Raw genomic sequence first — 55,257 nt, 5'->3', positions numbered from 1 at the left:
CTTCGAGCTACCCAACGACCGCGCGTACTGCGAGACCTGCGCCGGCGTGGGCTCGATCATGCTCTCGTGGAGGTTGCTGCTCGCCACCGGCCGCCCGCGCTACGCGGACCTGATCGAACGCACTCTGCACAACATCATCGCCACCGCCGTGTCCGAGGACGGCCGCTCCTTCTTCTACGCGAACACCCTCCACCGGCGCGAGCCGGGCGTCGCGTCCTCCCCGGAGGAGCAGTCCAAGCGCGCGGACTCCAGTCAGCGGGCGGCGTGGTTCGACGTCGCCTGCTGCCCCAACAACCTCGCCCGCACCTTCGCCTCGCTGTCCGGCTACCTCGCCACCACCGATGCGAAGGGTGTGCAGCTGCACCAGTACGCGTCCGCCACGATCTCCGCCGCTCTCCTCCAGGGAGACGTCTCGATGGAGGTCTCCAGCGACCTGCCGGAGCGGGGGCGAGTCGCCGTGACCATCACGCGCACACCCGTCGAGCCGTGGACTCTGACGCTGCGGATCCCGACCTGGGCGACGAACGCGGACGTCGTCGTCGTCTCCGCCGACGGGGATGCTGCCGAGACGCCGACCGGACCGTTCCACGGCACGCTCCACCTCGAACGGCGTTTCCGCGTCGGCGACCGGATCGAACTCGACCTCCCCTTCGAACCCGTCCTCGTGCAGCCCGACGAGAGGATCGATGCCACCCGCGGCACCGTCGCCGTCCAGCACGGACCGGACATCCTCTGCCTCGAGTCCGTCGACCTCCCCGCCGGCGCCCACGTCGACGACATCGCCCTGGACGCCGGAGCGGTCCCGATCGCACGAGAGGGGCGTGTGACGCTCGCCGGCAGCGTCGCCGAACGCGACGAGCACGAATGGCCCTTCTCCAGAATCCCTCGAACCCCGCACCGACGGCCGTTGACCGTGGCGCTCACCCCGTACCGGTCGTGGGGATCCCGAGGTCCCGTGTCGATGCGCATCTGGCTTCCCGTGAACCACTCCTGATTCCCGGGCGAGCTCCCACCGCCGGGCGGATCCTCGCTCCTCTGCGGCGGCCGCCGGTCACCGCATCCGCACTTCGACGAAGAAGGCAGGACATGTCCCTCCTCTCACGCAGAGCCTCTCGGCTGCTCGCGGCACTCACGATCGGCGTCATCGCCGCAGCAGGATCGGTGGTGGTCGGCCAGACCGCCGACGCCGCCACCAGCTACCCCTACACGCTCGCCTCCGACAAGATCCGCGCGAGCTTCGCCGCGGACGGGTCGATGCAGTCGCTCAAGATCGTCGGCGACCTACACGACACCGAATACCTGATGAACCCGGACAGCGCTCCGGAGCAGGCCCGCGAGACGAACAGCAAGTACCGCCAGTGGTTCGGGAACCTGATGTTCTCCTACGCGAACGGCACGGGAGCAGTGTCGACCACCGGTGTCGGCGCGAACCCCTGGAAGACCGCGTGGACCTCCCAGTCGGCCGACGGCCGCACCGTCTCGGCGACGTCGAGCAGTGTGACGGTCACCCACCAGAACTCCACCAACGCGGAAGGCGTGAAGGGCTTCACCGTCACCGAGACGTACTCTCTCGCCTCCGACGGCTCCCTGGTCTGGAAGCAGGACGTCAAGAACACCGCGGCCACGCAGCTCGTCATCGGCGACTGGGGTGTCCCCGTTCCCGGCAACGAGCTATGGAGGCAGGGCGACTCGATCTACGAGACCCGGGTCCTCACACACTCCTACGTGGGTAAGAACGGCTCCTACGTCACTCTCGAGCGTCCCAGCGGCCAGGGCCCGTTCATCGCCATGACCGCCGACACCGCATCCGGCTCCGGCTTCGAGTACCAGGACCGCTGGCGCACCGAGGAAGTCGGCAACACCTCCTGGGCCTGGAACTCGGCGAACGAGAGCTCGAACATCAAGGGCCTCAACATCTACTACCCGCACTCCACCGCGATCCAGAAGACCAACCGCGGCTACCTCAGCTCCACCAGTGTCGCCATCGCGCCGGGCGCGACGAAGAGCTACACCTATCGCATCGGCAAGGTCGATGACGACGCAGCACTCAAGCAGACGATGTTCGATCGAGGGCTGCTCGACACCACGGTCGTCCCCGGACTCATCGTGCCCATCGACAGGCGCGCAGAGATGGCGTTCCGGATCAAGGGCACCATCACGTCAGTCACCGCGCGCAACCGCAACGACCTCAAGGGGTCAGCGCCCACGAACCCCGTCGTGACGTTCTCCCGGAGCAACGGCGACTACCGGATCTACGGGATGACCTTCGACCGCACGCAGCTGGGCGCCAACGACGTCACCGTCTCGTACACGGACCAGACCGGCGCCGCGCGGCAGTCCGTCCTCCAGTTCTCCGTGATCGACAGTGTCGCGGGACTCCTCGACACGCATGCGAAGTTCATGGTCGAGAAGACCCAGTGGAAGCCGTCCGACGGACTCTCCGCGAGCGACATCCGCAACTACACCTTCGACGACTGGATGATGAACGCCCCCGACGGCAGCCTCGCCACCACGACGAACGCCCCTCAGGGCCGCCGCAACGAGTACGCCGGCTACTACGGGCTCGGCGACGACTGGGGACTCCCGCACGGCCAGTTCCTCGCGGAGAAGCTCGTCGCCCTGCCCGACGCCACCCAGATCAAGGCCCTCGACGACTACCTCCAGAAGGCCGTCTGGGAGAACCTGATGGGGAACACGTCGCCCAGCGCCGCGCCGAAGTACACCGTCTACGACTTCTGGGAGCAGGGGAAGCCCGGCAGCCTGAACACCACGCCCGGCTACCGCGGCTACGCCTACCCGCACGTCTACAACACGTTCTTCGGCATGTACAACATCGCCAAGCAGAACCCCTCCGCGATCGCCTACGCCCACCCCGCTCAGTGGTACCTGACGACGGCCTACGGGATCTTCAAGGAGCTCTACGAGGGACCCGTCGCCTACAACTGGGAGACCGGACTCATGGGTGAGCTCTCGACACCCGATCTCATCGCCGCATTGCGCGCCGAGGGACTGGACACGCAGGCCAACGACATCGAAGCGAAGATGGCGATCAAGTACGCCAACTTCTCCTCCAACGCCTACCCCTACGGCTCCGAGTACAGCTACGACAACACGGGGGAGGAGGCGGTCTACACCCTCGCCAAGCTCAATGTGAACGACGACAAGACGAACGCCCTGCGCGTCATGCGCGACATCGTCGCCAAGACGGAGGCCGCCCGCGGACGCATGCCCGTCTGGTACTGGTACTCCGACCCCACCACCATCACGGGCGAGAACTGGTGGCAGTTCCAGTACAGCGCCTCCCTCGCCGGCTACACGATGGACGACTACATCAACCACACCGCAGCACTCGAGACCGGAACCACGGCCATCACCGCCGCGCGCCGCGCCGAGCTGCAGCGCCTGAACTACGCCGGCAAGGTCGCAGGACTCGCGACCATCAACTCCGGCCAGATCAGCAACGCGCCGGCCAACATCGGAGCCGCATCGTGGTCGTACCAGGCCGAGCGCGGCAACCTCGGCACCCTCGGGGTCGGCGGAGGCGCGAACGTCAAGCTGAACAACGGCTGGCGGGGCATGACCGGCGAGAGCGATCTCGGACTGTGGGGCACCCTGCAGACCCTCAGCGCCGACGTCGTCACCGATGACCCGATCTTCGGAGTCGTCGGATACGGAGCGGACGTCTCGCGGGACGCCTACTCCACCACCGTCATCCCGAAGGACGGCCTGCAGCGCCGCCTCAACCTGGTGACCCAGCAGCTGTCGGTCGACCTCGAGAACGACGCCTACTCGCAGGCGATCGTCGGCTCGAACAGCGCCGACCTGCGCCTGGACATGCTCAACCGCACCGGCACCGCACACTCCGGCATCGCGGAGGTCAGCGGCCTCGCGCAGGGCAGCTACGCGGTCATCGTGAACGGCGTGCGCCAGCGCACCGTCAACGTCTACCGGCCCGCCTCTCTCGCGGGAACGCTTCCCGCGCCGGTCCGCGTCCCGTTCGATGCGCCCGCCGGCAGCACGTACATCGTCCACCTGGTCTCGACCGCCCCGGGCGCGAATGCGGCGCCGACCGTCAACGCCGGACCCGACCAGGCCGGGCTGTCCCTCGGACTCGATCCGATCCAGCTCAGCGGATCCGCCTCCGACGACGGACTCGGCTCGCCGAACGGAACCCTGACGACGCAGTGGAGCGTGCAGTCTGCTCCTGCCGGTGCCACCGCGACCTTCGCGTCGCCGACTGCTCGCCGCACGTCTGCGTCGGTGAGTACCGCCGGCAGCTACGTGTTCGCACTCCGGGCAAGCGACGGCGTCCTTGCGACCACCGACACGGTGTCCGTGACCGTTCAAGCCCTGCAGCCGCTCCCGGCCGACTGGGTGACCTACACCTTCGACTCATCGTCGAACGGCACCGTCCCCGACGCCTCCGGCAACGGCAACGCGCTCGCGCTCAAGGGGACGGCGGCAACCGCCACCGACGGCACGGCGAGCGTGCTGCGGCTGAACGGAAGCGACGGGGCCTTCGCCCAGCTGCCGTCGGACATCCTGTCACGCTCGAAGGACCTGACCATCTCGATGAGGGTGAAGGTCGATTCGATCTCCACCTTCAGCCGGCTGTTCGACTTCGGCAGCAGCACCCAGAAGTACGTGTTCCTCACGCCGAAGTCGACTGACGGGAAGCTAGGGCTCGCCCTCACGACCTCCGGTAATGGAGCGGAGACACGGATCTCGACGAACTTCACGATGCCCGCTGGGCAGTGGACCGAGATCAAGGTGACCTTCAAGGCGAATACGAACGGCACGACGACGGGAACGATCTTCGCCAACGGAGTGCAGGTCGGGCAGAACACCGCCATGCCGCTCGCTCCGAAGGACCTAGGCCGCACCAGCGGCAACTTCCTCGGCAAGTCACAGTTCCCCGACCCGTACCTCGCCGGCAGCTTCGACAGCTTCGAGATCGACGGAGTCGTGCGCTAACGACACCCGAAAGACCAGCGCTGAACCGCTCGTCGCCCCCTCCTCACGCGGCGACGAGCGGTTCAGCACCTCTTCCCGCGCACAACTTCTGCGCATCAGCCCTCGCCCGCTGGCGCCACCGAGGGGCGAGCTGGTTGAGGTTGCTCGAGACGTACCCGATCGTGCTGCGGATGTTCATCAGATCCGCGGCAACTGACTTGAACTCCGCGTCCGTGATGACCGCGTCCTCGGCCGTCGCGGACTCGAACGGGGAAGTGCGACGCCCGCAGCGGGTCGAGCAGGCTGTCGCCGGCGACTACTCGCCGTCCTTCGCCCTCGCGCTGATGCAGAAGGACGCGGGGCTGATCCAGGCCTACGCGGACAGCGTCGGCGCACCCGTCCCCGGCGTCGCGACGGCCCGCCACTACATCGACGAGGCGATGGCCGCCGGCTTCGGCGGGGAGAACGCCTCGGCGCTGATCAAGGCGATCGCCGCGGAGGCCGACGTCGACCTGACCCGGCGCTGACCCTCCGCCCCGGGGTGCCCCTGCCCGGCCGTGACGGCCGCCGCAGGGGCTCCCCCGGCACCCTCCCCGTCCCGGCCGCGCCGCGTGCTTCACTGGAGGGATGACCACGCGTGACGACCACATCGCCGACTTCGCCGAGTTCCTGACCGCCTCCCCCTCCTCGTACCACGCGGCCGCCGAGGCGGCACGGCGCCTCGAGGGAGCCGGATTCACGGGGCTGGACGAGACGCAGGCGTGGCCCGCGGGGCCCGGCCGGTACTACGTCGTCCGCGACGGCGCGATCATCGCCTGGCACCTGCCCGAGGGCTCCGGGGCGACCACGCCCTTCCGCATCCTGGGCGCCCACACCGACTCCCCCGGCTTCATGCTCAAGCCCCGGCCGACGATCGGTTCGAAGGGCTGGCTGCAGGCCGGCGTCGAGATCTACGGCGGCCCGCTGCTCAACTCCTGGCTCGACCGCGAGCTCGAGCTGGCCGGGCGCGTGGTCACCCGCGACGGCTCGACGCGCCTGCTCCGGACCGGCCCGCTGCTGCGGATCCCGCAGCTCGCGATCCACCTCGACCGCACGGCGAACGAGGGACTCACCCTCGACCGCCAGAAGCACACCGTCCCCGTGTTCGGCGTCGGCGACGCCTCCGAGGTCGACCTGCTCCAGCTGCTCGCCGCGCACGCCGGGCTCGACGACGCCTCCGACATCGCCGGCTACGACCTGCTCACCGCCGACACGCAGGCGCCGCGCCGCTTCGGCCTCGACGAGATGTTCCTCGCCGCCGGGCGGATGGACGATCTCAGCTCCGTGCACGCCGGCCTCGTCGCACTCCTCGCGGCGAGCGCCGATCCCGCGGCGCCGCCCGCGCACATCAGCGTGCTCGCCGCCTTCGACCACGAGGAGCTCGGCTCGGCGAGCCGGTCCGGAGCGAGCGGGCCGTTCCTCGAGGACGTCCTCTCGCGCATCGGCACGGCCCTCGGCGCCGGCGTCGACGAGCGCGCCCGGGCGATCGCCGCCTCCTGGTGCCTCTCGGCCGATGCGGGCCACTCGGTGCACCCCAACTACTCCGAGAAGTACGACCCGGCGAACCAGCCGGTCGCCGGGAAGGGGCCGCTGCTCAAGATCAACGCGACGCAGCGCTACGCGACGGATGCGCGCGGTGCGGCGCTGTGGGCGGGCGTCTGCGAGCGCGCCGGGGTCGGGTACCAGGAGTTCGTCTCGAACAACTCGGTGCCGTGCGGATCGACGATCGGCCCGCTGACCGCGACCCGGCTCGGCATCTCCACGGTCGACGTGGGAGTGCCGCTGCTCTCGATGCACTCGGCGCGCGAGCTCGCCCACGTGGACGACCTGGTCGCCCTGACCGCGGCGATCGAGGCGTTCTTCACTCCCTGAGCCGGGTCCGGCGCGACCGGGGCCCGTGGCTCCGCGCAGCCTGTGGGCGGACCCTGCGACTCCGCGCAACCGCCAGGCGGGCCCCGCGGCTCCGCTCAGTCGCCGGGCGGCCGCCGGCGCTGCTGCTTCGTCTCGGAGCGCTGCTGCTTCGCGGCGAGCCGGCGGCGGGTGGAGCCGCGCGTGGGCCGGGTCGGGCGCCGCGGGGCGGAGGGCGGCGCGAGGGCCGCGGTGATGATCCCGCGGAGCATCTCGAGGGCCGTCTCGCGGTTGCGCAGCTGCGAGCGCTGCTGCGCCACCGTGACGGTGACCGCTCCGGAGACGAGCCGCCGCCCGAGGCGCTCGAGCAGACGCGAGCGCTGCTCGTCCGAGAGGGCCGTCGACTCCTCGACGCTCCAGGTGAGCTGCACGCGGCTGTCGGAGGTGTTCACGTGCTGCCCGCCGGGCCCGGAGGAGCGCGAGAACCGCCACTGCAGCTCCGATGCGGGGACGACGAGCCCCGGCCGCACCTCGAGATCCATGCGGCAAGCCTGGCACGCGCCCGCCTCCGAGCGGGAGCGCCCGCGATCCGCTCCCGGGTGCGGTGTCCTCTTCCGGACGTGTCCGCTACAGGCTCTTGTCCCCGCTGTGGTCACGTCCGGACGCTGGAGAGGTGCCCGGGCGGGCGCATCGGCCGACTCCTCATTGCCACCCGAAGGCGTCGAGGGGTCGGCCGCACGGCTCGGTCCCGCGGGAGCTCAATCGCGCGGCACCGTCTCGGCGAGGTCGATCTCGCCGTCGTCCAGCGCTCCCGGCTCGAGCGCCTCCGGATCATCGAGCACCGGCTCTCCGGCACCGGCGTCGCCGTCGCGGGTGCGCGAGTCCGCCGCCCACGCCGTACCGAGCGCGAAGAGCGTCGCCACTCCGTAGTGCTCCATCGCGGCGGCCACGCGGCGGCGGCCGGTCCGCGGATTCATGCCGAGCCGGTGCGACGCGGTCTCGAGCGTGACGCCCTGGCGCATCAGCCGGAGCAGCGGCAGCCAGCTCTGGTCGACGGCTCCGATCGGAGCGGCCTGCCGCCACAGCACCTCGAAGTACGACTCGACCAGACCGGCCAGCGCCGCATGGCGCACGCCGAGCACGCTGGTCGGCTTCGTCTCGCCCCACTCGAACGGGACGGCGAGGTGGTCGCCGTCGACCCAGAACCAGCTCGGCGGGCTCTCGAGGAGCCGGTACTCGACGCCCGCCGCCTGGTACGCCTCCACCCGGGCGAGCACCCGGGGGTCGCGCGCGCCGGCGGCCGGCATGATGACGCGCACCCGGTCCTTCGCCGCGAGCGCGTGCCCGAAGCGGATCGCCCGCTCCGTCGGCGGATCGAGGAACCGCTCCACGTTCGGGAGCACCGCCACGAGCGAGCCGGAGTCGCGGCGCACCAGGTCGAACCAGAGGTCCTCGGACGCGTGCGGCCCGTGGCGGAGGAGGGTCGGCACGGGATCCGACGTGTCCTCGCCGACCCGCCAGGCGCCGAGCAGCATCGGCAGGCCCGCGACGACGCGCTCGATCCCGTCCAGGGACTCCCTGCCCGCCCGCCGCGCCGACTCGGTGTGCCGGGCGATGGCCGCGGCCGCCCACTCCATCGGCGCCGGGAAATCGAGCTGCTCGCCCTCGCCGCCCATGAGCCCCCGGCCGCGGAGCCGCTCGATCGCCGCGGCGACCTCGGCCTCGTCGATGTGGGTCAGCTCCGCCGCGTCGGCCAGCGTCGCCGGCCGTCCCCGCAGCAGCGCAGCCAGGAGTCCGTCGTCGTCCATGCGTCTCCTTCGCCGTGGGCCGTCACCCGAGGGTGCCGTCTCCGCGGTCGAGGAGCAAGGGACGCGCGGCGGACGGCGGGGAGCGGCCAGGCGGGGGCGGCGGATGAACTCGTGACGAGCACGGACCTCGGCTCACCTGAGGAGACCAGCCGGAAGATCAGGGCCGTCCCTGGTTCTCCGTCTTGATGCCTCCCCAGGCCTACTGTTCTGCGACGTCCCGTACGCGACCGGACTCCGAGCCCTTGAGAGAGGAGACGTCTGGTCGACTTCAGACGCTCGGGCTCCCGTCGTCGAGGTCCTCGTGGTGGCGGTCGACGTATCCAGCCATGCCGGGGACCGTGAAGGCGATCTGGCCGTGCTCGGGTGAGTAGACCAGTCCTTTGCTGATGAGCGCGGCACGGTAGGGCCCGAGGCTGGTTGTCGGGATACCCATTCGCTGCGTGACGAGAGCGGTGGAGGAGGGTCCCTCACCGTCGGCTGCCATGGCGCGGAGCATTCGTCGCTCTGAGCGCGTGGCTCGCTGCCATCGTGAGCGGAAGAATCCGGCATCGAGCTGTTCGGTCCCGTACTGCACTGCTGCCGTGGCGTCGGCCAGAGTGACAAGACGACTGGAGAGGTTCCATGCGGCCTGCCCGTACTCCTGAATGAAGTACGGGTAGCCGCCTGCGGCTTCGAGGAGAATCTCGAGCGCATCGGGAGCGAACTCAGCGCCGAGCCGCTCCGCGGGCTCTCGGAGAGCGTGCGCCGCATCGTCGCGAGAGAAGGTGCCTATCTGTCGGTAGTTGAAGAGGCGCTCGGCGTACGAACGCGTCTCGGTGAGGACACGGGGGAGATTCGGGAGGCCGGCGGCGATGATGTAGAACGGCCACTCCCGCTGGTTCGCCGCATGCTGAGCGGCGATGAGCGCACCCATCGTCTCCGCATCGAGGTCCTGCATCTCATCGACGAACACACCGAAGGCACGACGACGCTCCCCCAGAGCGGTGGAAACGTCTTCGACGAGCTCGAGGAGGTCGACTTCAGCGTCGCCGGAGTCGGCACGTCCGTCGTTGAGTGCGACTCCGAGTTCGATCCCCGTTGCACCGACCTTCGCATTGAACGAGGAGATCGTGCCGAGTGCTTCTCGCATCAGCGCCGTCGGCTTCGAGCGGGTGAGCTTGCGAGCGGACACGACGAGCTCTCGAGCCAGGGCACGCCGTACGGCCCGCGCGCCGCCTTCATCCCGACGCGCCTCGAGGCGCACCGTGAGCCACTCGAACGACTCCGCCATGCGGTGCATCTCGTTCAACAGCACCGTCTTGCCGACGCCGCGGAGGCCCGTGAGGACGATGCCGCGATCGCTCATTCCATGCGTGACACGAGCGCGGATCGTGTCGAACGCTTCGAGCTCGCCAGTCCGACCAACGAGCTCGGGCGGCCGCCGACCGGATCCAGGGCTGTAGGGGTTCTGCTCAGGCAACATCTAGCCGATGATAGTCACCTCTAGCCGAAACCTAATTCGTCGCTATCGACTGCAATCGTCCGCGCCGGCGCCACGTGGTGGCGACCATGCGATGCTGCGAACCCCCGTTCCAGCTTCCCTTCGAGTCGCCGCCGGGCAGCGCATCGGACCCTGCACGCTGAAGGGCGAGCGCGAGCCATGTCCGCTCCGACCGAGGATCGGCTCGCGCCGTCGATCCGGGTTCGGCCGGGCGCATGCTACTGCGGTCACTCGGACAGCAGCGGGATCGAGCGGCCCAGGCGCCTGCCGTACTCGGCGATAGCGCGGCCGACGGGGAGCCGCTCGGCCTCGTAGCGCTCGAGCGCCTCGTCGACCGGGTGCCGCGCGAGGGAGGCGGCGAGGGCCAGCGCGTCGCCCGCCGCCTTGGCCGCGCCCATGGCCGTGTGCGGCCGCACCGTCACGGCGGCGTCACCGAGGAGGGCGACCCGGCCGCGGACCGTCCGCGGCGGGACGTAGTCGACGATCGCCTGCAGGAAGGGCTGCGGCTCGGCCAGGACGGCGGCCGCGAAGGGCGGCGGCAGGCGGTCGAGCGCGTCCTCCTCGAGCCGGCGGCGGAGGTCGTGGGCGAGATCGCCGGGCGCGAGGGACACGCTCTCCGGCGGACGGCCGGACGCCGTCATCACTCCGCGGAGGGCCTCCTCCGAGAGGGGCCGGTACCAGACCCAGTTGTAGCGCCGACGGCCAGGCTCCACCTCGCCGGCGGGTCCGGGGACGAGGTAGCCGAGCATGTGCTCGCCGGGCGCGGTGTAGAAGGCGAAGCGTCCGAGCAGAGTCGCCGCGGCCTCGGCGGGGAGCGCCGACTCCGGGATCAGCCCGCGCCAGGTCGAGTAGCCGGCGTAGCGGTTCCCCGGCGCCTCGGGCGCGACCGCCGCGCGCACGACGGATCCGAGGCCGTCGGCTCCGAGGACGACGTCGAACTCCAGGCCGCTCCCGTCGCGCAGCTCGACGACGACCGGGTCCGTCCCGGTCGAGGGGCGCACCCCGGCGACGGCGTGGCCGAGGAGGTAGCGGTCGGCGGGGATCCGCGAGCGGAGCGTGTCGTAGAGGTGGTCCCACGACACCTGCGTCTGCGGGGAGGGGTCGCGGCCGATCACGCGCCCGGAGCGGTCGAGGGTGATCCGCTCGTGCGCGACGACGCCGACCCGCGCCTCGTCGTCGCGGCCGATCGCGTGCAGGAGGTCGATCAGGTCCTGCTGGGCCACCAGCCCGGCTCCCCGCCGCGACAGCCCCGTCGCCGACCGCTCGAGGACCGTCACGCGGTGCCCGTCGCCAACGAGCAGGGCCGCGGCGAACAGTCCGCCGATCGAGCCGCCGACGATCCCGACGTCGAGCGGGCGCACCGCTCCTCCTGCTGCCATGAGCGCGACCGTACCGGCGAGCGGGCGGCCCTCGTTCCTACAGACGGCGGAACAGCGCCCCTCAGGCGCGGTCGTCCGCCCGCAGCGACCGGATCATTCCGCGGAGCAGGCGCGCCGCCGCCTGCCGCTCCTCCTCCGCGAGCCCCTCCAGCATCCGCAGCTCCACCCCGCGGACGGCGGCGGACGCCTCGGCCAGGCTCCGGCGTCCGCGCTCGGTGAGCCGGGCGGGGAGCGCCTTGCCGACCGGAGCCGCGTCGGGGCGGGTGACGACGCCGTCGCGCTCCAGAGTCTGCAGCAGGACGTTCATCGACTGCCGGGTGACGAAGGCGCCCCGCGCGAGCTCCGAGTTCGAGAGGCCCGGCCGCTGGGCGAGGAGCTCGAGGCAGGAGTAGTGGGTGACCGTCATCCCGAGCGGGCGGAGCACGGCCTCCATCGCCGCGCGCAGGGCGCTCGACGCCTCCTTGAGGAGGTAGCCGAGCGAGGTCTCGAGGTCGATGCCGTCTTGACTCATGTCAGTATTCTGACATACGCTCCTGTGTGTCAGAAAGCTGACACAACCGAGGAGGAACCCCATGCCCGTCACCGGCCCCGACTTCGTCTCGCTCCAGGTCCGCGACCTCGCGGCGTCCCAGGCGTTCTACGAGCAGTACCTCGGCCTGGTCCGCTCGCCCGCCGGCCCGCCGCACGCCGTCGTCTTCACGACGACTCCGATCGCCTTCGCCCTACGCGATCTCGCGCCCGGCACCGACCTCGACTCCGCCTCCCGCCCCGGGGTGGGCGCCGCGATCTGGCTGCACGCGACCGGCGTGCAGGAGATCCACGACGCGCTCGTCGCCGACGGGCACCCCGTCGTCGCGGCTCCGATCGACGGCCCGTTCGGGCGCACCTTCACCTTCGCCGACCCGGACGGGTACCACGTCACCCTGCACGACCGCGCCTGAGCGGAGTGAGACGGGGCGGGGCCGACCGCGCCTGAGCTGAGCGGGGCGGAGCGGACGAAACGGGGCCGGGCGCCTCAGCCCATCGCGCGCAGCTGGGCGGCGAAGAGGTGCAGCGAGCGGTCGACCTCGGGCAGCGCCGGCGTCCGGTTGAGGTGCCCGTGGGGCATGCCGGCGGCCAGGTGCCCGGTCACGGCGACGCCCGCCTCCGCGAGCTGGCGCAGGAGCAGCTCCGCCGACCCCCGCAGCTCGTCGTACTCGTTCACGACAACCGTGACCGGAGGCAGACCCGCCAGCGGCGCGGAGCCGGGCAGCGCCTCGACGGGGAGGTCGGAGATCCGCCCGAGGTAGGTGCGCACCATGCCCTCGATGCTCGACGGAGGGAAGCGGAGGACCGGCGGCAGCTCGCGCAGCTCGGCCGCGATCGCGTCGTCGACGGCGGGGTTGGGGAAGTGGGCGAAGGGGTAGGCCAGGAGCACGTGCTCCGGCAGCCGCGCACCGGCGTCGCGCTCGCGGAGGACCGCGCCGAGGGCCAGGGCCGCTCCCGCGCTCGCGCCGCCGATCGCGACGGGCGTGGATCCGGACTCCGTGCTGCGGAGGTGCCGCCAGGCGGCGTGCACGTCGTCGAGCGGGACGGGGTAGCGGACGTCGGGGCCGGCGAGCCGGTAGTCGACGGAGACGACCCGGGCCCGCGCCCGGTGCGCGAGCTCCGCCGCGACGACGTGCGACTCGCGCATGTCGACGCTGCCGGCGGCGAATCCTCCTCCGTGCACCCAGAGCAGAGCGCGCTCGGGCGCGGCGGGCGAGTACACGCGCAGCGGGACCGGTCCGTGCGGGCCGGACGCGGTCTCCGTGACGACGTCGATCCCCTCGGGCAGCGACCAGGCCCCCGGATCCTCCTCGAACGCGGCCATGCGGGCGGCCTGCTCGGCGTCGAGCGGATACGCGAGGCCGGCCAGGAGGGGCAGCCGGGCGGCGAGGTACGGATCGAGCGGCATCGGCGCCTCCTGCGGGGTCGGGGTCGCGGACCACGCTAGCCCGGCCGCGGGTCCTCGAGCGGCGCCTGCTCAGCCGCGTCTCTGCAGGAGCAGCACGCCGTCCAGGAGCACGGCTGCCGTGCCGTCGGGAGCGGTCACGGCGCGCTCCCTCGTCTCGACGAGCTCCGCGGTCCACTCGGCGGGGTCGAGGGCCAGCTCGGCGAGCTCCTCCTCGGGGCCGACGAGGTGCATCGCTCCGTGGCGGTGGTCGTCGCCGCTCGCCCACGGCGGGGGCGCGGCGTGCGAGACGACGGCGAGGCGGCCGCCGGGAGCGACGACGGAGGCCGCCCGCCGCAGCACGTCGATCCGCGGGAACTCGGCCATCGAGTGCAGGAAGCTCGCCGTCACCAGATCGAACTCCCCCACGACCGGCCAGTCCTCGGCGAGGTCGGCCTGCACGAAGTCCACGTCGGCGCCCCGCTCGGCCGCGGCCGCGCGCGCCCGGCCCAGCGCCGTCTCGGAGAGGTCGAGCCCGGTCACGCGCCAGCCGAGCGACGCCAGCCACAGCGCGTCCGCCCCCTCGCCGGCGCCGAGGTCGAGGGCGCGGCCCGGCGGCACCGGGCCGACCAGCCCGACCAGCGTCGCGTTCGGCCGGCCCGACCAGATCCGATCGGAGTCGGCGTAGCGCGCCTCCCACTGCTCGCGTGCGGTGCTCATGCTGCTCCTCGTCCCCGGGCGCAGGGGCACCCGCGTCGAGGATGCCGCGCCGCCGCTCCGGCCGCCAGCCGTCGTGCCGAACCGGCACGGGCACCCGTCCCGCGGACGACACGGCCGGACGGAGCCGCGGCGCCGCGCGGACCCGCCGGACGCACTTCCCCGACACGCCCCGCGCCGATTAGCGTCGGTGCATGGCCCTCCGACTCGAAGAGATCATCGTCGACTGCACCGACTTCCGGACCCTCGCGCACTGGTGGCAGGAGGCGCTCGGCTGGGACGTCGTGGACGAGGACGAGGACGGCATCGAGCTGCTCGCCCCGTCGGGCCGCGGGCCGAGCCTGCTCTTCCTCGACGTGCCCGAGCGCAAGACCGTGAAGAACCGGCTGCACCTGGATTTCGTGCCGGACGACCAGGAGGCGGAGGTCGCGCGGCTGGTCGGCCTGGGGGCGACGCGGTCCGACGTCGGGCAGGGCGAGCAGTCCTGGGTCGTGCTCGCCGACCCGGAGGGCAACGAGTTCTGCATCCTCTCCGCTCGGGAGTGAGAGCGCTTCCACTTTCCAGGACGGTTGTCGGGAAAGCGCTTCCATGCGCACGCATCGAAAAAGATTCTGAAATGTCAAGGGTAGAACGATCGTTCTCGACTCCCTAGCATCGCCTCCGACGCGTTTCCCGACCGGGAGCGCGCGGAGCCGAGGAGTCACCGTGACCACCTACGACAGACCCGTCGCCGCCGTCGGCATGACGCAGTCGCAGCAGCAGGGCGAGCTGCTCGCCGGCCGCGCCCTCGAGAACCGCGCCCTCGGCCTCTACGCGTACGCCTACCGCCTCACGCTGTCGGACTCCGCGGCGAGCGCCGCCCTCCGACACGCGGCGGTCACCGTCCGCAGCGGACGGCCGCAGGGACTCGACGACACGGGCGCCCTCGACCTGATGCGCTCCGAGGTCGGACGCGCGAGCGTGCAGCGCGGCGGCTCCGCGATGGAGCGCGCCGAGCAGGCCCCGCCGGCGATCCGCGAGGACGACCTGCTGCGCTCGGGCTTCCACCGCCGCCTGCACGCCCTGCCGACGCTCGAGCGCCAGGCCTGGCTGCTCCGGCACACCGGCGGCCACGACGTCGACGCGATCGCGGCGATGCTGCAGGAGCCGGCGGAGCGCATCCGCTCGGCCCTCGCCTCGGCCGCCCGCACGCTGGTCGAGGGCGAGCTGGCCGAGAGCGAGTCCGCGGAGTAGCGCGGCACGAGGTGCCCGAGAGACGCCGGGTCCAGCCGGCGGCGCCCCTCAGGCGTCTGGGACCCGGCAGCGACTCGGCGCGACCGGGAGGACGGGGTCAGTCGAGGTAGTCGATGTCGTCCCACGGCTGGTGGACGTCACCGGTGTCGCGGTCGTCGTCCGGCACCTCGAGCTCCTCGAAGATCACCGGAACACCTGTCGAGATCAGGACGCTGACCTGGCGGTTGCCCACGATCACGAAGTCGACGAGGCCTCCTCCGGCCTGCGTCGCCTCGGTCGCCGACCGCTTCAGCTCGGCGACGTCGGTCCCCTGGGACAGCCCGTAGGTCTTGCCCTCGATGGTGACGGTGGTGCGGATCATGTGGCGCTGCTGCTCCTCGGCTCGATGGGTTCAGCGTACGAATCGCGACAGAGCGCTGCCAGGCCTTGCGGTGGAGGCCCGCGGCTGCCACGGGTGAAGGGGCCGGCTGAGGCGAGCGGCGTCCGGAGCCGAGGCCGGAAGCAGCGTGACGGGCCGCTCGGGCGGATCCGCCGCTCCTGACCTCGGTTCCGGACACCGGGCGGCGGAGTCAACCGGGCGCGCTCCACGGAGCTCCCGCCGTAGCGTGGAATCTGTCCGCACGTTCCGCATCCAGCGACAAGGAGGATCCGATGACCGAGAAGAACACTCCCGAGGACCCGCAGACCACCGACCCCGAGCACGTCGACCCCGAGACGGCCACCGACCCCGAGGGCGACCCGGTCGAGAACCCGTCGGGCTGACGCCCGCACCGGAACGGCCCGCGGCCACCGGGACACCGCTGAAAAGGCGGAGTCCCGGGGGTCGCGGGCCGTTCCCGTGTCCGGCGCCGCCATACTGACGGAGTGCAGGCCGAGGACGACGAGCGCAGGGATCTCGAGCGGATCCTGTCGGCCCGACCCCGCGACGACGGCGCCGACCGGGACGAGCGGCGCGAGGCGCTGCGACGGCTCGGCGAGCTGGAGGCGGAGGACGCGCCTCCCGGAGTGACGCGGTCCGGCGCGCAGACCGGCGCCACGCCGTCCGTGGCACAGCCGGGCGCGGCGCATCCCTGGACGGCGACCGACTCGCTTCTCCCCCTGCCCGCGACCGCACTCCCGCTGTCGGCGACCGCCGGCTCCGGGACTCCGGAGTCGCCCGCCGAGCACCCCGACCGGCCGGCCCCGCGGACGCCGCACCCCCGCCGCCGCCGCCTCGTGCTCGCCGCCGCGATCGTCGGCGGAGCCGCGGTCGGCGCGATCGTCCCCACCGCGCTCCTCCTCCCTCCGCCCGCGGACCCCGTCGCCCCGCCGACCGCCTCCGCGGATCCCGCCGACCGCTTCGCCGCGCTCGTCGAGGGCTGGGAGCCGACCACCGACGTCCCGCCGGGCCTCGCCCTGCTCGCCGGGGAGGCCGTCGTCTACGGCTCCGGGTTCGACACCGCCGAGAACGACCGCCTGCTGATCACCGAGCCGAACGGCACCACGGTGTGCCTCGCCGTGCAGCGCCCGGACGCGTCCTTCTTCGCCGGCTGCACCGGCTCGGAGGCGTTCTTCGCCGGGGAGCCCCTCCGGGTCAGCGGCACGACGCTCCGCAGCGGCGCCCCGGTGTACACGCAGATCCTGCTCCGCCCGGACGGGACGATCGAGGGCGGCTACCAGCTGGTGCCGGAGCCGCCGCAGCCCGAGGCGGAGCAGTCCGGAACGGTGGAGTCCGGGTCACCGGACCCTGCGACCAGCGAGCCCTGAGCCGCCGGGCCCGCGACCAGCGAGCCGTGAGCCTGCGACCAGCGAGCCGCTAGGCGCGCGTCGCCTCCGCCGCGTCCGCGATCACCTCGGCCGCGGACGCCGTCCGCTCCCACACCGCGCGCTGCCGCTCGGCGCCCGTGCCCCGCGCCAGGACCCGCTCGACGCCGCACGCCGCGACCTCCTCGTCGCCCGACTCCGCCAGCGCCCGACCCGCGTGGTCGAGCAGGCGCGCCAGCACCGCGGAGGCGGGGGCCGGGCAGCCGTCGACCGGATCGATGAGGTCGCCGGTCGTGCCGTGGCGGCTCGCCAGCCAGGAGGAGACGGCGATCACCGGAGTCGGCAGCGGCACGGGCGGGACCCCGGAGCCCGCGTCGCGCACGGCCGTCTCGGCGAGCGCCCGGATCAGGACGGCGATCAGCGCCGAGTCCTCGGCGTGCAGCGGGACGTCGGCGATGCGCACCTCGACGGTCGGGTGCGCACGGGAGAGACGGGCGTCGAAGTAGAGCATGCCCTCGTCCAGCAGCACGCCGCAGGAGGTGAGGGAGGCGACGACGCTCCGGTACTGCTCGACGTCGCCCCAGATCCCGACCGGGCCGGCGGTGGGCCAGCGCCCCCACGACTGGTAGCGCCAGCTGGCGAAGCCGGTGTCGACGCCGGCGCTCAGCGGGGAGTTGGTGCTCAGGGCGAGGAGGGCGGGCAGCCAGCCGCGCAGCCGGTCGAGGACCGCGATCCCCTCCTCCGGCGACCCGATCCCGACATGGACGTGCAGGCCGCAGGTGAACTGCTCGCGGGCGACGAGGCCGAAGCGCTCGGCCATCCGGTCGTAGCGCTCGTCGGCCGAGAGGTGCGGCTCGAACGCGGCGGGGCTGGTCGCGACCGCGACGGCGCGGGCACCGACCTCGCGGGCGGAGTCGTCGGCCAGGCGGCGGCCCTCGCGCAGTCCGGCCAGCAGCGCGTCGTGCGTGCGGGCGGGAGCGCCGACCGCCTCGATCTGCTCCGCCTTGAGCTCGGCGGCCAGGGCGACCGCCGCGGAGCCGCGGACGGAGCCGAGCAGCAGCGGCGCCGCGGGCGTCGGGAGGAACGTCCCGGCGTCGACGAGGAGGTACTCCTCCTCCACCCCGAAGGTGCGGGCGCTCATCGGAGCGCCTTTCGCCCGAGTCCCCCGCCGCAGCCCACCCGGTCATCCCACCGTGCCGGGCGCCCGCCGGGCAACCGTCCTCGGCCGATGTTCAGCGTCGGGACGCCCGCGACGCCGGTCCGCGGGCGGGCTGTCAAGGCCGGGTGCAGCGGGGCGCGGAGCGGCAGGATCGGAGCACACCCAGAACCGGAGGTCACCGTGCCCGACAGCACTCCCGAGCAGGCCGAGTACGACGTCGCCGTCATCGGCGCAGGACCCGCGGGGACGGCCGCCGCCCTCCGCGCCGCGGAGCTGGGAGCGCGCGTCGTCGTGCTCGAGGCCGCGCGCGTCGGCGGCACCTGCGTCAACACCGGCTGCGTGCCCACCCGCGTCCTCGCGAAGACGGCGCGGATGATGCGCGAGACCCGCTCCGCCGGCGACTACGGGATCGAGATCGGCACTCCCGTCCTCGACTGGGCCGCGACCGTGCGCCACGTGCACGAGCGCGTCGACCTGGTGCGCTCGATCAAGCGCGAGGCGCAGCGGTTCGAGGAGGCGGGGGTCGACCTGATCCACGAGGGCCGCGCCCGCTTCGTCGACGAGAGCACCCTCGTGCTCGACAGCGGGCGGCGGATCCGCGCGCGCTCGATCATGGTCTGCGTCGGCGGGCACTCGCGGCGGCTGCCGATCCCGGGCGCCGAGCTCGCGACCGTGCCGGAGGACGTGCTCGGGCTGACCGAGCTGCCGCGCCGCGTCGCCGTGATCGGCGGCGGCAACACGGGCGCCCAGCTCGTCACCGTTTTCAACGCCTTCGGCTCGGAGGTGACGCTCCTCGACGTCGCCCCGCGGATCCTGATGACCTCCGACTCCAGCATCTCCGAGCACGTCGGCGCCGCCTTCGAGCGCCAGGGAGTCCGCGTCCGCACCGGGATCGAGACGGTGTCGGGCATCGAGCGGCAGGACGACGGCTCGCTCGCGATCGCGTGGCGCGAGGGCGGCGAGGACCGGACGGTCGAGGTCGACGTGGTGGTCATGGCCACCGGCTGGCCCGCCGACGTCGAGGACCTCGGACTCGAGAACGCGGGCATCGAGGTCGTCCGCTCGGCGATCCCCGCCGACCAGTACTTCCGCACCGTCGTGCCGCACATCTTCGCGGTCGGCGACGCGAACGGGCGCGACATGCTCGTCCAGGCGGCGCAGTTCGAGGCGGAGGCCGCCGCCGAGAACGCGGTGCTCGGCGCGAACCGGCGCACGCCTCAGTTCCTCCTGCCCGCGGGCGGATTCACGGACCCGGACTACGCGGGCGTCGGCTTCACGCAGGAGCAGGCCCGCGAGCGCGACCCGCAGTGCGTCGTCGCCTCGGTGCCGTTCTCCAATTTGGACCGCGCCGTCATCGACGACCGCGAGAACGGGTTCCTCACGCTGATCGCCGACCGGCGCCGCGAGCTGCTGCTCGGCGCGCACGCGGTCGGCGAGAACGCGATCGAGGTCGTGCAGTCGGTGACCACGGCGATGGCGGCCGGAGTCGACCTCGCGACCCTCGCGAACGTCCGCTTCGCCTACCCCACTTACAGCGCGGTGATCGGGATGGCGGCGCGCGCCCTGCTGGCCGAGCCGGCGCGCCCGACCGAGCTGGACTGACGCGCTACCCGATCCTCGGAGGCGGCGCCAGCCCCGAACCGGCGGCCCGCCGCCTCCGAACAACTGGAGACGGGCACTCCGCCCGCCCCGCCGAGAGGAACCCCTGTGCCGATCCCCGCTGTCGACTACAACCACGTCCGACTCACCGTCCGCGACATCGCCGTCTCGCGTCCCTTCTACGACTCCGTCTTCGGCTTCGACGTCGCCTTCGAGGCGCCGCCGGCCGACGCGTCGCCGGAGGAGAAGGAGCAGCTGGCGTTCGTGTTCGGCGGCGTGATCTACCAGTTCCCGGGCGGACTGCTCGGCCTGCGCCCCGTCGCGCCCGGCGACGACCGCTTCGACGAGGACCGGGTCGGGCTCGACCACGTCAGCTTCACCGTCCCCGACCTCGACGCGCTGAAGGCGGCCGCGGCCGTGCTCGACGACCTCGGCATCGCCCACGAGCCGATCAAGGACGCCGGCGGCATGAGCCTCCTCGAGTTCCGCGACCCCGACAACATCGCGCTCGAGATCACGTCCCCGAGCTGATCGGAGCAGCGCGCGTATCGAGATCTCCACGCACGAACGGGCAGGTCTCGATACGCCGCTTCGGGCTACTCGACCAGCAGAAGTCCCCGCCGTGCTGATCGAGTAGCGCGCACCGCGCGCGTCTCGAGATCCCCGCGCACGCCCGGAGAAGCGGACTACGGACGCCGTCGACGGTACGGGGTCGTCGTCGACACCCGGACGAGGCCCGCGCGCTCCAGGATGGGCCGCGAGTACTCGGTCGAGTCGCTGTGCACGAGGGTCTTCCCGAGATCACGGGCGGAGGCGGCGCGGGCGGCCGTGACCAGGCCGTAGAGCCCGCGTCCGCGGTAGTCCGGCAGCGTCGCTCCACCCCAGATGCCGGCGAAGGCGGTGCCCGGGACGGGCTCGAGCCGGCCGCCGGACGCCATCCGCCCGTCGACCTCGGCGACCCACAGCTCCATGCCGTCGCCGCGCGCCAGGCGGGCGACGAGCGAATCGGCGATCGACACGTCGACCTCCTCCTCGAAGGCGGCGTCGATCATGGCGCTGAACGCGCGGACGTCCGGCTCGTCGACGACCCGCCGCAGCACGACCCCCTCCGGGACCGGCCGGTCCGAGAGCAGCGCCTCGACCGGGCCGATCATGATCGACTCGGCCTCGTCCGGCGCGAAGCCGTTCGCGACGAGGGCGTCGTGCAGGCCCGGGGCCTCGTCGTGGCCGCGGGTCTTCCACTCGACGCGGGTGATGCCGGGATCGGCGTCGAAGTGCGCGCAGGCCGCGGCGACGAGGCGGGCGATCTCCGCGGAGGAGGCGCCGGCGAGGTCGCGGTAGGTGACGAAGCCGCGTCCGCCGGCGAAGGTCACCAGACGCAGAGGCCCCTCGCGCGTCACGGAGACGGCGCTCGGGGTCTCGGCGTCGGAGCGGAGCTGGTCGTCGTAGGCGCGGAGGTAGTCGGAGCTCATCGCCCCGACGCTACCCCCGGACCCGGGCGATCAGGTCCTGGATGAAGGGGATGACGTCCTTCGCCTGGTCGACGCTGGCGAATCCGGTCGCGACGAGCGGCCAGATCGAGCCGATGAGCGTCGCGATGACGGCGGCCACTGCGGCGACCCAGGCGAGGGCCGCGTTGCGGGAGAGGAACGCGACGGCGAGGCAGGCCAGGCCGACCGCGTAGCTGAGGACGATCGAGAGGACGATCGCGCCGACCGGGACGTCGAGCGCCCCGGCCGTGGTGCCGTCGGCCGCGCCGATCAGCCCGAGGACGGGCAGCAGCACGGCGACGACGACCACGAACGAGAGCACGACGCCCGTGCCGAGCGCGATCCAGGCCGCGCGCGGCTTGCGTCGCGCGCCGTACGAGCGGGTGCGCACGGGACTACTCCCGACCGGCGGCGGACGACGCGCGGTCGTCCTCGGAGCGGTGGGCGTCGTCGGACGCGGCGTCGCGATCGGCCGCGGCCTCGTCGCGCTCGACGTGCTCGGACTCCTCCGCAGGAGCGACCTCGACGGTCGCGGTGCGGGGGTCGCCATCGTCGTCCACCGGCTCGACCTGGACGCGGACCACGAACTCCGCGGTCTCGACGACGGCCGGAGCCGCGTGCGTCTCGACGCGGGGGTCGTCCTCGTCGCGCTCGGCGGCGCGCTCGTCGTCGGCCGTCTTCTGGGCGGCTGCGCGCTCGTCGCGCTCGTCGGCCGCACGGTCCATCGCGTCAGCGGCGTCGTCGGCTGCGTCCGCCAGACGTCCGCGGGCGGAGTCGACGGCACCGGAGACGGCGTCGCGAGCGTTCCCGGCGGCCTCCTTGGCGGAGTCGCGGGCGTCGGACGCGGCGCGCTTGGCGGTGTCGACGAGCGGCTCCTCGTCCTCCTCCGGCTTCTCGATCGGGTCGAACGGGCCGTGGACGTCGGTCGCCTCGACGTTGACGACGACGTGGCCGCCGGCGACCGGCTCCGCCACGCGCTGCACCTGATCGCGCACGGCGTCCAGGACCTCGCGGACGGGGTGGGGGTACTCGACGACGAGGTCGATGTCGACGGTGGTGACGCCGTCGGCCTTCGAGACCGTGACTCCGGGGACGGTGCTGGTGCCCAGCACGCGGCGGGAGGCGCGGTCGAGGCCGCGGGCGACGGCTCCGCCGAGGTGGTGGACGCCGGACACGCGCTGGGCGCTCTCGCCGGCGGCGGTCGCGACCCGGCTCTCGGTCGACTCGGGCTCGGACGGCTTCCCGTCGCGGCGGGCGGACTCGCGCCGGCTCTGCTGGTTCGGGGTCGGCTGCTCATCGGTGCGGATGCGCTCGACGGTGCCGGGCTCCATCGGATCGGACATGGGGTGCTCCTTCAGAAAGACTTCCATCCCGCCTGAGCGGGGCTCTCCGGCCCTCCCGATCGGGAGGGCCGGACGGTGGCGCCGGCGGCTACTGCACGCGGGCGGTGCCGCTCATCTTCGTCCGCAGACCGCTGACGATCTGGATGACGACGGGCGTCTCCTCGCCGAGGAGGGCGTCCCACTGGCGGACGGCCTGGTCGACCGTCTGCCGGGTGCGGGCGGGCGAGGCGCCGCGGCGGGTGTGCGCGGTGACGCGCAGCACCTTCTGGTGCTTGATCTCGAACGCGGTCACGTCGACCGCGACGATGGACGGCTCCTGCGACAGGGCCTCCTCGAGGACCTGCTCGGCGACCTTCGCGTCGATGGTGACGGAGCCGCCTGAGGGCGTCCCCGCTCCCTCTCCGGAGCCGACGCGCAGCAGCGTGGAGGTGCGGCCGCGGCCCTGGCGCACGATGAAGCGCACCAGCAGCAGGATGAGGACGAGCGCGACGACCGCGATGACCCAGAGGATCCACGGGGTGCCGCCCGAGAGGGCCTGGCTCGTGGGGTCGGCCGCGTCCTGCGCGGCGGTGGACACGTTCTCCTGCACCTGCGGGAGCAGCGACCCCACCGCGACGGCGCCGCCGGCGAGGAGGAGGACGAGGCCCACGACGAACAGGAGCAGCCGGTTGAGGAATCGGTTCGTGGTGGTCATCAGCGGACCGTTCCCTTCTCGGACAGGCGCACCTTGGAGCGCAGGCGCGGGGTGCAGTCGAACGTGGCGAGCTCGGCGTCGACGGCCTCGCGGATCGGCGTGACGTCGATGCTGCGGCCGGAGGTGCGGGAGACCGTCACGTCGACGACGCGGGATCCGACCGACACCGACACGTTGTCGGGGTCGACGTCACCGGCGTAGCCGGCGGTGCGGGCGACGGCCTGCGCGATGACGCGGTCGTCGACGATCGCCGCGGTGCGGTCGGTGCTGACGGCGCGACGGCCGCGACGGCCGGGCTTGAGCGACACGACGATCAGGACGAGCCCGATCAGAGCGAGCACGGCGCCGGCGGCGGCGGTCAGCGCGATGGGCGCCGCGGCCGCGTTGAGCAGCGAGGACGCTCCGTCCTGCGGGGCCACGAGCAGCGCGGGCTGGCCGAGGACGGCGAGGACCGCCTCCGTGCCCAGCCACGCGAACAGGAGGATGAGCAGGACGGCGAGGACGATCGCCGATCCGGAGCGGGACGAGTGCGTCTCGCGCCGCACCAGGCGCGGGTAGAGCGCCCGGCCGGCAGTGGTGGGAGTCGTCACGACACCCTCCTTCGTTCTCGGAGGTCGGCACCGGTGATCCGGAGGTCGACCCGGCCGATCGTGGAGCCCGTCAGTTCGAGGCAGCGCGAGCGGATGGTCGTCTGCGCCCGGCTGAGTCGGTCCAGTAGCGTCACGGAGGAGCGGCGGCCCGTCTCGCCCAGGGGCGTGACGTGGATGGGGGCGTGCGCGACGACGTGGAGGCGTCCTCCCTCGTCGTCGAGCTCGACGGACACGTCGGACGAGTTCACGTCCAGCGCCTCCGCGGTGACGGCCGACACGACTCGGCGCACGGCGCGCGAGCTGATCGTCGTGCGGCCGTGGCTGGCCTCGTCGGCCATCACCGCCGCGGTCACGAGGACCGCCGCCCGCGGAGGGTGTCGCCGAGGGAGCGCAGGTCGAGCTTGCCCTCGACGACCCGCCCGACGCCGTAGCCGATCGCCATGGCGAGGGCGACCCAGAGGAGCGCCCAGAAGCCGAAGACGAGGGCGGTCAGCGCGAGGACCGCGCCGAGGACCAGGCCGATGTGGGACGGAGTCACTTGACGCGGCTCTCGGTCTCGTCGTCCTTGTCGTCCGAGGGGATGAAGACGTCGGAGATGGTGACGTTCACCTCGGCGACCTCCATGCCGACGACCGAGGAGATGGCCTCGGAGACGGCGGAGCGGATGCTGTCGGCGAGCTTCTGCAGCGCGACGGGGTACTCGGCGACGACGGTGATGTCGGCGGCGACCTGCTTCTCGCCGACCTCGACGGAGATGCCCTGGCCGCGGTCCTGCGCGTTGATCGCGTTGCGGATGGCGCCGATGGCGCGGGCGGCGCCGTTGCCCAGGTCGTGCACGCCGGGGACCTCTCGGGCCGCGATGCCGGCGACCTTCTCGACGACGCCGTCGGCGATCGTGTTCTTGCCGGCCGAGGTGGCGGTGCCGTGCTTGGCCGAGGAGGCGTTGGCGAGGCTGGTGGGGGTGACGTTGGTCATGATCTTCTCCAGATGGTCAGAGGTCGTGGCCGGGGCCGCGGTGCTCACGATCCGTGGCACATGATGAAGACGTGGCCCGGGGCTCGGACGTCCCGGTGGCTCAGCCAAGGTGCAGGGAACGTCGAGCGGAGATGCGTTTCGCGGCCACCGGCGTCCACAGGCTCCTTCGGCGCACTCGCTGAGCGGCCAGCGGAGTGCACAGCCGCGTCAGGCCGCGGTCGCCGTCCCCGCCGGGAGCCGGCGGTCGCGCCGACGGGTGAGGGCGCGGCGCCAGGCGGGGCTCCACCGCTCCTCGGCGACCGCGTTGACGCCCCACGACAGCAGGAGGACGACGACGAAGGCGACGAGTCCTGCTCCGTCGCGGCCGATCAGCGGCCAGAGCGCGCTGACGATCGCGCTGCCCACGACCAGATGGAGGATGTAGAGCGAGTAGCTGATCCGCCCGAGCCAGAGCAGCGGCGCCCATCGCAGCACGGCGGTCCGGCGCCGCATGGCGACGACCGCGACGGCCGCGCAGACGCCGAGGACGACCGCTCCGTCCGGCCCGCCGTGGAGGAGCTGGGCGTTCAGGGCCGCGATCAGAGCCGCCGGCACGGCGAGGAGCTCGAAGCGCCCCTGGCGTCGCGAGAGGAACAGCAGCATCCCGACGCAGAAGAGCGGTCCGTACTCGGCCAGCGTCAGGTTCGCCAGGACCCGGACGGCGACCGGCGCCGAGACGACGTCGACGCCTCCCGAGGCGAGGTGAGCGGCGACGGAGGCGGTCGCGGCGACGCCGAGCCAGACGACCACCAGCACGCGGACCAGCCGATCCGTGAACCGGCACTTCGTGAGGACGAGCACGAGCAGCACCAGCAGGTAGAACTGCATCTCGACGGCCAGCGTCCAGAACGCGCCGTTCACATTGGGTACCAGCAGCAACCGCTGCACCATGGTGAAGTTGAGCAGCAGCTCCAGCGGCGTGAGGTCGGTGCCGGGGACGCGGGCGAGAGCGCCGACGACGATCGAGACGACCACCGCGATCCAGTAGGCCGGGTAGAGGCGGCTGACGCGGGAGATCGCGAAGTCCGACGGCCGCCGCGCGCGGTCCGCGGACATCAGGATCACGAAGCCGCTGATGACGAAGAAGAGCTGGACGCCGAACTCGCCGAACGGGAGCGCGAAGGATCCCGGCGGTGCATCGGGATGATCGAGCGAGAACGCGGTGGTGAAGTGGTAGACGACCACGCCGAGGGCGGCGAGGCCGCGCAGACCGTCGAGCTCGACGAAGCGTGACGCCACGGCTCCCCCGCTCCGGAGCCCCCGCCCCTCGCTCGAGTGTTCCAGAGCGCTCCGGCCGCCCGCGCGTCTGCCGTCCGTCGTTCCGCGCCGCGCCCGGCATCAGCCTCGACCCGCATCTCGGCGGCGGAGGCGCGGGGAGGGCGGCGCTCAGCTCTCGGGACGGATGCGGAGCGCGCGGGCGAGGGTATGCCGACCTGACCGAGCGGTTCGTCGCGGATGCGATCGCGTCGGCCTCGCGCATGACCGAGCGCGGACTCCTCCCCGCGGAGGAGCAGCGCGTCAGGCCTCGTGCAGGTGACGGTCGAGCGTCATCCAGTTCTTTCGGCTGAGGCGGGCGGCACCGTCCGTGTCGCCCGCGCGGAGGGACGCCACGATCGCGCGGTGCTGCTCCACGGATCCTCGGGCCGCGAGGGAGGCGAAGCGCTGGCGCTCGGCACGGCGGATGAGCGGAGTGGCCTGCTCGAGCACGTCCTCGATCATCCCGTTGCCGCTGAGCCCGGTGAGCACCGCGTGGAACGCGTCGTCCGAGCGCAGCGCCAGCTCGACGTCGCCCTCCGCCAGCGCCCGCGCGAAGTCGTCGTTCGCCGACTCCATCGCGGCGAGCGCCTCCGGAGTGACGGCCGGGCCGGCGAGGCGCGTGGCGAGCTCGTGCATGGCGGCGGCGATCTGCTGGGCGCCGCTGATGCTCTCGGCCGTGGCGGGGGTCACGATCGTCGCCCGGCCGGGCTTGGCCGAGACGAGGCCGACGCGGGCCAGCCGGAGCAGCGCCTCCCGGATCGGCGTCCGGCTGACCCCGAGCCAGGCCTCGAGCTCCTGGTCGCGGAGGCGCCCCCAGTAGGCGCGCGAACCTGATGCCCCCACCGGCGCCGGAGAAGCCTCGCGCTTCTCGATGAGCGAGAGGACCTAAGCTCGCACACGTGGCCGCCGGCGCAGTGATGTACAACTTCGCGATACAGCTGGCTGATGTGGACCGCGGCGTCTACGAGGACATCACGCTGCGAGCCGCTCGGCACCCCTCCGAGACCGACGCGTACATGATGACGCGCGTGCTCGCGTACTGCCTCGAATACGTGGAGGGGATCACGTTCAGCGAGGGGATCTCGTCGACGGCGACCGAGCCGGCGGTGCTGGTCCGCGATCTCACCGGCAGGCTGACCACGTGGATCGAGGTGGGCGCGCCGGATGCCGAGCGACTGCACTTCGGGAGCAGACTGGCCGACCGCACGACGGTCTACACGCATCGCAACCCGGACAAGGTGATCGCGGCGTGGTCCGGCAAGCGCGTCCACCAGCTCGAGCAGATCACCGTGCAGAGCTTCGATCAGGGGTTTCTGGATGCCGCGGTCGCGGTACTCGAGCGCCGCAACACGTTGACCGTGTCGGTCGTCGAGGGGCAGCTGTATCTCGAGTTCAACAGCGTGACGATGAGCAGCGACATCCACGTGCATCAGCCGGGCTGAGCCGGCGCCGAGTGTCACGAGGTCCGTGTCCTGAAGACCGGTCGGAGGACACGATGGAGCATCCTCCGAGACGGTCCCTCGGGACGCACCCAGAGACGACGAGGGCCCGGCACCGTCCTGAGACGGTCCGGGCCCTCGGGCACGCAGGGGCTGCGCGTCAGCGGCGCAGCGTGTGGCTCGGCTTCTCGTCGAAGCGCACCTGATACGCGCTCGCGAAGCGGCCAAGGTTGCCGAAGCCCCACTCGCGGGCGACCGCGGCGACGGTGGTCGAGCAGGGGTCGCCGGCGACCAGGTCGGAGTGGGCGCGGTCCAGCCGCACGTCGCGCAGGTAGACCGACGGCGACACTCCGAGGTGCCGCTTCGTCGCCTGCTGCAGCGTGCGGGTGTGCAGACCGGCCGCGCGGGCGGCGTCGGCCGGGGTGATCGGCTCGTGGGCGTGGTGCTGGAGGAAGTCGAGCGCCACCCGGGTGCGGGAGGCGGACGGGCGCCGCAGCACGGCCGGCACGTCCCACGCCCGCCACGGGAACAGCAGGAGCAGCACGCGGGCGAGGTCGAGCTCGGCGGTGAAGCGCACGAGCGGAGTGATCGCGGCCGTCGCGAGCGCGGCGCTCGCCTCCGTCACCGCGGCGCGCCAGCGGGCGAGGACGCCGGGGTCGGCGTCCGCCGCGTGGTCGAAGGAGACGGGCTGGCGGGGGCCGGCGTGCGTCTCGGTCGCGACGTCCTCGAGGAACCCGGGGGCGAAGTGGATGAGGTTCTGCCGGTGCGGCTCGAACTCGAGCCCGAACTGGCGCTCCGCGGGGAACAGGAACGGGGCCGAGAGCGCGCCGGTCCGGGTGAACGGCGGCAGGTTCAGGCGTCCGCCGCCGGCGCGGAACCACCCGACGACGTACTCCTTCAGGTGGGGGACCTGGCCGGTGAGGGCGCCCGAGCAGTCGGAGGTGCGCAGGGTCACCCGGTCGCTGCCGCGGACGGCGTAGCGGTAGGAGAAGCCGCGCTGCAACGGAGCGACGCGGAACTCGCCTCCGCCGTACGCCTCGGAGTAGACGGCGGACGCGGCGGTCGGATCGTCGCCGGAGGCTTCGTAGCGCCGGTCGGCCCGCTCGTCGCCCGCGAAGGGGCTGCCGAGGGTGAAGGTCGACTCGCTCATGACGTCCGCCCGGGGCGGCAGCGGAGGGAGCAGTGCATGGGGGACTTCTTCCGGGTTCGGGGTCCGTGCGCTCGGGGGGACGCACGAGGGGTACGGAATCAAGACGTGTCGAGGAGCCGGAATGTCACGAATCCCGTCTCGAGACGTCCCCCATCGGCGGCACTCGCAATCCGGCCAGCGGATTCGGCGGCCCGTTGTCAAGGCTGGTAGTCATGCCGGACGGCGCCCCACACTGAGGGCATCGGCGCGCGGGGACACCGCGCGCGGGACCGCGGAGGAGGCGCTCATCGACGACGACCCCCTCCTGAACGCGTCCGACGCGACCCTCGCCGCGCGCGCCGTCGACGGCGACGTGCAGGCGTTCGAGCAGCTCGCCCGCCGCCACGGCGCCCTCATGCGCGTCTACGCCGCGAAGCTCCTCGGCTCCGAGGCGGAGTCCGAGGACGTGGTGCAGGAGGCGTTCCTCACCGGCTGGCGGCGTCTGGCCGATCTCGACAGCCCGGCGCACATCCGCAACTGGCTGATGCGCATCGTCACCCACAAGGCGATCGACCGGATCCGCGTCCGCCGCCGCCACGACGACATCGACGACTGGGATCCGCCCGCGCCGCCCGAGCACTCCCCCGAGCGCATCGTCGAGGCACGACTCCAGCTGGACGCGGTCTGGGAAGCGCTGGACCGATTGCCTGCTGATCAGCGACGCTGTTGGCTACTCCGCGAGACCGCCGGCTACAGCTACCAGGAGATCGCCGACGCTCTCGAACTCCCCGTCTCGACGGTCCGCGGCCTCCTCGCCCGGGCCCGTCGATTCCTGCTCCACGAATTGGAGGCATGGCGATGACCGACGACGCCGCCGTGCCCGAGGACGACCTCGACGGCCACACGCTCGAGGAGCTGGGCGAGTACCTCGACCGCGGCCGCGAGCCGCGCGACCCCTCGATCGAGAACTCCGCCGCGTGCCGGCTCGCTCTCGCGAACCTCACCCGCCTCACCGAGCTCTCGGCACGGGCGCTGCGGCAGGAGGCCGACCGCGAGCCCGACCGCGACGAGGTCTGGATCGCCGGCCTGCTCGACGCGATCCGCTCCGAGGTGCGCTCCGGCCGCGACATCCCCGTCCGCCACCCCGACCCGACCCTCCGCCTGGCGCTCACCGAGGCGGCCGTGCGCGGGATGATCCGCCGCGCCGGCGACACGATGGGCGGCGTCATCATGGGCCGCTGCACCCTCGACGGCGACGTCTCGGCTCCCGGCGCGGTGGTGCGGATCGACGTGACCTGCGCCCTCGAGTTCGGCCTGCCGGTCGCCGTGGCCGCCGACCGCCTGCGCGAGCGCATCCGCTACGCCCTGGAGCGCCACACCGAGCTGACCGTCGGCGCGATCGACGTGACCGTCGACGACGTGTACCCCCACCGGGAGGAGCGGGAATGACCGACGACACCGAGCTCTCGCAGCGGCTGACCGCCGAGATCCGCGACATCGAGGGAGTCGCGGGGGTCTACCCCGCCCAGCCGATCGTCGAGGCCGCGGCCGACGCGCTCGCCGTGAAGCTGGACCTGCGGCAGCCCGACGTGCTGGTCGACATCGACCGGTCGGAGGGGTTCACCACGGTGAGCGCGCACATCGCCGCGTCCGCCGCACTGCCGGCCCCCGAGACGCTCCGCCTCGTGGGCGAGCGGATGCACGCGCTGCTCGCCGCCGACCCGTCGATCACGGGGCCGCTCGCCGTGAACGTGAAGGTGCGCCTCATCGAGGACTCGGGGCGCGCCGAGCACTGAGCGGTGCCGCCGCCGTCCCCTCCCGCGGGAAGCCGCTCGGGTACGCGGCGTGCCGCGTAGCGGAGCGGCATCCCGCGGAAGGGATCAGGGGCAGCCCGTCCGGGTCAGCAGGAGACGAGGCGGTCGAAGCGGGACGCGACTCCCGAGCTGTCGCTGAACTTGCGGTTGATGACGCTCATCTTGTTGCAGCCGCTGTCCGGGCCGTTCCTCCAGATGACCTTGACGTTGCTCGCCTGGTCGCAGTGCCACCACACCGTGACCTGCGCGCGACCCAGGGAGTCGCGCTGCGAGCGGACCTCGTAGCAGTTGCCCGGGCCGCCGTTCCGGTAGACGAGCTGCCCGGCGGAGGCGGGGGTAGCGACGGCGACGGCCCCTCCGAGGGCGAGGGCGATCGCGGCGAGCGTGGCCGTGAGACGACGGTGCATGGTGTTCTCCTTCGAACGGGCGATCGGAGGCGACGGCGGCCGCCCCTCTGCCAGCACCCTGGACCCGGCCCGGCCGAGCCCGGTCGTGAGCTTTCGTGCCGGAGATCACCCCGCCTGGAGGGTGGGGGGAGAGCGAGTACTCCTCACTAGCGTCGAGGCGCGTGCAGCTGCGCGCCCCTTCGACGCAGAGGACTCGCCATGCCTTCACGACTCCTCGACCGGCCGCGACTCGCCCTCGCCCTCGCAGCCCTGTGCCTCGGAGTGCTGGCGGCGACACCCCCGCAGGCGGTCGCCGCCCTCGCACCGGCGTCCACGACTCCGACCGCCTCGTCCGCCGGCCAGGCCGTCACGGCGGCACCCGCCGACGCCCCGGGCTGGACCACGCTCCTGCGCGACGACTTCACCGGGCCGGCGGGCGCGCCGGTCGGGAGCCAGTGGGAGCACGAGGTCGGCACCTGGGGCACCGGGGCGGTCGACCGGACGACCGCGTCGACGGCGAACGTCTTCCTCACGGGCGGCGGCGCTCTGGGAATCCGCGCCCTCCGCGACTCCGCCGGAGCCTGGACCTCCGGGCGGATCGTCACCGCCGACAAGTCGTTCTCGGCGCCGGCGGGCGGCCGACTGCTGATGACCGCCTCGATCCAGCTGCCGGACGTCGCGCAGGCCACCGGCTACTGGCCCGCCTTCTGGGCTCTCGGGCGGGACGCGAACGCCGTCATCGACTGGCCGGCGACCGGCGAGTTCGACATGCTCGAGGCCGTCAACGGCACCGCCCAGGTGATCCAGACGCTGCACTGCGGAGTGCCGGACGGCGGCCCCTGCGACGAGCCCGCCGGCCGGACGAGCGGGATGCTGGACTGCGCGTCCTGCGTGACGGGGTTCCACCGCTACTCCGCCCTGCTCGACCGGACCGTGCCCGGCGACGAGCGCGTGGAGTTCCTCGTCGACGGCGTCACCCGGCACGTGGTGCGGGAGTCGGAGGTGGGGACGGCCGCGTGGCAGGCCGCGGTCCCGAACGACGTGCTGCTGATCCTGAACCTCGCCATCGGGGGCGGGCTGCCGAACGGCGTGTGCGGGTGCGACAGTGCAGCCGCTCCGAAGAGCTCCGGCGGGACGATGCTCGTCGACCACGTCGCGGTCTACCGGTCCGACGCGGCGCCGGCTCCGGTCGTCGTCGGGACCGCCGCGGTGGGCGCGACCCTGTCCTCCTCCGCCGGCCGGACGGGACCGCTCGTGCATCGCTGGGCGGCGGGAGGCGTCGACATCGCGGGAGTGACGGGTCCGGATCTCGTGGTCCCCTCCTCCGCGGTCGGCAAGCGGGTGACCGTGACGGTGAGCGCCGCCGACGGCTCCGGCCCGACGACCTCGCAGCCGACCGCACCGGTCGCCGCCGGCACCCTCGGCGCCGCGACGCCGACCGTCACGGGCACGGCCCGGGTCGGAGCGGTGCTCACGGCAGCCCCGGGTCCGTGGACGCCGACCCCCGTCAACCTCACCTACCGGTGGAAGGCGGACGGCGCGGCCATCGCGGGAGCGACGTCGCCGCGGTTCACGCTCACGAAGGCTCAGGCGGGGAAGCGGATCACGCTGACCGTCACCGGGACGAAGACCGGGTACACCACCGCGAGCCGGACCTCCGCGGCGACGGCGGTCGTGGGACGGTGACGGGCGCGGGCTGTCCCCCGCCCGCCACCGTGTCTCAGACCTCGCGCTTGCGGCGAGGAGCGATGCGCAGGACGGCGGTCCCCGCAGCGATGAGGGCGAAGGCCGCGAGTGCCAGCCAGACCGAGTCGAACCCGGTCATGGCGAGCGTTCCGGCACCGACTCCGGCTCCGGCGGCTGTTCCGATGTGGTTGTACATGTCTCTCTCTCTGTTTCACCAGTCGCGCCGACGGCGTGTCAGCGCATCCAGGTAGGCCTTGGTGTGGACGACCTGCAGGAACAGGTCGACGACGAGCTCGTACATCGACGCGGCGGCGAGCATGTACCGCCAGCCGCGGTCGCGGACCGTCACGATCCGCTCGACGACGAAGATCGCGGTGACGGCCAGCCAGAACGGCTGGAGGCTCAGCTCGCCCCAGCCGACGGCGTAGACGATCGTGGCCAGGTAGACGTAGGTGATGATGCAGCCGAGCATCGTGAGCAGCTGGCGCCCCCAGTAGGGAGCCGTGACCCGCGTGAAGCCGTACTGCACGCAGTTCTCGACCGCTCCGCGCTTCCAGCGCAGGCGCTGACGCCAGAGGTCTCCCCAGGTCGGCATGACCTCGGTGACGAGGGTGCAGCCGGCGGGGCTCAGCACGTCGTAGCCGAGGTGGCGGATCGCGAACGTGAGCTCGTTGTCCTCGGTGAGGACGGTGGTGTCGTAGATGCCGCCGATGCCGTCTCCGGAGGGGAGGGAGCCGGCCAGGCGGGCCGCGCTGATGCGGCGCATCACGGCGACCTGGAGCACGGCCGCGGTGCCCGTGACGACGAGGCACTTCCCGTTCAGCCGGCGCACGTCGCGGGCGTAGCGCGCGTACTCGTTGCGCTGGAGGTGGCCGACGAAGCCGCCGCCCTCGCCGCCGCGGAACACTCCTCCGACCGCGCCGATGCCGCCGTGCAGCCTGCCGCGGGCGATCTCGAGGAACCCGGGGTCGAGCGCGGAGTCGGCGTCCTGCACGAGCACCAGGTCGTCGTCCTGCAACCCCGGGAGGACCTCGGCGAGGAACTGGTTCAGGCCGCCCGCCTTCTTGTGGCTGTTCCCGACGGTGACGAACACCTCGGCGCCGTGCGCGAGAGCGATCTCGACCGTGGCGTCGGTGCAGTTGTCGGCGATGACGACGATCCGGTCCGGCGGCCAGGTCTGCCGGCGCAGGCCCTCGATCGCCGCGGCGATCCCGGCCTCCTCGTTGTGGGCGGGGAGGGCGGCGACCAGGTCGCCGATGCGCGACGAAGCGCGGCGGCCGCTGCGGGGGCGCGTGCCGGCGATCGGGGTGGATGCCGGAGGGAGCCGGTCGGCGTCGACGGCGGGGAGCACGGTGCGCTCGAGGACTGCAGTGGGGGCCGGCGGACGCTCGAGCAGCGCGGTCGGGGCGGCCGGGCGCTCCAGGAGCGCGGTCGGGGCGGCCGGGGGCTCCAGGAGCGCGGTCGCGGCGGACGGACGCTCCGGGACGGCGGTCGCGGTGGCCGGATGCTCCAGGGCAGCGGCCGTCGCGGCCGGAAGCGCGGTCGGCGCAGCCCGACGCTCCAGGACAGCGGTCGGCACCACCGGTCGCTCGACCACCGCGGACGGGGCGGCCGAACGCTCCAGCACCGCGGTCGGGGCGGCGGGAACCGTCACCGCTCCGGCAGGCGTCGCGGACGCGAGGCGGCGCGGTGCGGAGACCCGTTCGCGCCCGGAGCGGGCGGCACGGCGTCCCGAGAGCGGGCGCGAGGCCGTCTCGTCGTGCGCCTCCCAGGTCGCCCGGCGACGGGGAGCCGTCGGCTCGTCCGCGCCGTGGCCGGGCTGTGTCGTCATGACTGTTCCTCTCCGCGGCCGGGGGCCGATGTGCGCCCGCGCGGAACGGAGGTCGTCGCCGGGGTGGGCGCGACCCGAGTGAGGAACGGCGTCCGACGGGGGGATCGGAGCAGGACCTGACAGAGGACAGCATCGGGGGGTGCTGCGATCAACCTAGGGGCACGGAGATGATGGAAGCAAGTGAATTTTGTCACCCTAAAGGGGCCATGCAAGGTCCTTGCGGCTCCGTCGTTTTCGTCGTACCAGGTCAGTCGGCTCGCCGAGCCTCCTCCACACCCGGCGCCCCCCTCTCCGCTCGGCCCCGCGGCGGGCCGTTCGGGGGTCGGCGGCGCTCTTGTGCGTCGAGCCGCCGGGGTCCACCATCGAGCGACGGCCCCCGCCCGGGGCGGCCGCACCCGACGGGTCAGGGGCGCCATGCGGTCGCGAGGTCTGCTCTTCTGCCTGATCCCGCCGATCCTCTGGGGCGGCATGCTCCCGGTCGCGGACAGCATCGCGGCGACGGTCGACTCCTTCTTCATGACCCTCATCCGCTACACGGCCGCCGCGGTCGTCCTCGCCCTGCTGCTCGCCCGGGCGGAGGGGCTCCGCGCCTTCCGGCTCGACGGCCGCGGGTGGCGGCTGGCGCTGCTCGGCGCCTCCGGATTCGCCGGCTTCGGCCTGCTCGCCTTCACGGCTCTGCGGTTCACCTCGGCCCCGAACGTCAGCCTGATGATGGGGATGATGCCCGCGATCGGCGCGGTGCTCGCGAGCATCGGAGCGCGTCGCCTGCCGCCGGCCGCCACCGTCGGCTGCATCCTGCTCGCGCTCGCCGGAGTCGCGCTCGTCGTCACTCGCGGCGACGTCGCCCTCCTCCTCGACGGCGAGCTGGGGTTCGGCGAGCTGCTCGCCCTGCTCGGCGCGATCTGCTGGGTCGTCTACACGCGCGGAGCCGCGGCGTTCCCCGGCTGGTCGGCGCTGCGGTACTCGACGCTCACCACCGCGCTCGGCTGCCCCTCGATCGCCGTCGCGGTCGCCGTGGCGACGGCCACCGGCTCCGCGCACCCGCCGACCGGGGCCGAGGTGCTCGCGGCCTGGCCGCAGCTGGCCTACCTGATCCTCCTGGCCGGCGTCGTCGCCGTGCTGCTGTGGAACGCCGGCATCAAGCTGCTCGGCGCCGTCAACGGCACGCTCTTCCAGAACCTCGTCCCGGTCACGACCTTCGCGATCAGCATGGCGGGCGGCTACCGGCCGGGGCCCGTCGCCCTGCTCGGCGCGGCCATCGTCGTGACGGCGCTGCTGCTCAACAACTGGGCGACGCGGCGCGCGGCCGCGGTCGCCGCGCGTCCCGCGGCGGTGCCGGCTCCGGTGCGCTGAGCGCACCGCGGGAGCCTCCCGCTCGGGGCGGTCACTGGTCGGAGTTGCCGGCCCAGCGGACGGAGCCCTGCGCCTCCTCCTTGCTGATCGGGGACACTGTGCGGCAGTGCGAGCACTCGAGCAGGTAGCGGGTCGAGACGGTCAGGACGGGGACGAAGAAGAGCGAGAGGCGCGTCCGGCGGCGGAGGATCCGCTGCTCGTCGCGCTGCCCGCAGACGCGGCAGACGAAGACGAGCGTCCGGAGGAGGTCCTCGACGGCTCGGGTCCCGAAGATGAGGAGCATGCGTCCGAGCGTAGGGAGCAGGGCGCGCTCGGCGGAGGGGGTTGCCGGGGCGCCGTCGCCGCGTAGCGCCGGGCGCAGACGACCACGGCGAGCGCCGTCTCGAGCAGGTCGCCTCCGTAGAACAGCAGGAGCGCCGCCTGGCGTCCGGTCTCGTCCGGAGCCTCCGCGTAGAGCACGGTCGCGAGCAGCCCGTGCGCGGCGATGCACGCTCCGAGCACCCCCAGGCGCAGGCCGAACGGGGCGCGGTGCGGGTTCGGATCGACTCCGGCGAGCGCCGCCGTCATCAGGCAGCCGCTGAGGAGGAAGTGCACGCTGAGCGCGAGGTGCAGCAGCGGATCGGCGTGCGCGGCGGCGAGCAGTCCGGTCGCGTGCACGAGCCAGAGGGAGCCCGTCGAGAGCAGGAGCGCCGTCACGGGGTGGGCGAGGAGACGGGCCGGGCGGCTCCGGAGCAGCCGCGAGAGCCGCCGGGCCGCGGTGACGTCGAGCGCCCGCAGGGCCAGGGTGACGGGGGCCGAGAGCACCAGGAGGAGCGGCGCGAGCATCCCGAGGACCAGGTGCGTCAGCATCGCCCCGCGCGGATCCGCGTGCGACCACTCCGCGAGCGGACCCGCCAAGCAGAGCGCCGCGGTCGCGAGCCCGCCGAGGAGCAGGGCGGTGCGGTGCAGCGGCCACGGCCGTCCGCGCCGCCGCTCGAGTGCCGCCGCACCCCCTCCGAGCGCCGCCGCTGCGGCCAGCGGGACCAGGAGCAGCAGGCCCGGGTCGAGCAGGGAGTGGTCGGCGTGCGGGGTCACGCCGTCGCGCGCCGTCGCCGCGGCAGGAGGAGCAGCCCCGCCGCGAGCAGCACCGCTCCCGAGGCGATCCAGGCGGAGTCGTAGAGGAGCAGGTCGACGTCGTAGCGGACCTGGTGCACGCGGAGCAGCTTGTGGTCGACGACTCCGTCCCACAGCTGGAACAGTCCCGCCCCCGTGAGCCCCGCGGCCCACGCCGTGCGCGGACGCAGAGCGGATCGGCGCCGGGCGTCGGCGAGCAGGAAGCCGCCGCCGACGAGCGCGAGGAGCTCGGCCGCGTGCAGCAGCCCGTCCGAGAGCAGGCCGATCGCCGGAGTGGAGCGGTCGTAGAAGTGGTGCCAGGCGAGGATCTGGTGGAAGACGATCTCGTCGACGGCCGCCATGAGGCCGACTCCGATCAGGAAGGCGCCCTGGAACGCCCGGTCGCCGCGGAGTCCCCGGCCGCTCCGCCGCATCCGGTCCCCTCCCGATCGAGTGCCGGGGCCCCGGGATCCCGAGACCCCCGCGCCTCCTCCCGAGGCCCCGCCACCAGGGAAGCGGACGCGCGGATCGCGGCCTAGAGGGTTGACTCCTCACGCCCGCGCCGGTCGTGCACCCCCTCCGCTACGGGCTGGGCCGACGAGGCGCAACCCCGCGCGAGGGGCGCTCCCGTTCGGGAGAGTGGAGGCATGCAGCAGCTGACCTACGCCTCCAAGAGCTTCGTGACGACCGACGCCGTGACCGAGGCCCTCCTCGACCTGGTGACCGCGATCGACCGCCAGGAGCACTCCGAAGCGGTCACGGTCCCGGCGTTCACCGAGGACGGCGAGCTCATCGAGGCGAAGATGACGCTCGACGCGAGCAGCGAGCTCGTCGCCGTCCCCGTCGAGGTCTCCATCAAGGACGAGGAGTCGACCACCGGCGCCGTCGAGGCCGCCGTCGAGGACATCCGCTCCCGCATCAAGAGCAACCGCGCCACGATCGCGCGCCCCGTGATCGACGAGGACCCTGAGCCCTACAACTACGAGGAGTTCTGAGCAGCGCCTGCGGGCCTTCACGCCTCCGCACTGAGGTGCCTGGATCTGCTCGCGACACGCCGGACCTGCCAGCCGATGCGGGCAGCTCAGCGGCGGTCCTGGCCCTGCGCCTCTTGACCGGCGGCGCAGCAGGGAGTCGGATGAGGGCATGCGCGCGCTGGTCCCCGTCTCCGATCCGTGGTCCGTCGACGGGAGCGGGCGGACGAACGACGGGCCGGTCGATGACCTCTCGGTCCGCGCCGAGCGGGACGGCGGCTCGTACTCGGTCCGGACGCTGCGGCTGACCGGTGTCCGCCTCGGGCCGCGCGGCTCGGTGCACGGAGTGGTCACCGATCCCGTCGCGACGGCCGCGCTCGCGATCGGCTCGCTCCTCCTCTCGGCGATCCCCGCCGGTCTGCCCGGGGACCGGACGCGAGCCGCGATGGTGGCAGCGGAGGCCCGGGCCCAGCAGCTGGCCGCCGACCGGCCCGCGTGGGACCTGAGCGCCCTCCCCCTCGACGGGATCGACTACGCGCTCTTCACCCGGACCCTGCCCGAGGGCGCCGTCGCGCACGCCGACCTCGGCTGGGCCGTCGTCGCGCTGTGGAGCACAGGCCCGCTCCCCCGGGGTCCCTTCCACCTGCTCGACATCCCCGACGAGCCCGTCCCGCGCTGAGTCGCCCGGATCGGCTCGCGACACACCGCAGCGGGGAGCCGCTCCGGGCGACTCAGCGAACGGGTCAGCGCACTCAGCGCAGGGTCACGCACCCGCGACCGTGGAGCCGCGCACCAGCAGCTCGGTCGGCAGCAGCGTCACGCGCTGCACCTCCTCGCCCGCCAGGAGTCGCACCAGCACGTCCGCCATCGCCTCGCCGAGGCCTGTGGAGGGCTGGCGCACCGTGGTGAGGCGCGGCTCGCTCGCCTCGGCGAAGTAGTCGCCGTCGAAGCCCGCGAGCGCGATGTCGCCCGGCACCGTGAGGCCGCGCTCGCGCAGCGCCGTCAGGGCGCCCGCCGCCATCTGGTCGTTGGAGGCGAAGACCGCGTCGATCGGCCGCCCGGAGTCGAGCAGGCGGCGCATCGCGGTCGCGCCGTCCTCGGGCGAGTAGTCGCCGTACTCGACGAGCGAGTCGTCGAGCCCCGCGGCGGTGACGGCCGAGCGCCAGCCCGACAGGCGGTCGATCGCGGCGGGCATGTCCTGGCGGCTCGCGATCATCGCGGGGGCCGTGCGGCCGAGGCCCAGGAGGTGCTCGGTGACCGTGCGCGCCGCTCCGGTGTTGTCGACGTCGACGAAGTAGCTGCCGCCCTCCTCCGTCAGCGGCCGCCCGCCGAAGACCACGGGGAGCGAGGCGCCGAGCTGCGCGTAGGAGTGGTCGCCGCTGTGGTGCGAGACGACGAGCGCGCCGTCGACGTTGCCGCCGAGCAGGTAGCGCCGCGTCTTCTCGGGCGCCGCCTCGGATGCGATCACGATGGTGAGCGTGTACTCGGTGCCGGCGAAGGCCATCGCGGCCCCCTGCACCACCGAGGCGAGGAACGGATCCGCGAACACCTTCGCCGCCGACTCCGGCACCACGAGCGCGACGGTCTGCGTGCGGCGGCTGGCGAGGGAGCGCGCGGCGCGGTTGGGCACGTAGCCGAGCTGCTCGATCGCGGCGAGCACGGCCGTCCGGGCGCCGTCCTTCACGCGCGGGGAGTCGTTGACGACCCGGCTGACCGTCGCGCGGGAGACTCCGGCCAGCGCGGCGACGGCTTCGAGGGTCGGGGCGGCCGAGGCGGTGTCGTGGGTCATGCAGGCCTTCCTCGCGGGTGCCTCCGAGGCTAGCCGAGCGCCGGAGGAGCGGGACCGTGGAGGGCGTCCTCGGCGCGAAGGGGCGCGGATCGCGGCCATTCGGGGGTGATGCGGGCCGCCGGACCGGGCCGATGGAGCGAGTCCGCGGCGTGAGAGGGCGCGGATCGCGACCGTCCGGGGTGGCGTAGCGCGGTCGGGGGCGCCGCCTCGGCGATGGCCGACACGACCGGCGCGCAGCGATCGATCGCCCGCCGCCGGCAGCGGGCCGCCCCCGTGACGGTCAGCGCCCGCGGCGGAAGCGCGCGAGAAGGCTCCGGAGCCGTTCGGCCTGCCGGTCGGTGAAGTCGTTCGACAGCCGGAACGCCTCGCTCGTCGGGTCCGCCCCGTTCGCGACATCGCGGATGGCGCGCAGCGCCTGCTCGGACGGCGTCGGCCCGTCCCCCGGACGCGGCTGCGCCGGCCCGCTCGAGGGGTCCTCGTCGCGCGGGTCCTTCGGCTCCATGTCGCCTCCTCCGCGCCAGCCTAGGCGGCGGCAGGTCGGGCCAGGAGACCCGAACGGGGCGTGATCGGCGGGATCCTGCGCGGCAGTGGTCGGGATGCTCCGAGCACGACGACCGGCCGGGTCGCGAACCCACCGGCCGCCCAGTGCACTGCCCGATCCCTCCCCGCAGCCCCCGACCCCCGGACCCGGAGCACCACGGCCCCGGGCCCGAGGCCCCCGTCCCGCGGTCCGATGTCCCCCGACCCGGTCCCGCGGGAGTCTCCGGGCCTCAGCCCTTCACCGCTCCGCTCATGATGCCCGCGATGAGCTGGCGTCCGGCGAGCAGGAACAACACCAGCAGCGGGATCACCGAGAGCACGGCGCCGGCCAGCACGATCGAGTAGTCGACGTAGTAGCCCGACTGCAGCTGCGCGAGCGCGGTCTGCAGGGTCGGGTTCGTGGGGCTGAGGACGATCAGCGGCCAGAGGAAGTCGGTCCACGCCATCATGAACGTGAAGAGCCCGAGGATCGCCATCGCCGGTCGCGCCGCCGGGACGGCGACGGTGAGGAACGTCCGGAACTGGTTCGCTCCGTCCACGCGCGCCGCCTCGATCAGCTCGTCCGGGATCACGTCGACCAGGTACTGCCGCATGAAGAAGACGCCGAACGCGGTGACCAGCGTCGGCACGATCACGGCGCCGAGCGAGCCCGTCCAGCCGAGCTGCCGCATCAGGATGAACAGCGGGATGATGCCCAGCTGCGTCGGGATCGCCATGGTCGCGACCACTCCGATCATCAGGCCGTCGCGCCCGCGGAACCGCAGCTTCGCGAAGGCGTAGCCGGCGAGCGTCGAGAACGACACGACCGAGAGCGTGATGATCCCCGAGACGATGACGCTGTTCAGCAGCGCCGTCCAGAACGGGATCGCGGTCAGCACCTGCGAGGCGTTGGCGAGGAAGTTGCCGCCGGGGACGAGCGGCAGGGTCTCGCTGCGGGTCGCGTTCGAGCCGCTCGCCACGACGAACGACCACCACAGCGGGTAGGTCGAGCCGAGGATGAAGGCGCTCAGCAGTCCGTAGGTGAGGAAGCCGGGCCGGTCGACGCGGCCTGCGCGGGAGGCGCGGACGCGGCGCACCGGGAAGGCGGCGGAGGTGGCGGGGGCGGTCATCGCTCGCTCTCGTTCTGGCCGAGGCCGGTGGTGGTGAGGAGGGGGTCCGCGGCGGCGATCTCGTCGGCGGTCGCGGGGCGGGCGGAGCGCCGCTTCGAGCGCTGCGAGATCCGGTTCTCGACGGAGGCGATCCGCCGCGAGATCGCGAAGTTCAGCAGGCCGATCAGCACGATCAGGAGGAACAGCAGCCACGCGATCGCGGCCGCCTCGCCGAAGTTCTGGCGGAAGAACGCCATCTCCCAGAGGTAGAGGACGGTGGTCTGGAACTGCCGGTCCGAGCCGCCGATGCCGCCCGCGTTCGACACGTCGAACAGGCGCGGCTCCGCGAAGATCTGCAGGCCGCCGATGGTGGCGGTGATGATCACGAAGATCAGGGTCGGCCGGATGCTGGGGATCGTGATCGAGCGGAAGCGGCGGAACGCGTTCGCCCCGTCGATCGCGGCCGACTCGTGCAGCTCGCGCGGCACGGCCTGCATGGCGGCGAGGAGGATGAGGGCGTTGTAGCCGGTCCAGCGCCAGTTGACCATCGTCGCGATCGCGACGTGGCTGGCGAGGCGGTCGTTCGTCCACTCGATCGGGCTGATGCCCACGAGGCCGATCAGATTGTTGATCAGGCCCTCCTGGTCGCTGAAGACGCTCGAGAAGATCAGCGCGACCGCGACCGGCGAGACGATGTACGGCAGCAGGACGCTCATCCGCCAGAAGGTGCTGGCCCGCAGCGCCTGGTCGAGGGCGGCCGCGAGCAGCAGCGCGACGGCGAGCTGCGGGATCGTGGAGAGCAGGAAGATGCTCAGCGTGTTGACGATCGAGTTCCAGAAGAAGCGGTCGCCGAGCACGGCCGCGAAGTTCGCGAACCCGACGAAGTCGCCCTGGCCCTGCAGCAGCTGCCAGTCGTAGAGCGACACGACGAGCGTGTAGACCAGCGGGAACGCTCCGGTGAGCGCGAAGAGCAGGAAGAACGGCGAGATGTAGAGGTAGGGCGAGGCCTTCACGTCGAAGCGGCTCGCGCGCTGGCGGAAGGTCAGCGGGAGTCGGGGCGCCGGGCGCCGCTTCCCCGCGGGGGGCGTCGCCGTGGCCGGCGGGGTGAGTGTGCTCGTCATGGCGCTCTCTTCGAGGTCGAGTCGGAGTCGGAGGGGTGCGGTGAGGCGGCCCGGGATGCGGGCGGCCCGGCCGCACGGGGACCGGGAGGTCCGGTGGCGGCCGGACCTCCCGTGTCGGTTGGGCGTCGGCTCGGAGGGGTCAGCCCCCGGGCGTCGGCCAGACCGGATCAGTCGACGAGCTCGCCGAGGAGCTGGAGCGCCTCGTTCCAGCCCTCCTTGCCGTCGATCTCGCCGCGGTCGACCTTCTGCAGGACCGGTCCGAAGACGTTCTCCTGGATCAGCGAGTCGTCCGGGCCCTTGTACTGGGCGACGACGCCCTCGGCGCGCTGCGCGAGGATCGCGCCGGTCGGGGAGTCGTTCATGCCGGGGTCGGGAGCGGCCGCGGAGGCGAGCTCCTTCTGCGCGTCGAGGGTGCTCGGGAACGGTCCGGCCGCCTCGAACGCCTTCAGCTGCTGCTCCGGCTCGCTGAGCCACGACGCCAGCGCGGCGGCCTCGGCGGGGTGCTTCGACTGGGTCGGAACCGAGAGGAACGAGCCGCCCCAGTTGGCGGGGCCGCCGGGGAAGACGTCGGCGAAGTCCCAGCCGGTGGCCTCGGCGTTCCCGCCGCCGGCCTCGACGTTGCTCTTCAGCGTGCCGAACATCCAGCCCGGGCAGACGAAGGTGGCGAAGGTCTGGTCGGTGAACGACTTGCCTTTGTTCCAGTCCCACGCCTTCTGCGCGGCCGAGAGGCCGGAGGCGGTGGCGTCGGTCAGCTGACCCCAGCGCTCCTCGAGCTCCGGGTTGCCCTCGACGTTCAGCTCGCCGTCGGAGGTGTAGTACCCCTCGGGCAGCTGGTTGACCATGGCGTTCCACACGAATCCGGAGTGGTCGAACCACGCCTTGCCGGTGGCGTCGTGGTACTTCTGGCCGGCGGCGAAGTAGTCGTCCCAGGTCGCGTCCGGTCCGCCGAGCATCTCTGCGACGGCGGCGCGGTCGGTGGGCATGCCGGCGGCCTCGAAGGCGGCCGTGTTGTAGCAGAGGCCCTCGGGTCCGATGTCGGTGCCGTAGCCGATGACGCGTCCCTCGGGGTCGGTCGCCTGCTCGTACTTCCAGTCGACCCAGTCGGCCTTGCGGTCCTCGATGCCGTGGTCGCGCAGGTCGACGAACTGGTCCGAGACCTCCATGACGGAGCCGAGCCAGCCCTCCTCGATGGCGACGACGTCGGCGAGCCCGGAGCCGGCGGCGAGCTTGGTGAACGCGTCGGTCCGCGCGTTGCCGCCGGTGTCGATGTTGTTCGGGACGATGGTGATACCCGGGTTGGCGTCCTCGTACTCGCCGTAGAGCTCGTCGAAGCCCATGGCGTTGAACGTGGTGACGGTCAGCTCGATCTCGCCGCCCTCGGAGGCGTCGGATCCCGACGAGCATCCGGTGACGATCAGGGCGAGGGCCGAGGCGCCGGCGATCGCCGCGGCGATCCTGGTGCGTCGTGAATAGGGCACGGTCACTCCTTCGTGATGGTGGTGGGGCACCCCTGCGAGCGCTCTCACGCGTGCTGTTCCGCGTATGTGAGAGCGCTCTCACGAGGTGTGCGGCGAGCTTACGCACGCCCCCGCGGAGAGGTCAAGCGTTTTCGAGAGAGCGCTCTCATCCACTTGATGGTCCCCGCCCAGCCGCGCGCCTCCCCACCGCCCTCGCCCCGCGAGAACGCAGAAGTCGCGGTACTCGAACGCGAGTACCGCGACTTCCGTGGACTCACCGCCCTCTGCCGATCGAGTAGCGGCTACTCGACCAGCAGGGCCGCCCTCAGCCCACCAGCACCGCGAAGCCCTGCGCGGGCAGCTGCACGGAGACCTCTCCGGACGGCGTCGTCTCGCTCACGAGCGCGCCGTCCTGCGAGTAGACGCGCAGAGTGCCGGAGCCGTCCGAGACGCCGATCGCCGTGGTGCGCACGCCGTCGGTGGAGTTGCGGATCAGCTCGGTGCGCCCGCCCTCTCCTCCGACCACGAGGCGCGTGACCAGCGGGCGCACCAGCAGGGCGTCGAGGCGCGTCTCGCCGCTCAGCGGGCGGACCTCGACGCTCGACGAGCCGGCCGGCACGGTGCGGCGGAGCTTCTGCGGGAGCAGCGCGCCCGCTGCCTCGGTGACCCCCTGCGACCCGACCGTCGAGCGGAGCAGGTCGAGCGGGCGCGAGCCCGACGTCCAGACGCTCAGGGGCGTGCGCTCCGTGCCGCGCTGCGGCTGGTCGATGACCGCCTCCACCACGCGGTCCTGCGTGGACGGACCGATCGGGATCGACACCGCGCGGCGCGGGTCGGTCAGCGAGAGGTACGAGCCGCTCCAGCCGGCCTCCCCCGTCCAGGACGACTCGGGCGTGACGACGGTGCCGCCGCGCGCACTCTCCGCCTCGACCAGCGTCAGTCCGTCGCGCGAGCGCTCGGTGGCGACGGAGCGGGCACGGTCGGCGACGTCCGGGTGCTCGTCGAGCGCCAGCATCGCCAGCAGGCCGTGGATGGTGCTCTCGGCGCCGCTGTTGCGGTTGACGGACCCGTCGGCCTGGACGCCGTCGAAGACGACTCCGGTGGCCGGGTCGTAGACCGGGCCGAGGCTGCGGTTCAGGCCGAAGAACCAGGCGCCCTGCACGGCCGCGAGGTCGGTGAAGGCGCTGGAGCCGGTGGCGTCGGCCAGGGCGAGCGAGTTCTGCAGGCGGGAGTCGGCTCCGTAGGCGATCTGCACGCGGTCGGTCGGAGTGGGGTTCCAGCCGTTGTCGGGGCCGCCGGCGGTGAGCAGCTCCGGAGCGAAGCGGGCTCCGTCGACGATCGCGGGCTCGAGGAGCGAGGAGTCGTCGAGCGCCGCGGACGAGGCGGCGAGTCCCCCGGCCATCTGCGACGACCAGGAGTGCCAGAGCGTGCGCGACTTCGTCCACGGGAGGATCGCGCCGTACGGCCAGGCGGTGGTGTCCGCCTCCGTCGTCGTGGTGCGGGCGTAGGCGGCGACGCCCTCGGCGAGCTGGGCCGTGCTCGTGCGCACCGCGGAGTCGTCGGGAGCGGCCTCAAGGTAGGCGGACAGGCCGAGCAGCGCCTCCGAGGTGGCGTCGGCGCCGTCGACGATCAGCCAGGCCGGAACCTGCGCGCCGTCGGCCTGGGCGTACTCGCCGTAGCGGGTGAGCACCTCGCGGTCGACCGCCGCGACGCCGAGGCGCAGCCGCTCCTGCAGGAAGGCGGCGAACTCCGGATCCGTGTCGCGGAACGCCGCGTAGCCCTCGCCGAGCGCCCAGAGGGTGCGGGCGAGCCAGTAGCTGTCCTCGGAGTCGCTCGGATCCGGCAGCTCGACCGGCTCGGCGCTCGCGTTCAGCTCCCCGTCGGTCTGCATCCAGAGCACCACGTTCCCGGCGTCGTCGCCCTCGGTGGTCTGGAAGTAGGCGAGGGCGCGGAGCGTCTCGAAGGCCTTCTCGCGGCTCTCGGTCGAGCCGGTCTGCTGCCAGTGGCGGAGGTAGACGACCGCGGCGCGCGAGATGTCGTCGGTGTTGAACGCGCCCTGCTCGTAGTCGCCGGTTGCCGGATCGAGGCGACCGCCGCCGACGCGCTCGAAGGTGCCGCCGTCGCGGGCGTCGGCGTAGGTCCACGGCATCACCAGGGTCGGCTCCTCATCGAGCCGGTAGGTGGTGTGGCCGGGGCGAAGGTGGCCGTGCCGTCCTCGACGAGGCTCGTCCCTCCGGTGGCCGCGGCGTAGAGCGGCATGAAGTCGAACTGGGTCTGGAAGAACTCGCTGGTGGGCGCGGGCTGGATCGCGGCGGGCGCGGCACCCGACTCGACCAGCGTCTTCGACGTCGCGAGGAAGTCGTCGTAGGTCGACAGCGACGGGTTCTCGGGGTCGAGGCCCGCCTTCGCGAAGAGGTCCTTGTTGTAGAAGATGACGACCGGGTTGCTCTTCCACGGCATCTGGAAGTACTCGCCGTCGGCGTTCTGGTACTGCTCGGCGAGGTCGCCGCTGCGGGTCTCGATGTAGTCCGCGCCGCCGTCGAAGCTCGAGAGGTCGACGAGTCCGCCCTGGCGCTCGAACTGGCCGACCGCGCTGGGGGCCGTGTTGAAGACGAGGCACGGCGCGTTGCCGGCCGTGATCGCGGCTCCGATGACCTCCTCGCTGCTCTTGCCCGCGGGGATCTCCTGCCCGGTGATCTCCTCGTCCGGGTGGTCGGCGTTCCACGCGTCGACCATCGCCTTGCCCCACTGCACCTCCTGCTCGTTGTTCGAGTACCAGATGGTGATCGGGCCGGTGGCGGTGAGGTCGGTCGACGCTCCGCCGCCGCCGCCACTGCAGGCGGTGAGGGCGAGGGTCGCGAGGGAGGCGGTGGCGATCCCGGTCAGCCAGCGTCTCGTCGTCGAGGGGGCCATGGTGTTCTCCTTGTCCGGCGTGCGCGACGGTGCGCACGCGTCTTCAGTGGGTCGACGGCCGCGGAGGAGCGGTCGAGTGGCGCACCACGAGCCCGGCGGGCTCGAGGTCGACGTCGGGGGCGCTGCCGGACTCGATGAGGTCGAGCAGCGTGCGGGCAGCCTCCTCGCCCCAGTGCGCGGGGCGCGTGCGGGCCGAGGTCAGCGACGGGTAGACGTGGGCGGCGATCTCGGAGTCGTCGAAGCCCGTGATCGAGAGGTCGTCGGGGAGCCGGAGCCCGCGGGCGTGCGCGACACCGAGGCCGGCGATGGCCATCGGGTCGTTGCCGAAGACGATCGCGGTGGGCGGGGTCGGGCTGTCGAGGAGGCGCTCCGTGGCCGCCGCGCCCTGCTCCGCACTGAAGTCGGTGGCGACGAGCGCGGTGGGCTCGAGCCCCGCATCGGTGCAGGCCCGCGTGAAGGCCTCACGGCGGCGGGAGGAGTGGAGCAGGTGGTCCGGCCCGGCGACGTGGGCGATGCGGCGGTGGCCGAGCTCCGCCAGGTGCCGGACGGCGTCGGCGATGCCCGCGGAGTCGTCCATCACGACGGCGGGTGAGGAGGAGCCCTCCAGCCGCCCGAGCGTGACGGCCGGGATCTGCAGCTCGGCGAGCAGCGCCGGTCGGGAGTCGTCCTGCCGGAGGTCGGTGAGGAACACGCCGTCGACGCGGCGGTCAGCCGCGAGCGTGCGGTAGACGGCCTCCTCGGAGGCGCCCGGGTCGACGACGCTGAGCACCAGCACCCGGCCGCGCTCGGCGAGCACCCGCTCGACCCCCGAGATGAAGGAGGGGAAGAACGGGTCGGCCGCGATGACCGCCGGGTCGCGCGCCACCACGAGGCCCACCGCGAACGAGACGCTGGTGGAGAGGGAGCGGGCCGCGAGGCTGGGCCGATAGCCGAGCTCGGCGGCGACGCGGAGGATCCGCTCGCGGGAGTCGGGCGAGACGCCCGGCCGGTCGTTGAGAGCGAAGGAGACGAGCGCCTTGCTCACGCCGGCCTCGCGCGCGACGTCGAGGATCGTCGGTCTGCCCGCCATGGGAGCTCCTTCGCTCGTCGCCGCGTCTGAACCGGTTTTGTAAACCGGTTCAGAGCACGTAGCAGGGAGGAGGGCGGAGGAGAAGAGGGAGGTGGACGAGGCGGTGCGTGTGCCATCTGGAGCCTGTTTCCCGCCTGTCCCCGCTGCTGGGACGTGCACGCGTCGGCCGGTCGCTACGGTGTCGGACGCCTGTGCACGGGCCCCCGGGATGGCCGCCGAGCGAGTGGCTCCAGGCCGCTCACGGAACCGTCGTATGGCGGAATCTGAGAGCCCTCCGCGTCCCGGCTCCGGCGCGTCCGCCTGGTGCTGGAGTGTCCCGGTGCCCGGTGACCCCGCAGGCACTCCCCCGACCCGAGAGAAGAGAACGATCATGGCCCGCCCCCACACCGCCAGCCGCACCACGAGCGAGCAGCGCACCGAGCACGCCGAGCAGTACTCGGCCGGAGCGCGCTACGCGTCGGAGGCGTTCGGCACCTTCCTCCTGGTCGCCGGCGGCGTCGGCACCGCGGTGTTCGCCTCCGCCTTCCCCGACTCCGGCAACGCGCTCGGAGTCGGCTTCCTCGGTGTCGCCCTCGCCTTCGGCCTCACCGTGATGGCCGGCATCTACGCCGTCGGCCACATCTCCGGCGGCCACTTCAATCCCGCCGTCAGCGTCGGCCTCGCCATCGCCGGCCGCACCGAGTGGAAGCACATCCCCGGCTACATCATCAGCCAGATCCTCGGCGGGCTCATCGGAGCCGGAATGGTCTTCCTCGTCGCCGCCGACGGCCCCGCCGGCTACCTCGCCGCCGCCCGCGACTCCGGCTTCGCCTCCAACGGCTACGGCGCCGCCTCCCCCGGCGGCTTCGGCCTCGGCGCGGTCCTGCTGACCGAGATCGTCCTGACCGCCGTCTTCGTCGCCGTCATCCTCTCCGTCACCGCCAAGAGCGAGTACAAGGCCGTCGCGCCGCTCGCCATCGGCTTCACGCTGACGCTCGTGCACCTGATCAGCATCCCGGTGAGCAACACGTCGGTGAACCCGGCACGGTCCATCGCCGCGGCAGTGTTCGCGGGGCCGGATGCGCTCGGGCAGGTGTGGGTGTTCCTGGTGGCGCCGATCGTGGGTGCGGCGATCTCGGGGGTAGGGACGAAGGTGCTGAATCGGCGGAAGTGAGGTCGGGAGCCACCAAGCGCTCGCTGAGGAACAAGCTTAAGGCCCTAGGGAGGTCATGCCTACCCTAGTCATCCTCGGGAGGCTCGACACTATCTGTGTTATCAGCGTCGAGACGGATGACCGTGACCGGTGTCGTGAAGCTCTAAAGAGAACCTCCTTTCAATCTACAGGGCGATCAGGGCCTTGCAGCTGACGGGCTACCTCTGAGGGTGAAGTTTCCAAGAGAAGACTAAGTTGCCACATAAGTTCTGCATCGCTTACATCAACGTCTTCATCCTCATCTTTGCCACGCCCGACAGGCTTCCCAGGATGTCCAACACCTCTATCAGCTTCCACTTTGCTCAACCGACTTTCAAGATCTGAGATAAGGTACTCCGCGACCTCGACAGCCTGGCGCAGGTCACGAATTGACAGAGTTATGAACGTCATTCTCGGCGGAAACTGCATTGCCATCGCACTGTAAACAAGATCTGATACAGTTCGGACGATAGTCGCGCCGCTATATCCGTTTGCGGGGCCATCTGGGCGTAAGCCTGTATCTTCGCGAATAGACTTCGGTATCTTCCAATAGCGGGCATTAGCGGCTGCAGTTCTCGCCGGCAAATAAGCAAGTCGGCGCTTCAATAGCGCTTCAGAGGCGGCTTCTCGCAGGTTATCTAGAGACATAGTCGTTACATTACTTTTGACGGTAGCCTCGACCGCTCCACTTTGAAAGCCCTTTTCGGCCATGACGATACCTTTATCCGAACCAGTGTCTTCGACAATTGTCCGTAACGCGAGGATGTGAAGTTTGTTGACTGGATGTTTCCAATGCTTGCATTCGATCAGCCACGTCAACTGCAATCCGACGTGCTTGTATCGCGCAACGACGTCGACAGCGTGGGTCGTACGCACGCCCTGCAGCGTCTGATCGGTATCTGCCTCGAAGCCAAGGTCTCGAAACACGTTTGCTGTCGCCTCTTGGTAATCGCGCCATGCACTCATGTGATCAGTGTGACACCAAAGACACCTTAACCACCGCGCGTTCAGCGGTCACTTTCGAGTCGAGCAGAGAGCGATGCTTGAAACAGCACGGATCAGGTGGCTCGCGGTACGCAAGGTCGAGCCGACCAGGCGAACCAATCCAGCTACAAGGACCCCGACGCCACCGACGATGAGCAGCAGCAATGAAACTCGCCGAGCGGCCCGAACTTGTTCTTCCGCTGGTGTACGCGTCCTCGAAATGATGCTTCGGTCGCTCTGCGATGCTTAAATATAGCTGCCCGAGCCCGAGGCTGCGTACGGTCTCGGCGCGCATGCTCGTGTTGATACGCCAGAACCCTGACATGCCCTCACTTTTCGGCGACTCGCTTAAAGGTGCGGAACGCCAGCAGTGCCTGCAGGGGGGCAGGGAACCAAAACTTGCTGTCATCCGCACGTAACTGCAGCTCCGCTCTTGTCAAGACAGTGCTCGAACAGCCAGCCTTGTACTTGGCACCTAACTTGCCCCTGTTCGAGAGGGACGCATCATGATCGATCTGTCCGCGAGCCTCAGCTTCGCTCAGCTCGCCGTGGCAATGCAAAGTTCACCGGGCTCTTATGCGTTATTGGCAGGTGCAGGCGTTTCACGTGGCGCCGGACTTCCCACGGGCTGGGACGTAATGATCGACCTAATCGGCCGCATCGCTCAAGCTAATGGGATCGAACTCGATACGAGTGAGCGTGAGGAATGGTGGATCTCACAACGCGGGGAATCCCTCAACTACTCTTCATTGCTAGCGGCAATCTCACCATCCCCACTAGCGCGCAGAGATATTTTAAGATCCTATTTCGAGCCCAGCGTCGGCAGCGGCCTGCACCGGCCTTCAATCGCGCATGAGGCAGTTGCACGAATGGTAGCTAAGGATTCCATTCAGTACATTGTCACTACGAATTTTGACCGCTTATTTGAAAATTCTTTCGCGAAGTGGAACGTACGAGCGCGAGTCTCGACTCACCTCGAGACTGATGGACTGGCACTTCGCGATAGAACACCGGCATTACTAAAAATCAATGGCGACTACCTCGACTTAGCCGCGAAGAACACAGAGAAAGAGCTCAGCAGCTACTCGCCTAAACTTCTCGCAACACTGGGCGCACTGTTTGCTAATAGCGGTTTGGTGATATCGGGGTGGTCTGCAACATGGGACAAGGCTCTCTACAATCTCCTTTTAGCTACGGAATCGACCTACCCCACTTACTGGGTAGGAGTGGGAACGCCGACACCAGCGGCACAACGGCTCATTGACACTCGATCCGCCGTAGTCGTACCCGCTGATTCGGCAGATCAGCTGTTTAGCATGCTCGACTCCGCTATTGACGCAATAAACGAGCGCGCCATAGCGGCTGAAACAATCAGTCTGGTATCAGATGTCGGTGCTCTGCGCCGCTCCATAATCGAGGACCAGCAGGTCTTTTGCCGCATCGAGAATGGTGGTTTTGCCCTACAGTGGCACGAGGAATTTACTCTAGTCGCAATCGTCGCAGGAACTGCCTCTATCCCGATCAGCTTCTTTTGGCCGCGCCCCGAGGAGGTGGAGCTCGAAATTCTTGCTGGCGGAACCCTGAAGGAGGGGCCTACGGTGGGTGCCACAGGCGCAATCACCTACCGTGTTGAACTAGAAAGCGCGCTAGCGGTGGGACAAAGACGCACCGTCAAATTCATTCGACGAGTTCGCAAGTCCGCAGAGCGAATGCCCTCCTTTATAGGTTGGAGCCCGAATGCACCTACGCCGACCTTCTCGCTTGCCATACAATTTGACGATAATTCGCGTCCGCTTCACGTGAATCGCGTGGTGGCTCCCGCTGGTGACTGGCCAACGTTAGCCGCGGTGGGTTCAGAGATTAAGCTCGAAAGCGGTTACACCAAGCTCGAATTTCAGGCGCCCATGAAAGGGTACGGCTATGGCGTAACTTGGAGTTGGGCCTCCGCGATCACAAGCTGAGCTTCGGTGACGTCGCGCTGAGACTGAGTCTGCTCGTTATCCGCCGCGGCAACGGAGGGACCACCGACCTGGTCGGCTCGCCACTCCTACGCAAGGGCAGCTCAGGCGGCTTCAGCTGCCGCTGGTTCCGCCGACTGCGCTCGACCATTGTCATCGAAAGCCACGGTTGTTTCGATGCGGGAGTCGTGGCAAGCGGTCGGATCATTGGCGCGCTTTCACTCCTCAGCGACACTCAGCTCGAGCACGGGGATGGCGCCGGCGACCGCTGCACGGTAGTCCGCGATCAGCGCCCGCTCGGCTGCCGGATTGGGGCCGAGGGTGTCGGTCCGCCTTCGACGCATTCGATGATCTTTCACCAATACTCGTAGCCGCTCGCGATCCGCCTCAAGAGGCGCCGCCCGCACCGCACTTGATTATCAGATGGTCATTTCACTGCTACTGTTGCAGATTCACCCAAACCGGGTCGAGATACTTGTCGGTCTCGGTAACCGAGAGAGCGTAAGGCTCAGCCCCTGAAATTGCTTGAAATATGTAATTCCATTCGTGCGGCGTATCCTGTAGCAAGTGGTCATTACAACCAGGATTGCCGGGGACGCGGCTGAGTTCGAACACCGGCGCCATCTCGCGCTCAAGAGTATCGAACGCCTGAAGGTAAAGATCGGTGTTCCCACAAGAAAGATCGGCCTGCGACTTCGAGTTGCTGTACGTCATTCCGAGTATGAATAACTGCCCCCCAGAATCGGGAGTAATAGGCGACCCCTCGGTCGTCTCGATGGACTCGACAGCCTCCATGGAATTCACCGTGAGAGTGACATTGCCCGTGGTGAAAGTGTCTCCCAGCTGGAAGACCGTCACGGCCGGGCCGGATGCCGGAGTTGGCGTGCTGGCCGCTCGAGTGGGGGCTACTGTACGCGCGGGGGAGGACGTTTGTCGTGCGGACTCAGCTGCGACCCCGACCCCGCTGCGACCATTCCCGTTCCCGATGGCGTATCCGACCCCGATTGCCAAACCTACCAAGATCACGACCGCGACGACTAGACCAACAACGAGGGCTTTACGTGAGATGGTAACGCTTGCAGACGCGGACGGCGTTCCAGAGCCGGTTTTCGTGGGTCGTGTTGGTTCAGCCATCCTCCTACAGTGGCAGAAGTGGGACCACCTTACAATTTTGCAGGCCGTTTTCGACCATCGCGTAACACGGGGTGCCAGGCCCGCCGTAACCGCTCGTGAGCGCCCGCTGTGCCGCCGGAAGGATGTCTGACTTCCGACCGTCTCCACCAAATCGGGTGAAGCGTAGTAGAGCCGCGTCGCAGTATTCAGCCCGCAGCCGCCGCCCGTTCTGCTTCGCTCCTCGTCTTCTCATACAGCCCCATGGCGACGAGCACAGCAGCGATTGATGCGAAGTCGCTCTTCTGCAGCAGCGCTTTCATCGCGTTGCTGTGGCCAGCGGCGGAGGCATAGATGACGTCTTCGAGTTGCGCGGCGATGGTGGGTGACGTTTCGAAGTCGATGGGCGTGTTCGCCATCGCTTCGGCCTGGATCTTGGGGTTGTCGACGACGTGCCGGAGGATCGTCTCCGCAGCGCTGACGCCGTTGATTTCGTCGACGTCGGTGCCGGCGAACAGGCCGTTGATCTTGTCGATCACGTCCTGCAGCAGCCCGTACTTCGCCTCCCGCGGTTGAGCCGACCCGGCCGCCGTGACGCCAGGTAGTTGCCCGGTCTGCCCCGAGGTCAGGCCGAGGTTCTGAGCTTCGAGTTTCCGGAGGCGGTAGTGGGTGAGGACGATGTCGTCGGTGTTGATCGCTGACGGTTCTGCGTCTTGCCGCTCGATGACGCGGCGGTAGACGCGGAGGAAGATGGCCCACTTCTCGATGTCGGTGTCGCCGTAGTCCATGATCTGCGACAGGAAGTCGTAGGCCCGCACGAACGCGAAAATCGTTCCACGGAACTCGTCGAGGCGGCCCTTCTCGAGGTCGTTGGAGGTGTCAACGGCGTCGTTCCAGCGGGTCCAAAACACGTCGCGGGATGCCTTGATGTGCGAGTACAGGGTGTTGTGGCTGGACTTCGTCAGCCACGCGTCGACGACGGCGTCGACGTCGTGGGGGTCGATGATGCTCATGCTGCGCAGCTTGCCCAGCATGTCGTGAATGATGTTCGGATCTGACGGCTGGGTCAGCTCGGCGTCTTCGTAGTATGTCTGGAACGCTTCGAGGATCTGGTCCGGGTCGTTGACGAAGTCGATGACGTACGTGTTCTCCTTCCCCGGGATCACCCGGTTCAGCCGCGACAGCGTCTGCACCGCCGTGATGCCGGAGAGCTTCTTGTCGACGTACATGCCGACCAGGAGGGGCTGGTCGAAGCCGGTCTGGAACTTGTTAGCGACGATCATCACCTGGAACTCATCCCCCGCGAACGCCGCCTCCAACGACCGCCCCTTCAGGCCCTCGTTCATCGACGTCTCTGTGAAGTCCTTCGGCCCCGACTCCGCATCCAGCACCGACCCGGAGAACGCGACGAGCGCCCCCAGCTGACCGTCGAGCTTGTGGTCCTTCAGGTAGGCGTCGATGGCGAGCTTGTAACGCACGGCCTCCTTCCGAGACCCGGTGACCACCATCGCCTTCGCGCGGCCGCCGAGCTCGCTGCGGACGTTCGTGCGGAAGTGCTCGACGATCACGGCGACCTTCTGCGCGATGTTCGTGGGGTGCAACCGCACCCACCGCATCACCTCGCTGCTGGCCTTCACCGTGTCGATCTCCACATCCACCCCAGTAGCCCGGTCGGTGTGGGCGAGGGTGAACGCGAGGTCGTAGGGGAGGTAGTTCTTCAGCACGTCGAGGATGAAGCCCTCCTCGATCGCCTGCTTCATCGAATACAGATCGAACGCGCGCTTGGTGCCCGTCTCGTCCTCACGGCCGAACAACTCAACCGTCTTCCCCTTCGGCGTCGCCGTAAACGCCAGGAACGAAATCGTCCCCACCCCGACCTTTCGCGCCATCACATCAGCGAGCACGTCCTCCACATCCACCGACCCCGCCCCCGCCTCATCGGCATCGGCCACGCCGGCGGTGAGGACCTGCTTCAGAGAGGCGGCAGCCTCGCCGCTCTGCGAGGAGTGCGCCTCGTCAGCGATAACCGCGTAACGGCGACCGGCAAGACCCGCGTGCTTCTCGATCGTGGTCAACGCATGCGGGAACGTCTGCAACG

The 55,257-nt window shown here is 71.2% G+C and carries 58 protein-coding genes (2 of these 58 running past the window's edge); 20 read left to right on the top strand and 38 right to left on the bottom strand.

Annotated elements, in window-relative coordinates:
- The 4 genes from C5C46_RS05075 to C5C46_RS05060 all read left to right on the top strand — a co-directional run.
- On the top strand, positions 1–994 hold the 3' portion of the coding sequence (locus C5C46_RS05075) for a glycoside hydrolase family 127 protein (RefSeq protein ID WP_104225865.1). It extends 926 nt beyond the left edge of the window; only the last 994 of its 1,920 coding nucleotides appear in the window; its start codon lies beyond the left edge, outside the window; it ends in the stop codon at positions 992–994.
- Positions 995–1,086: 92 nt separating this feature from the next.
- Positions 1,087–4,974 carry a DUF5695 domain-containing protein gene (locus C5C46_RS05070; RefSeq protein ID WP_104225864.1) on the top strand — a complete coding sequence of 1,296 codons (3,888 nt, stop codon included), beginning with the start codon at positions 1,087–1,089 and terminating at the stop codon, positions 4,972–4,974.
- 170 nt (positions 4,975–5,144) lie between these two features.
- Positions 5,145–5,480, top strand: coding sequence for an NAD-binding protein (locus tag C5C46_RS05065; protein ID WP_104250481.1), 336 nt, complete (start codon positions 5,145–5,147; stop codon positions 5,478–5,480).
- A gap of 100 nt (positions 5,481–5,580) precedes the next feature.
- A complete protein-coding gene (locus tag C5C46_RS05060) occupies positions 5,581–6,864 on the top strand; it encodes a M18 family aminopeptidase (protein ID WP_104225863.1) in 1,284 nt (427 codons plus the stop codon).
- Between the two features lie 95 nt (positions 6,865–6,959).
- Here the strand turns inward: C5C46_RS05060 and arfB are convergent, their stop codons facing one another.
- The 5 genes from arfB to C5C46_RS05035 all read right to left on the bottom strand — a co-directional run bounded on the left by arfB (position 6,960) and on the right by C5C46_RS05035 (position 12,018).
- Complete coding sequence (gene arfB / locus C5C46_RS05055) at positions 6,960–7,382, bottom strand: alternative ribosome rescue aminoacyl-tRNA hydrolase ArfB (RefSeq protein ID WP_104225862.1); 423 nt, start codon at positions 7,380–7,382, stop codon at positions 6,960–6,962.
- 216 nt (positions 7,383–7,598) lie between these two features.
- Positions 7,599–8,648 (bottom strand): hypothetical protein, encoded by a 1,050-nt coding sequence (locus C5C46_RS05050; protein WP_104225861.1) that lies wholly within the window; start codon positions 8,646–8,648, stop codon positions 7,599–7,601.
- Positions 8,649–8,916: 268 nt separating this feature from the next.
- On the bottom strand, positions 8,917–10,110 hold the full coding sequence (locus C5C46_RS05045) for an ATP-binding protein (RefSeq protein ID WP_104225860.1): 1,194 nt from the start codon (positions 10,108–10,110) through the stop codon (positions 8,917–8,919).
- A 245-nt stretch (positions 10,111–10,355) separates the two neighbouring features.
- Positions 10,356–11,507: an FAD-dependent monooxygenase gene (locus C5C46_RS05040; RefSeq protein ID WP_219812262.1), complete on the bottom strand. Its 1,152-nt coding sequence runs from the start codon at positions 11,505–11,507 to the stop codon at positions 10,356–10,358.
- A gap of 61 nt (positions 11,508–11,568) precedes the next feature.
- Complete coding sequence (locus C5C46_RS05035) at positions 11,569–12,018, bottom strand: MarR family winged helix-turn-helix transcriptional regulator (RefSeq protein WP_104225858.1); 450 nt, start codon at positions 12,016–12,018, stop codon at positions 11,569–11,571.
- Positions 12,019–12,079: 61 nt separating this feature from the next.
- On the opposite strand from C5C46_RS05035, the gene C5C46_RS05030 reads away from it, so the two are divergent.
- Positions 12,080–12,448 carry a VOC family protein gene (locus C5C46_RS05030; protein ID WP_104225857.1) on the top strand — a complete coding sequence of 123 codons (369 nt, stop codon included), beginning with the start codon at positions 12,080–12,082 and terminating at the stop codon, positions 12,446–12,448.
- Positions 12,449–12,522: 74 nt separating this feature from the next.
- Here C5C46_RS05030 and C5C46_RS05025 read toward each other — a convergent pair whose 3' ends face one another.
- Positions 12,523–13,443 carry an alpha/beta hydrolase fold domain-containing protein gene (locus C5C46_RS05025; protein ID WP_104225856.1) on the bottom strand — a complete coding sequence of 307 codons (921 nt, stop codon included), beginning with the start codon at positions 13,441–13,443 and terminating at the stop codon, positions 12,523–12,525.
- Positions 13,444–13,512: 69 nt separating this feature from the next.
- On the bottom strand, positions 13,513–14,139 hold the full coding sequence (locus C5C46_RS05020; RefSeq protein ID WP_104225855.1) for a class I SAM-dependent methyltransferase: 627 nt from the start codon (positions 14,137–14,139) through the stop codon (positions 13,513–13,515).
- A gap of 191 nt (positions 14,140–14,330) precedes the next feature.
- On the opposite strand from C5C46_RS05020, the gene C5C46_RS05015 reads away from it, so the two are divergent.
- On the top strand, positions 14,331–14,681 hold the full coding sequence (locus tag C5C46_RS05015) for a VOC family protein (RefSeq protein WP_104225854.1): 351 nt from the start codon (positions 14,331–14,333) through the stop codon (positions 14,679–14,681).
- A 160-nt stretch (positions 14,682–14,841) separates the two neighbouring features.
- Positions 14,842–15,369, top strand: a complete 528-nt coding sequence (locus tag C5C46_RS05010) for a hypothetical protein (protein ID WP_104224052.1) — start codon at positions 14,842–14,844, stop codon at positions 15,367–15,369.
- 97 nt (positions 15,370–15,466) lie between these two features.
- On the opposite strand, the gene C5C46_RS05005 is transcribed toward C5C46_RS05010, so the two are convergent.
- Positions 15,467–15,730, bottom strand: a complete 264-nt coding sequence (locus tag C5C46_RS05005) for a hypothetical protein (RefSeq protein ID WP_104224053.1) — start codon at positions 15,728–15,730, stop codon at positions 15,467–15,469.
- Positions 15,731–16,233: 503 nt separating this feature from the next.
- On the opposite strand from C5C46_RS05005, the gene C5C46_RS05000 reads away from it, so the two are divergent.
- Positions 16,234–17,115, top strand: coding sequence for a hypothetical protein (locus C5C46_RS05000; RefSeq protein WP_104225853.1), 882 nt, complete (start codon positions 16,234–16,236; stop codon positions 17,113–17,115).
- Between the two features lie 49 nt (positions 17,116–17,164).
- Here the strand turns inward: C5C46_RS05000 and C5C46_RS04995 are convergent, their stop codons facing one another.
- Complete coding sequence (locus C5C46_RS04995) at positions 17,165–18,253, bottom strand: glutamate--cysteine ligase (RefSeq protein WP_104225852.1); 1,089 nt, start codon at positions 18,251–18,253, stop codon at positions 17,165–17,167.
- A 198-nt stretch (positions 18,254–18,451) separates the two neighbouring features.
- Between C5C46_RS04995 and C5C46_RS04990 the strand changes: the two genes are divergently transcribed.
- On the top strand, positions 18,452–19,873 hold the full coding sequence (locus tag C5C46_RS04990; protein ID WP_258059335.1) for an NAD(P)/FAD-dependent oxidoreductase: 1,422 nt from the start codon (positions 18,452–18,454) through the stop codon (positions 19,871–19,873).
- A 105-nt stretch (positions 19,874–19,978) separates the two neighbouring features.
- Positions 19,979–20,401 carry a VOC family protein gene (locus tag C5C46_RS04985; protein ID WP_104223996.1) on the top strand — a complete coding sequence of 141 codons (423 nt, stop codon included), beginning with the start codon at positions 19,979–19,981 and terminating at the stop codon, positions 20,399–20,401.
- Positions 20,402–20,556: 155 nt separating this feature from the next.
- Here C5C46_RS04985 and C5C46_RS04980 read toward each other — a convergent pair whose 3' ends face one another.
- The 10 genes from C5C46_RS04980 to C5C46_RS04935 all read right to left on the bottom strand — a co-directional run bounded on the left by C5C46_RS04980 (position 20,557) and on the right by C5C46_RS04935 (position 27,101).
- Positions 20,557–21,342: a GNAT family N-acetyltransferase gene (locus C5C46_RS04980; RefSeq protein ID WP_104225850.1), complete on the bottom strand. Its 786-nt coding sequence runs from the start codon at positions 21,340–21,342 to the stop codon at positions 20,557–20,559.
- Positions 21,343–21,352: 10 nt separating this feature from the next.
- Positions 21,353–21,751, bottom strand: coding sequence for a hypothetical protein (locus C5C46_RS04975; protein ID WP_104223994.1), 399 nt, complete (start codon positions 21,749–21,751; stop codon positions 21,353–21,355).
- 4 nt (positions 21,752–21,755) lie between these two features.
- Positions 21,756–22,703: an Asp23/Gls24 family envelope stress response protein gene (locus C5C46_RS04970; protein WP_181125569.1), complete on the bottom strand. Its 948-nt coding sequence runs from the start codon at positions 22,701–22,703 to the stop codon at positions 21,756–21,758.
- Positions 22,704–22,791: 88 nt separating this feature from the next.
- Positions 22,792–23,397 carry a hypothetical protein gene (locus C5C46_RS04965; protein ID WP_104225848.1) on the bottom strand — a complete coding sequence of 202 codons (606 nt, stop codon included), beginning with the start codon at positions 23,395–23,397 and terminating at the stop codon, positions 22,792–22,794.
- On the bottom strand, positions 23,397–23,987 hold the full coding sequence (locus C5C46_RS04960; protein WP_104225847.1) for a DUF6286 domain-containing protein: 591 nt from the start codon (positions 23,985–23,987) through the stop codon (positions 23,397–23,399). Before C5C46_RS04960 ends, C5C46_RS04965 begins: the two co-directional genes overlap by 1 nt.
- Positions 23,984–24,340, bottom strand: a complete 357-nt coding sequence (locus C5C46_RS04955; RefSeq protein WP_258059334.1) for a hypothetical protein — start codon at positions 24,338–24,340, stop codon at positions 23,984–23,986. The genes C5C46_RS04960 and C5C46_RS04955 overlap by 4 nt, the downstream gene beginning before the upstream one ends.
- Positions 24,337–24,525: a DUF2273 domain-containing protein gene (locus C5C46_RS04950; protein WP_104223990.1), complete on the bottom strand. Its 189-nt coding sequence runs from the start codon at positions 24,523–24,525 to the stop codon at positions 24,337–24,339. Before C5C46_RS04950 ends, C5C46_RS04955 begins: the two co-directional genes overlap by 4 nt.
- Positions 24,522–24,962, bottom strand: coding sequence for an Asp23/Gls24 family envelope stress response protein (locus tag C5C46_RS04945; RefSeq protein WP_104223989.1), 441 nt, complete (start codon positions 24,960–24,962; stop codon positions 24,522–24,524). The genes C5C46_RS04950 and C5C46_RS04945 overlap by 4 nt, the downstream gene beginning before the upstream one ends.
- Before the next feature lie 207 nt (positions 24,963–25,169).
- Entirely contained in the window at positions 25,170–26,240 is a 1,071-nt protein-coding gene (locus tag C5C46_RS04940; protein ID WP_181136488.1) for an acyltransferase, read from the bottom strand.
- A gap of 279 nt (positions 26,241–26,519) precedes the next feature.
- Positions 26,520–27,101, bottom strand: a complete 582-nt coding sequence (locus C5C46_RS04935) for a GntR family transcriptional regulator (protein ID WP_181136487.1) — start codon at positions 27,099–27,101, stop codon at positions 26,520–26,522.
- Between the two features lie 56 nt (positions 27,102–27,157).
- Between C5C46_RS04935 and C5C46_RS04930 the strand changes: the two genes are divergently transcribed.
- Positions 27,158–27,700, top strand: coding sequence for a YaeQ family protein (locus tag C5C46_RS04930; protein WP_104225844.1), 543 nt, complete (start codon positions 27,158–27,160; stop codon positions 27,698–27,700).
- Between the two features lie 157 nt (positions 27,701–27,857).
- Here C5C46_RS04930 and C5C46_RS04925 read toward each other — a convergent pair whose 3' ends face one another.
- The gene (locus tag C5C46_RS04925) at positions 27,858–28,847 is read right to left on the bottom strand and encodes a helix-turn-helix transcriptional regulator (RefSeq protein WP_104225843.1); all 990 of its coding nucleotides are present in this window, start codon (positions 28,845–28,847) and stop codon (positions 27,858–27,860) included.
- 352 nt (positions 28,848–29,199) lie between these two features.
- On the opposite strand from C5C46_RS04925, the gene C5C46_RS04920 reads away from it, so the two are divergent.
- The 3 genes from C5C46_RS04920 to C5C46_RS04910 are packed head-to-tail and all read left to right on the top strand — an operon-like array spanning position 29,200 to position 30,622.
- On the top strand, positions 29,200–29,688 hold the full coding sequence (locus tag C5C46_RS04920) for an RNA polymerase sigma factor (protein ID WP_244248147.1): 489 nt from the start codon (positions 29,200–29,202) through the stop codon (positions 29,686–29,688).
- Positions 29,685–30,275 carry an Asp23/Gls24 family envelope stress response protein gene (locus tag C5C46_RS04915; RefSeq protein WP_146076902.1) on the top strand — a complete coding sequence of 197 codons (591 nt, stop codon included), beginning with the start codon at positions 29,685–29,687 and terminating at the stop codon, positions 30,273–30,275. The genes C5C46_RS04920 and C5C46_RS04915 overlap by 4 nt, the downstream gene beginning before the upstream one ends.
- Positions 30,272–30,622 (top strand): hypothetical protein, encoded by a 351-nt coding sequence (locus C5C46_RS04910; protein ID WP_104225842.1) that lies wholly within the window; start codon positions 30,272–30,274, stop codon positions 30,620–30,622. The genes C5C46_RS04915 and C5C46_RS04910 overlap by 4 nt, the downstream gene beginning before the upstream one ends.
- A 104-nt stretch (positions 30,623–30,726) precedes the next feature.
- On the opposite strand, the gene C5C46_RS04905 is transcribed toward C5C46_RS04910, so the two are convergent.
- Complete coding sequence (locus tag C5C46_RS04905) at positions 30,727–31,047, bottom strand: hypothetical protein (RefSeq protein WP_104225841.1); 321 nt, start codon at positions 31,045–31,047, stop codon at positions 30,727–30,729.
- 198 nt (positions 31,048–31,245) lie between these two features.
- Here C5C46_RS04905 and C5C46_RS04900 point away from each other — a divergent pair, with 198 nt between their 5' ends.
- Positions 31,246–32,712: a family 16 glycosylhydrolase gene (locus C5C46_RS04900; RefSeq protein ID WP_104225840.1), complete on the top strand. Its 1,467-nt coding sequence runs from the start codon at positions 31,246–31,248 to the stop codon at positions 32,710–32,712.
- Between the two features lie 34 nt (positions 32,713–32,746).
- On the opposite strand, the gene C5C46_RS16775 is transcribed toward C5C46_RS04900, so the two are convergent.
- Together C5C46_RS16775 and C5C46_RS04895 are read right to left on the bottom strand one after the other, a co-directional pair.
- The gene (locus C5C46_RS16775; protein WP_167305255.1) at positions 32,747–32,908 is read right to left on the bottom strand and encodes a hypothetical protein; all 162 of its coding nucleotides are present in this window, start codon (positions 32,906–32,908) and stop codon (positions 32,747–32,749) included.
- Positions 32,909–32,923: 15 nt separating this feature from the next.
- Positions 32,924–34,543 (bottom strand): glycosyltransferase family 2 protein, encoded by a 1,620-nt coding sequence (locus C5C46_RS04895; RefSeq protein WP_258059333.1) that lies wholly within the window; start codon positions 34,541–34,543, stop codon positions 32,924–32,926.
- Positions 34,544–34,957: 414 nt separating this feature from the next.
- Here C5C46_RS04895 and C5C46_RS04890 point away from each other — a divergent pair, with 414 nt between their 5' ends.
- Positions 34,958–35,896 (top strand): DMT family transporter, encoded by a 939-nt coding sequence (locus C5C46_RS04890; protein WP_104225839.1) that lies wholly within the window; start codon positions 34,958–34,960, stop codon positions 35,894–35,896.
- Between the two features lie 31 nt (positions 35,897–35,927).
- Here the strand turns inward: C5C46_RS04890 and C5C46_RS17415 are convergent, their stop codons facing one another.
- Genes C5C46_RS17415 through C5C46_RS04875 form a run of 3 tightly spaced genes read right to left on the bottom strand, consistent with a single transcriptional unit; the run spans position 35,928 to position 37,422 of the window.
- Positions 35,928–36,086, bottom strand: coding sequence for a hypothetical protein (locus C5C46_RS17415; RefSeq protein ID WP_374953052.1), 159 nt, complete (start codon positions 36,084–36,086; stop codon positions 35,928–35,930).
- Positions 36,038–36,970: a cytochrome c oxidase assembly protein gene (locus C5C46_RS04880; RefSeq protein ID WP_104225837.1), complete on the bottom strand. Its 933-nt coding sequence runs from the start codon at positions 36,968–36,970 to the stop codon at positions 36,038–36,040. Before C5C46_RS04880 ends, C5C46_RS17415 begins: the two co-directional genes overlap by 49 nt.
- Positions 36,967–37,422, bottom strand: coding sequence for a DUF2243 domain-containing protein (locus C5C46_RS04875; protein WP_104223966.1), 456 nt, complete (start codon positions 37,420–37,422; stop codon positions 36,967–36,969). Before C5C46_RS04875 ends, C5C46_RS04880 begins: the two co-directional genes overlap by 4 nt.
- 213 nt (positions 37,423–37,635) lie before the next feature.
- On the opposite strand from C5C46_RS04875, the gene C5C46_RS04870 reads away from it, so the two are divergent.
- Positions 37,636–37,983 carry a hypothetical protein gene (locus C5C46_RS04870; protein ID WP_104223965.1) on the top strand — a complete coding sequence of 116 codons (348 nt, stop codon included), beginning with the start codon at positions 37,636–37,638 and terminating at the stop codon, positions 37,981–37,983.
- 148 nt (positions 37,984–38,131) lie between these two features.
- On the top strand, positions 38,132–38,638 hold the full coding sequence (locus tag C5C46_RS04865; RefSeq protein ID WP_104223964.1) for a hypothetical protein: 507 nt from the start codon (positions 38,132–38,134) through the stop codon (positions 38,636–38,638).
- Between the two features lie 84 nt (positions 38,639–38,722).
- Here C5C46_RS04865 and C5C46_RS04860 read toward each other — a convergent pair whose 3' ends face one another.
- The 8 genes from C5C46_RS04860 to C5C46_RS04825 form a co-directional block, all read right to left on the bottom strand.
- Positions 38,723–39,748, bottom strand: coding sequence for a LacI family DNA-binding transcriptional regulator (locus C5C46_RS04860; protein WP_104223963.1), 1,026 nt, complete (start codon positions 39,746–39,748; stop codon positions 38,723–38,725).
- Between the two features lie 280 nt (positions 39,749–40,028).
- Entirely contained in the window at positions 40,029–40,250 is a 222-nt protein-coding gene (locus tag C5C46_RS04855; protein WP_104225836.1) for a hypothetical protein, read from the bottom strand.
- A 268-nt stretch (positions 40,251–40,518) separates the two neighbouring features.
- Positions 40,519–41,397: a carbohydrate ABC transporter permease gene (locus C5C46_RS04850; protein ID WP_104223961.1), complete on the bottom strand. Its 879-nt coding sequence runs from the start codon at positions 41,395–41,397 to the stop codon at positions 40,519–40,521.
- Positions 41,394–42,497, bottom strand: coding sequence for a carbohydrate ABC transporter permease (locus tag C5C46_RS04845; protein WP_104225835.1), 1,104 nt, complete (start codon positions 42,495–42,497; stop codon positions 41,394–41,396). Before C5C46_RS04845 ends, C5C46_RS04850 begins: the two co-directional genes overlap by 4 nt.
- A 167-nt stretch (positions 42,498–42,664) precedes the next feature.
- Positions 42,665–43,975 (bottom strand): ABC transporter substrate-binding protein, encoded by a 1,311-nt coding sequence (locus C5C46_RS04840; protein WP_104224001.1) that lies wholly within the window; start codon positions 43,973–43,975, stop codon positions 42,665–42,667.
- 304 nt (positions 43,976–44,279) lie between these two features.
- A complete protein-coding gene (locus tag C5C46_RS04835) occupies positions 44,280–46,106 on the bottom strand; it encodes a hypothetical protein (RefSeq protein WP_104225834.1) in 1,827 nt (608 codons plus the stop codon).
- Complete coding sequence (locus C5C46_RS04830; RefSeq protein ID WP_104225833.1) at positions 46,103–46,867, bottom strand: ABC transporter substrate-binding protein; 765 nt, start codon at positions 46,865–46,867, stop codon at positions 46,103–46,105. Before C5C46_RS04830 ends, C5C46_RS04835 begins: the two co-directional genes overlap by 4 nt.
- A gap of 43 nt (positions 46,868–46,910) precedes the next feature.
- Positions 46,911–47,936, bottom strand: coding sequence for a LacI family DNA-binding transcriptional regulator (locus C5C46_RS04825; protein WP_104225832.1), 1,026 nt, complete (start codon positions 47,934–47,936; stop codon positions 46,911–46,913).
- Between the two features lie 370 nt (positions 47,937–48,306).
- On the opposite strand from C5C46_RS04825, the gene aqpZ reads away from it, so the two are divergent.
- Positions 48,307–49,089: an aquaporin Z gene (gene aqpZ, locus C5C46_RS04820; RefSeq protein ID WP_104225831.1), complete on the top strand. Its 783-nt coding sequence runs from the start codon at positions 48,307–48,309 to the stop codon at positions 49,087–49,089.
- 159 nt (positions 49,090–49,248) lie between these two features.
- On the opposite strand, the gene C5C46_RS04815 is transcribed toward aqpZ, so the two are convergent.
- Positions 49,249–50,073, bottom strand: a complete 825-nt coding sequence (locus tag C5C46_RS04815; protein ID WP_104225830.1) for a restriction endonuclease — start codon at positions 50,071–50,073, stop codon at positions 49,249–49,251.
- A gap of 524 nt (positions 50,074–50,597) precedes the next feature.
- Between C5C46_RS04815 and C5C46_RS16545 the strand changes: the two genes are divergently transcribed.
- Complete coding sequence (locus C5C46_RS16545; RefSeq protein WP_146078937.1) at positions 50,598–52,052, top strand: SIR2 family protein; 1,455 nt, start codon at positions 50,598–50,600, stop codon at positions 52,050–52,052.
- A 215-nt stretch (positions 52,053–52,267) separates the two neighbouring features.
- Here C5C46_RS16545 and C5C46_RS17200 read toward each other — a convergent pair whose 3' ends face one another.
- The 3 genes from C5C46_RS17200 to C5C46_RS04800 form a co-directional block, all read right to left on the bottom strand.
- Positions 52,268–52,393: a hypothetical protein gene (locus C5C46_RS17200; RefSeq protein ID WP_258059332.1), complete on the bottom strand. Its 126-nt coding sequence runs from the start codon at positions 52,391–52,393 to the stop codon at positions 52,268–52,270.
- A 94-nt stretch (positions 52,394–52,487) separates the two neighbouring features.
- Positions 52,488–52,907: a hypothetical protein gene (locus C5C46_RS04805; RefSeq protein WP_104225828.1), complete on the bottom strand. Its 420-nt coding sequence runs from the start codon at positions 52,905–52,907 to the stop codon at positions 52,488–52,490.
- Positions 52,908–53,368: 461 nt separating this feature from the next.
- Positions 53,369–55,257: the 3' portion of a type I restriction endonuclease subunit R gene (locus C5C46_RS04800; RefSeq protein WP_104225827.1), read on the bottom strand. 1,207 nt of this gene lie beyond the right edge of the window; only the last 1,889 of its 3,096 coding nucleotides appear in the window; the start codon falls outside the window, past its right edge — the gene reads right to left on this strand; its stop codon occupies positions 53,369–53,371.

Origin of the sequence: Rathayibacter sp. AY1E6 (assembly GCF_002931115.1) — a bacterium.
GTDB lineage: Bacteria > Actinomycetota > Actinomycetes > Actinomycetales > Microbacteriaceae > Rathayibacter.
Note: the sequence above shows the minus strand (reverse complement) of the source record. Positions and strands in the feature narration are given on the sequence as shown.

Bases quoted from the DNA above. Each gene is read 5' to 3' on its own strand.
- C5C46_RS04860 (WP_104223963.1), bottom strand. From the start codon at position 39,748: ATGACCCACGACACCGCCTCGGCCGCCCCGACCCTCGAAGCCGTCGCC.
- C5C46_RS04815 (WP_104225830.1), bottom strand. From the start codon at position 50,073: ATGAGTGCATGGCGCGATTACCAAGAGGCGACAGCAAACGTGTTTCGA.
- C5C46_RS04875 (WP_104223966.1), bottom strand. From the start codon at position 37,422: ATGCGGCGGAGCGGCCGGGGACTCCGCGGCGACCGGGCGTTCCAGGGC.
- C5C46_RS04900 (WP_104225840.1), top strand. From the start codon at position 31,246: ATGCCTTCACGACTCCTCGACCGGCCGCGACTCGCCCTCGCCCTCGCA.
- C5C46_RS05050 (WP_104225861.1), bottom strand. From the start codon at position 8,648: ATGGACGACGACGGACTCCTGGCTGCGCTGCTGCGGGGACGGCCGGCG.
- C5C46_RS04890 (WP_104225839.1), top strand. From the start codon at position 34,958: ATGCGGTCGCGAGGTCTGCTCTTCTGCCTGATCCCGCCGATCCTCTGG.
- C5C46_RS04965 (WP_104225848.1), bottom strand. From the start codon at position 23,397: ATGACCACCACGAACCGATTCCTCAACCGGCTGCTCCTGTTCGTCGTG.
- C5C46_RS04905 (WP_104225841.1), bottom strand. From the start codon at position 31,047: ATGCACCGTCGTCTCACGGCCACGCTCGCCGCGATCGCCCTCGCCCTC.
- C5C46_RS04945 (WP_104223989.1), bottom strand. From the start codon at position 24,962: ATGACCAACGTCACCCCCACCAGCCTCGCCAACGCCTCCTCGGCCAAG.
- C5C46_RS04925 (WP_104225843.1), bottom strand. From the start codon at position 28,847: ATGAGCGAGTCGACCTTCACCCTCGGCAGCCCCTTCGCGGGCGACGAG.
- C5C46_RS04850 (WP_104223961.1), bottom strand. From the start codon at position 41,397: ATGACCGCCCCCGCCACCTCCGCCGCCTTCCCGGTGCGCCGCGTCCGC.
- C5C46_RS05030 (WP_104225857.1), top strand. From the start codon at position 12,080: ATGCCCGTCACCGGCCCCGACTTCGTCTCGCTCCAGGTCCGCGACCTC.
- C5C46_RS05040 (WP_219812262.1), bottom strand. From the start codon at position 11,507: ATGGCAGCAGGAGGAGCGGTGCGCCCGCTCGACGTCGGGATCGTCGGC.
- arfB (WP_104225862.1), bottom strand. From the start codon at position 7,382: ATGGATCTCGAGGTGCGGCCGGGGCTCGTCGTCCCCGCATCGGAGCTG.
- C5C46_RS05070 (WP_104225864.1), top strand. From the start codon at position 1,087: ATGTCCCTCCTCTCACGCAGAGCCTCTCGGCTGCTCGCGGCACTCACG.
- C5C46_RS16545 (WP_146078937.1), top strand. From the start codon at position 50,598: ATGATCGATCTGTCCGCGAGCCTCAGCTTCGCTCAGCTCGCCGTGGCA.
- C5C46_RS05065 (WP_104250481.1), top strand. From the start codon at position 5,145: ATGTTCATCAGATCCGCGGCAACTGACTTGAACTCCGCGTCCGTGATG.
- C5C46_RS04895 (WP_258059333.1), bottom strand. From the start codon at position 34,543: ATGACGACACAGCCCGGCCACGGCGCGGACGAGCCGACGGCTCCCCGT.
- C5C46_RS04995 (WP_104225852.1), bottom strand. From the start codon at position 18,253: ATGAGCGCCCGCACCTTCGGGGTGGAGGAGGAGTACCTCCTCGTCGAC.
- C5C46_RS17200 (WP_258059332.1), bottom strand. From the start codon at position 52,393: ATGCGTCGAAGGCGGACCGACACCCTCGGCCCCAATCCGGCAGCCGAG.
- C5C46_RS04845 (WP_104225835.1), bottom strand. From the start codon at position 42,497: ATGACGAGCACACTCACCCCGCCGGCCACGGCGACGCCCCCCGCGGGG.
- aqpZ (WP_104225831.1), top strand. From the start codon at position 48,307: ATGGCCCGCCCCCACACCGCCAGCCGCACCACGAGCGAGCAGCGCACC.
- C5C46_RS05045 (WP_104225860.1), bottom strand. From the start codon at position 10,110: ATGTTGCCTGAGCAGAACCCCTACAGCCCTGGATCCGGTCGGCGGCCG.
- C5C46_RS04970 (WP_181125569.1), bottom strand. From the start codon at position 22,703: ATGTCCGATCCGATGGAGCCCGGCACCGTCGAGCGCATCCGCACCGAT.
- C5C46_RS05025 (WP_104225856.1), bottom strand. From the start codon at position 13,443: ATGCCGCTCGATCCGTACCTCGCCGCCCGGCTGCCCCTCCTGGCCGGC.
- C5C46_RS16775 (WP_167305255.1), bottom strand. From the start codon at position 32,908: ATGTACAACCACATCGGAACAGCCGCCGGAGCCGGAGTCGGTGCCGGA.
- C5C46_RS05005 (WP_104224053.1), bottom strand. From the start codon at position 15,730: ATGATCCGCACCACCGTCACCATCGAGGGCAAGACCTACGGGCTGTCC.
- C5C46_RS05060 (WP_104225863.1), top strand. From the start codon at position 5,581: ATGACCACGCGTGACGACCACATCGCCGACTTCGCCGAGTTCCTGACC.
- C5C46_RS05015 (WP_104225854.1), top strand. From the start codon at position 14,331: ATGGCCCTCCGACTCGAAGAGATCATCGTCGACTGCACCGACTTCCGG.
- C5C46_RS04915 (WP_146076902.1), top strand. From the start codon at position 29,685: ATGACCGACGACGCCGCCGTGCCCGAGGACGACCTCGACGGCCACACG.
- C5C46_RS04830 (WP_104225833.1), bottom strand. From the start codon at position 46,867: ATGGCCCCCTCGACGACGAGACGCTGGCTGACCGGGATCGCCACCGCC.
- C5C46_RS04855 (WP_104225836.1), bottom strand. From the start codon at position 40,250: ATGGAGCCGAAGGACCCGCGCGACGAGGACCCCTCGAGCGGGCCGGCG.
- C5C46_RS04825 (WP_104225832.1), bottom strand. From the start codon at position 47,936: ATGGCGGGCAGACCGACGATCCTCGACGTCGCGCGCGAGGCCGGCGTG.
- C5C46_RS05035 (WP_104225858.1), bottom strand. From the start codon at position 12,018: ATGAGTCAAGACGGCATCGACCTCGAGACCTCGCTCGGCTACCTCCTC.
- C5C46_RS04910 (WP_104225842.1), top strand. From the start codon at position 30,272: ATGACCGACGACACCGAGCTCTCGCAGCGGCTGACCGCCGAGATCCGC.
- C5C46_RS04865 (WP_104223964.1), top strand. From the start codon at position 38,132: ATGCGCGCGCTGGTCCCCGTCTCCGATCCGTGGTCCGTCGACGGGAGC.
- C5C46_RS04870 (WP_104223965.1), top strand. From the start codon at position 37,636: ATGCAGCAGCTGACCTACGCCTCCAAGAGCTTCGTGACGACCGACGCC.
- C5C46_RS05020 (WP_104225855.1), bottom strand. From the start codon at position 14,139: ATGAGCACCGCACGCGAGCAGTGGGAGGCGCGCTACGCCGACTCCGAT.
- C5C46_RS04980 (WP_104225850.1), bottom strand. From the start codon at position 21,342: ATGAGCTCCGACTACCTCCGCGCCTACGACGACCAGCTCCGCTCCGAC.